General features: G+C 53.8%; 53 protein-coding genes, 1 tRNA gene and 1 pseudogene (1 of these 55 running past the window's edge). 33 read left to right on the top strand and 22 right to left on the bottom strand.

What is annotated here, in order from left to right; translation table 11 throughout:
- The 3 genes from glnS to chiQ form a co-directional block, all read left to right on the top strand.
- A protein-coding gene (gene glnS, locus ACLJQD_RS16855; protein ID WP_001287181.1) for a glutamine--tRNA ligase crosses the window boundary here: on the top strand, positions 1–758 show its 3' portion. The gene continues 910 nt to the left of window position 1, outside the view; only the last 758 of its 1,668 coding nucleotides appear in the window; its start codon lies off the left edge, out of view; the stop codon is at positions 756–758.
- A gap of 451 nt (positions 759–1,209) precedes the next feature.
- Positions 1,210–2,616, top strand: a complete 1,407-nt coding sequence (gene chiP, locus ACLJQD_RS16850) for a chitoporin ChiP (protein WP_001258803.1) — start codon at positions 1,210–1,212, stop codon at positions 2,614–2,616.
- A 49-nt stretch (positions 2,617–2,665) separates the two neighbouring features.
- Positions 2,666–2,998 (top strand): ChiQ/YbfN family lipoprotein, encoded by a 333-nt coding sequence (gene chiQ / locus ACLJQD_RS16845; RefSeq protein WP_017441672.1) that lies wholly within the window; start codon positions 2,666–2,668, stop codon positions 2,996–2,998.
- A 48-nt stretch (positions 2,999–3,046) separates the two neighbouring features.
- Here chiQ and tcuC read toward each other — a convergent pair whose 3' ends face one another.
- From tcuC to ybfF, 9 genes and pseudogenes are all read right to left on the bottom strand, one after another.
- Positions 3,047–4,351 (bottom strand): tricarballylate/proton symporter TcuC, encoded by a 1,305-nt coding sequence (gene tcuC / locus ACLJQD_RS16840; RefSeq protein WP_017441673.1) that lies wholly within the window; start codon positions 4,349–4,351, stop codon positions 3,047–3,049.
- A gap of 50 nt (positions 4,352–4,401) precedes the next feature.
- Complete coding sequence (gene tcuB / locus ACLJQD_RS16835; RefSeq protein WP_017441674.1) at positions 4,402–5,541, bottom strand: tricarballylate utilization protein TcuB; 1,140 nt, start codon at positions 5,539–5,541, stop codon at positions 4,402–4,404.
- Complete coding sequence (gene tcuA / locus ACLJQD_RS16830; RefSeq protein ID WP_000228705.1) at positions 5,528–6,931, bottom strand: FAD-dependent tricarballylate dehydrogenase TcuA; 1,404 nt, start codon at positions 6,929–6,931, stop codon at positions 5,528–5,530. Before tcuA ends, tcuB begins: the two co-directional genes overlap by 14 nt.
- A 97-nt stretch (positions 6,932–7,028) precedes the next feature.
- On the bottom strand, positions 7,029–7,955 hold the full coding sequence (gene tcuR, locus ACLJQD_RS16825) for a tricarballylate utilization LysR family transcriptional regulator TcuR (protein WP_000423371.1): 927 nt from the start codon (positions 7,953–7,955) through the stop codon (positions 7,029–7,031).
- Between the two features lie 114 nt (positions 7,956–8,069).
- A complete protein-coding gene (gene fur, locus ACLJQD_RS16820; RefSeq protein ID WP_000131699.1) occupies positions 8,070–8,522 on the bottom strand; it encodes a ferric iron uptake transcriptional regulator in 453 nt (150 codons plus the stop codon).
- A pseudogene (locus ACLJQD_RS16815) lies at positions 8,515–8,600 on the bottom strand (ryhB-regulated fur leader peptide). The gene fur and the pseudogene ACLJQD_RS16815 overlap by 8 nt, the downstream one beginning before the upstream one ends.
- A gap of 203 nt (positions 8,601–8,803) precedes the next feature.
- On the bottom strand, positions 8,804–9,334 hold the full coding sequence (fldA, locus tag ACLJQD_RS16810; RefSeq protein WP_001018621.1) for a flavodoxin FldA: 531 nt from the start codon (positions 9,332–9,334) through the stop codon (positions 8,804–8,806).
- A gap of 150 nt (positions 9,335–9,484) precedes the next feature.
- Positions 9,485–9,778, bottom strand: coding sequence for a LexA regulated protein (gene ybfE, locus ACLJQD_RS16805; protein WP_001040939.1), 294 nt, complete (start codon positions 9,776–9,778; stop codon positions 9,485–9,487).
- Positions 9,779–9,911: 133 nt separating this feature from the next.
- On the bottom strand, positions 9,912–10,682 hold the full coding sequence (gene ybfF / locus ACLJQD_RS16800; protein WP_000773245.1) for an esterase: 771 nt from the start codon (positions 10,680–10,682) through the stop codon (positions 9,912–9,914).
- A 184-nt stretch (positions 10,683–10,866) separates the two neighbouring features.
- On the opposite strand from ybfF, the gene seqA reads away from it, so the two are divergent.
- Positions 10,867–11,409 (top strand): replication initiation negative regulator SeqA, encoded by a 543-nt coding sequence (gene seqA / locus ACLJQD_RS16795; protein ID WP_000848395.1) that lies wholly within the window; start codon positions 10,867–10,869, stop codon positions 11,407–11,409.
- 24 nt (positions 11,410–11,433) lie between these two features.
- Positions 11,434–13,074: a phosphoglucomutase (alpha-D-glucose-1,6-bisphosphate-dependent) gene (pgm, locus tag ACLJQD_RS16790; RefSeq protein WP_000974385.1), complete on the top strand. Its 1,641-nt coding sequence runs from the start codon at positions 11,434–11,436 to the stop codon at positions 13,072–13,074.
- 114 nt (positions 13,075–13,188) lie between these two features.
- Here the strand turns inward: pgm and ACLJQD_RS16785 are convergent, their stop codons facing one another.
- From ACLJQD_RS16785 to kdpF, 10 genes are all read right to left on the bottom strand, one after another.
- A complete protein-coding gene (locus ACLJQD_RS16785; RefSeq protein WP_000070056.1) occupies positions 13,189–13,674 on the bottom strand; it encodes a pyridoxamine 5'-phosphate oxidase family protein in 486 nt (161 codons plus the stop codon).
- 64 nt (positions 13,675–13,738) lie between these two features.
- Positions 13,739–15,058 carry a putrescine-ornithine antiporter gene (gene potE / locus ACLJQD_RS16780; protein WP_000042658.1) on the bottom strand — a complete coding sequence of 440 codons (1,320 nt, stop codon included), beginning with the start codon at positions 15,056–15,058 and terminating at the stop codon, positions 13,739–13,741.
- Positions 15,055–17,253: an ornithine decarboxylase SpeF gene (speF, locus tag ACLJQD_RS16775; protein WP_017441675.1), complete on the bottom strand. Its 2,199-nt coding sequence runs from the start codon at positions 17,251–17,253 to the stop codon at positions 15,055–15,057. Before speF ends, potE begins: the two co-directional genes overlap by 4 nt.
- 380 nt (positions 17,254–17,633) lie before the next feature.
- Positions 17,634–17,738 (bottom strand): leader peptide SpeFL, encoded by a 105-nt coding sequence (speFL, locus tag ACLJQD_RS16770; RefSeq protein WP_015632840.1) that lies wholly within the window; start codon positions 17,736–17,738, stop codon positions 17,634–17,636.
- 277 nt (positions 17,739–18,015) lie between these two features.
- Positions 18,016–18,693 (bottom strand): two-component system response regulator KdpE, encoded by a 678-nt coding sequence (gene kdpE, locus ACLJQD_RS16765; RefSeq protein ID WP_000186053.1) that lies wholly within the window; start codon positions 18,691–18,693, stop codon positions 18,016–18,018.
- Positions 18,690–21,374 (bottom strand): two-component system sensor histidine kinase KdpD, encoded by a 2,685-nt coding sequence (kdpD, locus tag ACLJQD_RS16760; protein WP_000997487.1) that lies wholly within the window; start codon positions 21,372–21,374, stop codon positions 18,690–18,692. Before kdpD ends, kdpE begins: the two co-directional genes overlap by 4 nt.
- A complete protein-coding gene (kdpC, locus tag ACLJQD_RS16755) occupies positions 21,371–21,955 on the bottom strand; it encodes a potassium-transporting ATPase subunit KdpC (RefSeq protein WP_023214137.1) in 585 nt (194 codons plus the stop codon). Before kdpC ends, kdpD begins: the two co-directional genes overlap by 4 nt.
- Before the next feature lie 8 nt (positions 21,956–21,963).
- Positions 21,964–24,012 carry a potassium-transporting ATPase subunit KdpB gene (kdpB, locus tag ACLJQD_RS16750; protein ID WP_000088026.1) on the bottom strand — a complete coding sequence of 683 codons (2,049 nt, stop codon included), beginning with the start codon at positions 24,010–24,012 and terminating at the stop codon, positions 21,964–21,966.
- A 20-nt stretch (positions 24,013–24,032) separates the two neighbouring features.
- Positions 24,033–25,712, bottom strand: coding sequence for a potassium-transporting ATPase subunit KdpA (kdpA, locus tag ACLJQD_RS16745; RefSeq protein WP_017441678.1), 1,680 nt, complete (start codon positions 25,710–25,712; stop codon positions 24,033–24,035).
- On the bottom strand, positions 25,712–25,801 hold the full coding sequence (kdpF, locus tag ACLJQD_RS16740; protein ID WP_001670793.1) for a K(+)-transporting ATPase subunit F: 90 nt from the start codon (positions 25,799–25,801) through the stop codon (positions 25,712–25,714). Before kdpF ends, kdpA begins: the two co-directional genes overlap by 1 nt.
- A gap of 336 nt (positions 25,802–26,137) precedes the next feature.
- Between kdpF and ACLJQD_RS16735 the strand changes: the two genes are divergently transcribed.
- Both ACLJQD_RS16735 and phrB read left to right on the top strand, forming a co-directional pair.
- Positions 26,138–26,344 (top strand): YbfA family protein, encoded by a 207-nt coding sequence (locus tag ACLJQD_RS16735; RefSeq protein ID WP_000401433.1) that lies wholly within the window; start codon positions 26,138–26,140, stop codon positions 26,342–26,344.
- Between the two features lie 110 nt (positions 26,345–26,454).
- Positions 26,455–27,876: a deoxyribodipyrimidine photo-lyase gene (gene phrB, locus ACLJQD_RS16730; RefSeq protein WP_017441679.1), complete on the top strand. Its 1,422-nt coding sequence runs from the start codon at positions 26,455–26,457 to the stop codon at positions 27,874–27,876.
- Positions 27,877–27,914: 38 nt separating this feature from the next.
- Here phrB and ACLJQD_RS16725 read toward each other — a convergent pair whose 3' ends face one another.
- A complete protein-coding gene (locus ACLJQD_RS16725) occupies positions 27,915–29,396 on the bottom strand; it encodes an MFS transporter (protein ID WP_017441680.1) in 1,482 nt (493 codons plus the stop codon).
- Between the two features lie 328 nt (positions 29,397–29,724).
- Here ACLJQD_RS16725 and ybgI point away from each other — a divergent pair, with 328 nt between their 5' ends.
- From ybgI to nei, 5 genes are all read left to right on the top strand, one after another.
- Positions 29,725–30,468: a radiation resistance protein YbgI gene (gene ybgI / locus ACLJQD_RS16720; RefSeq protein ID WP_000798844.1), complete on the top strand. Its 744-nt coding sequence runs from the start codon at positions 29,725–29,727 to the stop codon at positions 30,466–30,468.
- A gap of 15 nt (positions 30,469–30,483) precedes the next feature.
- The gene (gene pxpB, locus ACLJQD_RS16715) at positions 30,484–31,140 is read left to right on the top strand and encodes a 5-oxoprolinase subunit PxpB (protein ID WP_001188371.1); all 657 of its coding nucleotides are present in this window, start codon (positions 30,484–30,486) and stop codon (positions 31,138–31,140) included.
- Complete coding sequence (gene pxpC, locus ACLJQD_RS16710; RefSeq protein ID WP_000932044.1) at positions 31,134–32,066, top strand: 5-oxoprolinase subunit PxpC; 933 nt, start codon at positions 31,134–31,136, stop codon at positions 32,064–32,066. The genes pxpB and pxpC overlap by 7 nt, the downstream gene beginning before the upstream one ends.
- A complete protein-coding gene (pxpA, locus tag ACLJQD_RS16705) occupies positions 32,056–32,790 on the top strand; it encodes a 5-oxoprolinase subunit PxpA (RefSeq protein ID WP_017441681.1) in 735 nt (244 codons plus the stop codon). Before pxpC ends, pxpA begins: the two co-directional genes overlap by 11 nt.
- A gap of 121 nt (positions 32,791–32,911) precedes the next feature.
- On the top strand, positions 32,912–33,703 hold the full coding sequence (gene nei / locus ACLJQD_RS16700) for an endonuclease VIII (protein ID WP_017441682.1): 792 nt from the start codon (positions 32,912–32,914) through the stop codon (positions 33,701–33,703).
- A gap of 54 nt (positions 33,704–33,757) precedes the next feature.
- On the opposite strand, the gene ACLJQD_RS16695 is transcribed toward nei, so the two are convergent.
- Both ACLJQD_RS16695 and ACLJQD_RS16690 read right to left on the bottom strand, forming a co-directional pair.
- The gene (locus tag ACLJQD_RS16695) at positions 33,758–34,804 is read right to left on the bottom strand and encodes an AbrB family transcriptional regulator (RefSeq protein WP_017441683.1); all 1,047 of its coding nucleotides are present in this window, start codon (positions 34,802–34,804) and stop codon (positions 33,758–33,760) included.
- 136 nt (positions 34,805–34,940) lie between these two features.
- Positions 34,941–36,224: a citrate synthase gene (locus ACLJQD_RS16690; protein WP_000785811.1), complete on the bottom strand. Its 1,284-nt coding sequence runs from the start codon at positions 36,222–36,224 to the stop codon at positions 34,941–34,943.
- Positions 36,225–36,324: 100 nt separating this feature from the next.
- On the opposite strand from ACLJQD_RS16690, the gene ACLJQD_RS16685 reads away from it, so the two are divergent.
- From ACLJQD_RS16685 to ACLJQD_RS16585, 21 genes are all read left to right on the top strand, one after another.
- Positions 36,325–36,570 carry a hypothetical protein gene (locus ACLJQD_RS16685; RefSeq protein ID WP_001539488.1) on the top strand — a complete coding sequence of 82 codons (246 nt, stop codon included), beginning with the start codon at positions 36,325–36,327 and terminating at the stop codon, positions 36,568–36,570.
- 393 nt (positions 36,571–36,963) lie between these two features.
- Entirely contained in the window at positions 36,964–37,368 is a 405-nt protein-coding gene (gene sdhC, locus ACLJQD_RS16680) for a succinate dehydrogenase cytochrome b556 subunit (RefSeq protein WP_000263340.1), read from the top strand.
- Entirely contained in the window at positions 37,362–37,709 is a 348-nt protein-coding gene (gene sdhD / locus ACLJQD_RS16675) for a succinate dehydrogenase membrane anchor subunit (RefSeq protein WP_000254356.1), read from the top strand. Before sdhC ends, sdhD begins: the two co-directional genes overlap by 7 nt.
- Positions 37,709–39,475, top strand: coding sequence for a succinate dehydrogenase flavoprotein subunit (gene sdhA, locus ACLJQD_RS16670; protein ID WP_000775561.1), 1,767 nt, complete (start codon positions 37,709–37,711; stop codon positions 39,473–39,475). The genes sdhD and sdhA overlap by 1 nt, the downstream gene beginning before the upstream one ends.
- A 16-nt stretch (positions 39,476–39,491) precedes the next feature.
- Entirely contained in the window at positions 39,492–40,208 is a 717-nt protein-coding gene (sdhB, locus tag ACLJQD_RS16665; protein WP_001727709.1) for a succinate dehydrogenase iron-sulfur subunit SdhB, read from the top strand.
- Positions 40,209–40,731: 523 nt separating this feature from the next.
- The gene (gene sucA, locus ACLJQD_RS16660) at positions 40,732–43,533 is read left to right on the top strand and encodes a 2-oxoglutarate dehydrogenase E1 component (protein ID WP_001181500.1); all 2,802 of its coding nucleotides are present in this window, start codon (positions 40,732–40,734) and stop codon (positions 43,531–43,533) included.
- Positions 43,534–43,547: 14 nt separating this feature from the next.
- On the top strand, positions 43,548–44,756 hold the full coding sequence (gene odhB / locus ACLJQD_RS16655) for a 2-oxoglutarate dehydrogenase complex dihydrolipoyllysine-residue succinyltransferase (RefSeq protein ID WP_017441684.1): 1,209 nt from the start codon (positions 43,548–43,550) through the stop codon (positions 44,754–44,756).
- Between the two features lie 141 nt (positions 44,757–44,897).
- Positions 44,898–46,064, top strand: coding sequence for an ADP-forming succinate--CoA ligase subunit beta (sucC, locus tag ACLJQD_RS16650; RefSeq protein WP_017441685.1), 1,167 nt, complete (start codon positions 44,898–44,900; stop codon positions 46,062–46,064).
- Positions 46,064–46,933, top strand: a complete 870-nt coding sequence (gene sucD, locus ACLJQD_RS16645; RefSeq protein WP_000114631.1) for a succinate--CoA ligase subunit alpha — start codon at positions 46,064–46,066, stop codon at positions 46,931–46,933. Before sucC ends, sucD begins: the two co-directional genes overlap by 1 nt.
- A gap of 1,582 nt (positions 46,934–48,515) precedes the next feature.
- Entirely contained in the window at positions 48,516–50,084 is a 1,569-nt protein-coding gene (cydA, locus tag ACLJQD_RS16640) for a cytochrome ubiquinol oxidase subunit I (protein ID WP_000884369.1), read from the top strand.
- A gap of 15 nt (positions 50,085–50,099) precedes the next feature.
- A complete protein-coding gene (gene cydB, locus ACLJQD_RS16635; protein ID WP_000568258.1) occupies positions 50,100–51,239 on the top strand; it encodes a cytochrome d ubiquinol oxidase subunit II in 1,140 nt (379 codons plus the stop codon).
- Between the two features lie 14 nt (positions 51,240–51,253).
- Complete coding sequence (gene cydX / locus ACLJQD_RS16630; RefSeq protein ID WP_000270278.1) at positions 51,254–51,367, top strand: cytochrome bd-I oxidase subunit CydX; 114 nt, start codon at positions 51,254–51,256, stop codon at positions 51,365–51,367.
- Complete coding sequence (ybgE, locus tag ACLJQD_RS16625; protein WP_000148790.1) at positions 51,367–51,660, top strand: cyd operon protein YbgE; 294 nt, start codon at positions 51,367–51,369, stop codon at positions 51,658–51,660. The genes cydX and ybgE overlap by 1 nt, the downstream gene beginning before the upstream one ends.
- Before the next feature lie 228 nt (positions 51,661–51,888).
- The gene (gene ybgC, locus ACLJQD_RS16620; RefSeq protein ID WP_001046240.1) at positions 51,889–52,293 is read left to right on the top strand and encodes a tol-pal system-associated acyl-CoA thioesterase; all 405 of its coding nucleotides are present in this window, start codon (positions 51,889–51,891) and stop codon (positions 52,291–52,293) included.
- Complete coding sequence (tolQ, locus tag ACLJQD_RS16615) at positions 52,290–52,982, top strand: Tol-Pal system protein TolQ (protein WP_000131318.1); 693 nt, start codon at positions 52,290–52,292, stop codon at positions 52,980–52,982. The genes ybgC and tolQ overlap by 4 nt, the downstream gene beginning before the upstream one ends.
- 3 nt (positions 52,983–52,985) lie before the next feature.
- Positions 52,986–53,414 (top strand): colicin uptake protein TolR, encoded by a 429-nt coding sequence (tolR, locus tag ACLJQD_RS16610; protein ID WP_000124676.1) that lies wholly within the window; start codon positions 52,986–52,988, stop codon positions 53,412–53,414.
- Between the two features lie 64 nt (positions 53,415–53,478).
- The gene (tolA, locus tag ACLJQD_RS16605) at positions 53,479–54,657 is read left to right on the top strand and encodes a cell envelope integrity protein TolA (RefSeq protein ID WP_020480172.1); all 1,179 of its coding nucleotides are present in this window, start codon (positions 53,479–53,481) and stop codon (positions 54,655–54,657) included.
- 123 nt (positions 54,658–54,780) lie between these two features.
- A complete protein-coding gene (gene tolB / locus ACLJQD_RS16600) occupies positions 54,781–56,073 on the top strand; it encodes a Tol-Pal system beta propeller repeat protein TolB (RefSeq protein WP_001562341.1) in 1,293 nt (430 codons plus the stop codon).
- A 34-nt stretch (positions 56,074–56,107) separates the two neighbouring features.
- Positions 56,108–56,632: a peptidoglycan-associated lipoprotein Pal gene (gene pal / locus ACLJQD_RS16595; protein ID WP_001176621.1), complete on the top strand. Its 525-nt coding sequence runs from the start codon at positions 56,108–56,110 to the stop codon at positions 56,630–56,632.
- Positions 56,633–56,641: 9 nt separating this feature from the next.
- The gene (gene cpoB / locus ACLJQD_RS16590) at positions 56,642–57,430 is read left to right on the top strand and encodes a cell division protein CpoB (protein ID WP_000097551.1); all 789 of its coding nucleotides are present in this window, start codon (positions 56,642–56,644) and stop codon (positions 57,428–57,430) included.
- A gap of 164 nt (positions 57,431–57,594) precedes the next feature.
- Positions 57,595–57,670, top strand: a tRNA-Lys gene (locus ACLJQD_RS16585).
- Position 57,671 lies beyond the last annotated feature (1 nt).

The raw sequence follows: 57,671 nt of genomic DNA, 5'->3' as shown, positions 1-57,671 counted from the left end.
CAGCTTCTATTCGTGAGTTCTGCAAACGCATCGGCGTCACCAAGCAGGACAACACCATTGAGATGGCGTCGCTGGAATCCTGCATTCGCGAAGATCTGAACGAAAACGCGCCGCGCGCGATGGCGGTAATCGATCCGGTAAAACTGGTTATCGAAAACTACCCGCAGGGCGAGAGCGAAATGGTTACCATGCCTAACCATCCGAATAAACCGGAGATGGGCAGCCGTGAAGTGCCGTTTAGCGGTGAGATCTGGATCGATCGCGCAGATTTCCGCGAAGAAGCGAACAAGCAGTACAAGCGTCTGGTGATGGGCAAAGAAGTGCGTCTGCGTAATGCCTACGTCATTAAAGCGGAGCGCGTAGAGAAGGATGCCGAAGGGAATATCACCACCATCTTCTGTACCTATGATGCCGATACGCTGAGTAAAGATCCGGCTGACGGGCGTAAAGTGAAAGGCGTAATCCACTGGGTTAGCGCAGCACATGCGCTGCCGATTGAAATTCGTCTCTACGACCGTCTGTTCAGCGTGCCGAATCCAGGCGCCGCGGAGGACTTCCTGTCTGTTATCAACCCCGAATCATTAGTGATTAAGCAGGGTTATGGTGAGCCGTCGCTGAAAGCGGCGGTAGCAGGAAAAGCTTTCCAGTTTGAACGTGAAGGCTACTTCTGCCTCGACAGCCGCTATGCAACGGCCGATAAGCTGGTCTTTAACCGCACCGTAGGCCTGCGTGATACCTGGGCGAAAGCGGGCGAATAAGCACTGCGCCAACAGGCGAATGCTGTAAAAATACCTTGTCAACGCCGCGTTCTGCGGCGTTTTTTCTCTGCATTTCTAAGTCGATTCTCTTTTTTGCGAGGCGAATTAATTATTCTCTGAAAATTATTGATCTGATAAATGATTATTAATCTAAATGTTATAAGCGTCAGGTCAACAGGAGACAATTATTTTCATGCCTATGGAAAACAAGTCAATTTTCTTTCTGGCGGTCTGCTTCCCCCACCAGCAGTCGAATGTAACAGAAAGCAATTAAATATGTGCGGTTGCTCATATTATTACATACTGGTTACAGAAAGAGATTGATAATTCGCATCGCGAAAAATAGTCTATTTAACGTAGTAAATGAGGTTTCTCAGCGCTACTTTTTATTTTTATTTTTTCGCTGTTCGCTTTTGTCGGCAGCAATTTATACGTCAAAGAGGATTAACTTATGCGTACGTTTAGTGGCAAACGTAGTACGCTGGCTCTGGCTATCGCCGGTATCACAGCAATGTCGGGGTGGATCGTTGTTCCGCAGGCGCAAGCCTCCGGCTTTTTCGACGACTCCACGTTAACGGGCGGCATCTATTATTGGCAGCGTGAACGCGATCGCAAAGATGTGACCGACGGCGACAAATATAAAACTAACCTTTCTCATGCGACCTGGAACGCTAACCTGGATTTTCAGTCTGGTTACGCTGCGGATATGTTCGGTCTGGATATCGCGGCGTTTACCGCGATTGAAATGGCAGAAAACGGCGACAGCGGTCATCCAAACGAAATTGCCTTCTCGAAAAAGAATAAAGGCTACGACGAAGACTATTCCGGCGATAAGAGCGGTATCAGTCTTTATAAAGCCGCCGCGAAATTTAAATATGGCCCGGTCTGGGCGCGCGCCGGTTATATTCAGCCTACCGGTCAGACGCTGTTAGCGCCGCACTGGAGTTTTATGCCGGGTACTTATCAGGGTGCGGAAGCCGGCGCCAGTTTTGACTATGGCGATGCGGGCGCGTTAAGTTTTTCCTACATGTGGACTAACGAATATAAAGCGCCGTGGCATACCGAAATGGATAAGTTTTATCAGGCGGATAAAAAAACCAATGTAGATTATCTCCACTCCATCGGCGCGAAGTACGACTTCAAAAATGATCTGGTGCTGGAAGCGGCGTTTGGTCAGTCCGAAGGCTATGTCGATCAATATTTCGCGAAGGCCAGCTATAAATTTGATTTAGGCGGCAATCCGTTCACCACCAGTTACCAGTTCTACGGCGCGCGCGACAAAGTAGACGATCGCAGCGTGAATGATATTTACGACGGTACGGCCTGGCTGCAGGCGTTGACCTTCGGCTACAAAGTCGCGGAAGTGGTTGACCTGCGTCTGGAAGGTACCTGGGTGAAAGCGGACGGTCAGCAGGGCTATTTTCTGCAACGTATGACGCCAACCTACGCCTCTTCAAACGGTCGTCTGGATATCTGGTGGGATAACCGCTCCGACTTTAACGCTAACGGTGAAAAGGCGGTTTTCTTCGGCGCGATGTATGACCTGAAAAACTGGAATCTGCCGGGCTGGGCTGTGGGCGCGTCTTACGTTTACGCCTGGGATGCTAAACCGGCAACCTGGCAAAGTAACCCGGATGCTTACTACGACAAAAACCGCACTATCGAAGAGTCCTCATACAGTCTGGATGCGGTCTATACCCTGCAGGAGGGGCGTGCCAAAGGCACCATGTTCAAACTGCACTTCACCGAATATGACAACCACTCCAATATTCCAAGCTGGGGCGGTGGTTACGGCAACATCTTCCAGGATGAGCGTGACGTGAAATTTATCGTTATTGCGCCATTCACTATTTTCTGATGTCAGATGCGGCAGGCTGCCGGTCTGCCGCGTTGTTGAGGAACGACCTATGAAAAAAATTTTACTCATCGCCAGCATGACCGCCGGTTTGACGGCCTGCGCGTCATCACCCGCGCCGGAAGAAGATAGCCGGCTGAAAGAGGCGTACAGCGCCTGTATCAATACCGCACAGGGCTCGCCTGAGAAGATAGAGGCCTGCCAAAGCGTACTGAATGCCCTTAAAAAAGAGCGCAAACATCAGCAATTTGCTAACGAAGAAAGCGTGCGGGTACTGGACTATCAGCAGTGCATTCAGGCGACGCGCACGGGTAACGATCAGGCGGTCAAGGCTGACTGCGATAAGGTCTGGCAGGAAATTCGCAGTCATAATAACGTGCAATAAAACCCTGCCTTGCCACCCACGGGCGAATGTTTTCCGCCCGTGGTTTTTTCAGGCTTTATTTTCTGCCGCGATATAGCCGCGACTCAGACGTACAAACAGCATCGCCGTCGCGGCAAGTCCACATAACGCCGCGCACATCAGCCACCAGCCGGGCGAGCTTTTATCGCCGGTTAACTTTACCAGCGCGGTAGAGATGGCTGGCGTCAGGCCGCCAAAAATTGCCGTCGCCAGGCTAAAGGCCAGCGAGAAACCAACGGTACGCACATAGACTGGCATCACTTCGGTTAACGCCGCGACCATTGCGCCGTTATACATGCCAAAAAAGAAAGAGAACCACAGCAGTACCAGCGTCATGCGGGTAAAGTCGGGCGCGGCGGTCAGCCACTGCATGACGGGCCAGGTGGTGATCAGCGCCAGCAACGTAATGCCCATTAATACGGCGCGACGGCCAATCCGGTCGGAAATCGCGCCGCCAATGGGTAACCAGATAAAATTGGACACCCCCACCAACATGGTGACGATCAAACTGTCCCGCGCGCTGAGATTAAGCACGGTTCTGCCATAGGTCGGCGTATAAACGGTGATAAAATAAAACGTTGTGGTGGTCATCGCTACCAGCAGCGTTCCGGCCGTAATAATGCGCCAGTTTTTGGCGATAGTTGCAAAAATTTCCCTGGTGTCGGGGCGATGCTTGCGTTGTAAAAACGCTTCTGTTTCTTGTAATGAACGACGTAAAACAAAAATCAGCGGAATGATCATACAGCCGATAAAGAACGGAATTCGCCAGCCCCACTCCGATATCGCGTCGTGTCCCAGCGTGATATTCAGGCTATAACCAATCAACGCGGCGACAACGATCGCGACCTGCTGACTGGCGGATTGCCAGCTGGTATAAAACCCTTTATTGCCTGGCGTTGCGATTTCGGACAGATAGACCGAGATGCCGCCTAACTCAACGCCCGCAGAAAATCCTTGTAATAACCGGCCCAACAGCACCAACGCAGGCGCTGCCAGGCCGATCGTTTGGTAGCCGGGGACGAGGGCGATGAGCAACGTACCGCAGCCCATAATCGCCAGCGTCACCATCAGCCCTTTACGACGTCCGATTCTGTCAATATAGGCGCCAAGCACAATCGCGCCGACGGGGCGCATTAAAAAACCGGAGCCAAAGACGGCAAAGGTCAACATTAATGAGGCAAATTCGCTTTCCGCCGGAAAAAACGTTCTGGCGATATAGGTGGCGTAAAATCCGAACAAGAAAAAATCAAACTGTTCAAGAAAATTGCCGCTTGTCACGCGCAGTATTGCGCCGAACGTGCCGGCGCGCGATGTTGCAGGTGTGTGTTGTGCCATAGGGTTTGCTCTCCACTGTCTTTATTGTTTTATGGGTAAGATGTTGCGGGTCAGTTGCCTGTATCCCCCGCATGTTTTCCGCGTCGCTTCTCAACAGCCCATTTGAGTAAGGCCGCGCAGCGGAAAAATCCGTGGGCGAATTTTCCGTAGGGAAGGGTGAGAAAGAGCGCCATCACCACACCTAAATGGAGCGCCAGCAGTATGCCCATTCCGCTGGTGTCTCTGCCTGCCAGCAGCGCCAGCCCGGTAAGGCTGGTTAAGAACAGCAGCAGAATAAAGCCGCGATCCATGGGGTTCTGGCGCGCATCGCCATGTAACGGCGACCGCCGCAGATTGAGCCACAGTAGCCCGGCCGGGCCGATAAGCAGACCGATACCGCCCAGCGTGCCGAGCATGACCGGCAGGCTAAAGAACGGGTAGGGCGCTTCCCAACCGGCGACGTAGTGATAGCCTGTCGCCACTACCGTGGCGGCAAAACAGAGCATAAAACCGTAGAAGGTAAAGTGATGAAAGCGACGGCGCAGCAGCGTGAATGCATCGTCCGCTTCGTTACAGCCTTTGCCGTGACCGCCGTCGAGATATTTCAGCGTTAACGCATTGTGCGACGCTTCCGCAATCTCCGCCGAACGCGGTACGCCCGGCGAGATCTCACGCCAGAAGCGGATTACGCCCGCCATAAGCAAACCGATTGCCAGCACAAAAACTGAGCCAAACATCCATGCCAGCAGGCTATGCGGAAAAATTTGATAGAAGTCACCGGCCAGCGGCGGATGAATCAGCGACCCTTTCAGCGCCATCGCCAGTAATAAAAAGAGCGTCAGACCGACTATCAGCGCCAGCGCGACGGTGATCCCCGCCCGGCGGTATAACGCGCCAAAAGCGGCGGGCTGGGCATACTGTTGATACGTCTCCAGGCGGGCTTGCGCCATCGCTTTCGGCACGTTAATGGCAAATTCATGGGGCGGCGCGTACTGGCACGCGTGCAGGCAGGCGCCGCAGTTATGACATAAATTCGCCAGATAATGAATATCGGCTTTACCGAATTCGAGCCGCTGGGTCATCGCCGGAAATACTGCGCAAAAACCTTCGCAGTAGCGACACGCGTTACACACTTGCATGACGCGTTCGACCTCGGCTTCCGGTTCGGTAAGCACGGTGGCCTCAATGATTAATTTTTCAAGCTGTTTCATGCTGCGCCTCCTTGTGTGCCGCGCGGGCGGCTTCTATTCCCGCAATGCGGCCAAAGGTTGTGCCGATAGACATGCCTACGCCTGCGGTATACCCCTTGCCCAGAACATTTCCTGCCATCATCTCGCCGGCAACAAACAGGTTGCGGCTTGGATGACCGGCAAAATGCACCGCGGCACGTTCGTTAACTTTCAGACCCAGGTAGGTAAACGTGATGCCGGGTCGCAGCGCATAACCGTAGTAGGGCGGCGCATCAAGCGGGCGCGCCCAGTGGGTTTTCGCCGGCGTCAGGTTTTTGGTGGCGCAGTCATCAAGCAAGGTATGATCAAAATGACCGGGTTGGCAGGCCTGGTTATACTGCGTGACGGTATGGGTAAATTTTTCCGCGTCCAGCCCCAACTGGCAGGCCAGTTCAGCCAGCGTATTGGCCTGCGCGCCAGGAAAAACCGGCGGCATAAAGTGGCCGATGGCTTTGCTGTCAATAATCGAATAGCCAATCTGTCCTGGCTGTTGAGCCACCAGCCGCCCCCAAATGGCGTAACGCTTCGGCCAGAAATCTTCGCCTTCATCATAAAAACGTTCGGCGTCGCGATTCACGACAATACCCAGCGATACGCAATCCACGCGAGTACAAATACCGCCGTCGTATAGCGGCGCCCTGGCATCAATCGCTACGCAGTGCGACTGGGACGGATCGCCAATGATATCCGCGCCGGCATCCATCATAAATTTGAGTAATACGCCCTGGTTAAAACGCGTGCCGCGAATCAGAAAATTATCCGCGGGCCATTCGCCGCGGGCGTTTTCTCCCCAGGCCTCCCGCAGCCATTCACGGTTTGATTCGAAACCGCCAGCCGCTAATACGCAGGCTTTGGCGGTAATACGTTCGCTACCCGCCAGCGCTGCCACGAATTCGCCGTCATGAAGTTCAAGCGCGTGAACCGGCGTGTTATAGCGAATCTGTACGCCCAGCCGTTCGGCGCTACGGTAATAGGCATTGACGAGCGCTTTCCCGCCGCCCATAAAAAACGCATTGGTGCGCGCAACGTGGAGCGCACCAGATAATGGCGGTTGAAAGTTAACGCCATGTTTGCGCATCCAGTCGCGGCATTGCGAAGAGGTGCGAATGACCAGCCGCGCCAGCGCCTCGTTGGTGTTGCCGTCGGTGACTCGCCACAGATCCTGCCAGAATTCCTCTTCAGGATAGCTTTCTACCAGCACATCCTGCGGCGCATCATGCATACAGCGCAGGTTTCGTGTGTGCTGAGAATTTCCGCCGCGCCATTCTCGCGGGGCAGCCTCCAGCAGCAGAACCGATGCGCCCGCTTCCCGTGCGGTCAGGGCGGCGCATAATGCGGCATTGCCTCCGCCTATCACCAGTACATCAACCATCTTATACTCCCGTACCATTTAACTATTTGTTAAATTTGTAATTGAAATGTATACGGATAAATAAGCGGCGCGCTATCAGGTAGCGCTAAACAGGGGTTTAGTAAGCGTAAAGGGTTGCGCCTGGCCATTCACCGGCGTCGACTAACTGACGCATAACTTTGGTAAGGACTACTCTGGCGGCAAGGCCGGCGGGCGTCAGTTCATCATCCGACAGGCTGACTAAAAAATTGGGGCGGCTGAGTACCGGATTATGGACGCCGATCACGCGTAGCGCGTCGTTATCCAGATGAGAAATCGCCGCGCCGGGCTGCAACGTGGCGCCAAGACCGTCGCGCACGGCGCGCATCAACAACGCCAGGCCGTCAATTTCCGCGACGATTTCAACGTTAAGCGCATGTTCCTGGCAGACAGCGTCCAGCCTGCCGCGCAGCCCATGTCCCTGGCTTGGCATAATGAGCGGAATGCCTGCCAGTTGTTCAGGTGTGATCGGGTTATCAGGAAGCGCCGCCAGCAGGGCATGGGAGCCAATCAGAAAAAGCTGTTCTTCAAGGATCGGTCTGGCGCTCCAGCGCAGGATTTTATCTTTTTGAAAGACAACGGCTAAATCAATCTGGCGGGTATTGATCATTCTTTCCAGATTACCGGACAAGCTTTCCACCACATGCAGTCGGACATCGGCATAGTTTTCCTGCATGGCATGGATAAACGGTATACCCAGTATGGAGGCGGTACTGGGGGCCATTCCTACGCTCACATGACCGGAAAGGCGCGCTTCTCTGGCGGCGAGAATTGCGTCGTCGGCATGACGCAGGGCGAGTTGCGCCTGTGAATAAAAGGCCAGCCCGGCGTTGGTTGGCGTTACGCCGCGCGAGGTGCGCTGCAGCAGACGGATGGCGAGCTCGTTTTCCAGACGGGACATCTGTTGACTTAATGCTGAAACGCCAATATCAAGATCCTGTGCGGCGCTGCCCATACTGCCGGTTTCAATAATACGCACGAAATAGCGTAACTGGCGAAGCTCCATTCCTGCTCTCCTGAGATGCGATAGCGTTTTTTACATTAAATCAACATCAAGCGGCAGGAAAGAGGAGGATATAAAAAAGCCAACCGGGCGGTTGGCTCTTCGAAAGATTTACACTTATTTAGTCGCGTCATCGTGCGCGTGCTCGTCTTCGCGGCAGTCGCCTTCAGCGCAGTGGCCGTAAAGATAGAGGCTGTGATTAGTTAAACGAATACCGTGTTTCGCCGCAATTTCACGCTGGCGCGCTTCAATAGAGTCATCACTAAATTCAATCACTTTTCCGCAGTCAAGGCAGATAAGATGGTCGTGATGATGCTGTTGCGTCAGTTCAAAAACGGATTTACCGCCTTCAAAATTATGGCGGGTCACGATACCGGCATCGTCAAACTGGTTCAGCACACGGTATACGGTTGCCAGACCGATTTCTTCACCCATGTCGATCAGGCGTTTGTATAAATCTTCCGCACTGACGTGATGGTTATCTGGTTCCTGAAGAACTTCCAGAATTTTTAAACGAGGAAGCGTTACTTTCAGGCCAGCCTTCTTTAATGCGGTATTGTTGTCAGTCATGCGGAATCTGTCCTGTTGCTAAGCGATTCACTTCATTAGAGAAGTGACAGAAATTGCACTCAAGATAATGCGTATCATTATAGGACTGCCATGCCGAAATGAAAACCGCAAGTCTCTCGCAGATGTTAATAAAACTGTGGTTTTGCCTGCAAATTCTGGCGCCACCTGATTACACCCGGACATTGTACAGGGATGGGTGCGAAAGTTACAAATTTGTAGCAATTATTTTGATTGGTCTTGTCTATTGATGCGGCGCAGATATAACGCTGCGCCGCATAAGATTAGGCGTTGAGGATGTCGTCGAGGTGCAATTCAGCCGAAACTTGCTTAACCCATTTTTCAACACGCTCGGCGGTCAGTTCAGGCTGACGGTCTTCGTCAATCGCCAGACCGACAAAATGATCGTCGTCAGCCAGACCTTTAGAGGCTTCAAAATGATAGCCTGCGGTTGGCCAGTGACCCACAATCGTGGCGCCGCGCGGCTCGATAATGTCGCGAATCGTGCCCAGCGCATCACAGAAGTATTCCGCGTAGTCTTCCTGATCGCCACAGCCAAACAGCGCCACCAGCTTACCGTTAAAGTCAATCTCTTCGAGAGTCGGGAAGAAGTCATCCCAGTCACATTGCGCTTCGCCATAGTACCAGGTTGGGATGCCCAGCAGCAGAATGTCATACCCCTCCAGGTCTTCTTTACTGCTTTTTGCAATGTCATGCACATCGGCAACGTCTTTACCAAGCTGTTTTTGAATCATTTTTGCGATATTTTCGGTATTACCGGTGTCGCTGCCGAAAAAGATGCCAGTGATTGCCATGAGTAAAATAACCTCTTGAAACTTATTGAAATGGTGGTGGCGAATTGCCCACGGATAAGGGCAATCATAGCAGAACAGGCAGATATGCGGAAACAGCAATCACGCGGGACTGCACGCTCTGCTACACGAAATATGAAACAAAACTTATTTTCAGACTAAACCCTGGCCGCGCAGCGCCATAAGCTGCTTCATTAAAATTTCTTCAATGAGCTCGCTGCGGCTAATGTTGCGCGCTTCGGCCAGCTCATTCAGCGCGTCAACCGCTTGTGCGTTGAGTTTTAATTCGACACGCTTGAGGCCACGAACTTTGTCGCGTTTTAACTGGTTGCGCTTGTTGATGCGTAACTGTTCATCGCGCGAAAGCGGATTCGTTTTAGGTCGTCCCGGGCGACGCTCGTGCGCGAACAGATCTAATGTCGTACGGTCCGTTTGTTCTTTGGCCATGATTTTGGTGACTTCGGGGGAAACAATCAGCCAGGCTTATGCCCGGATGGATAGCGCGCCATCATACATCAGCGAGGAAGCGACGCCAACGCCCGCGCGCGTAATCGCGCACAGGCGATGAGTTTTTAATCAGTTAGCGTTTATCGTGCAGATAACGGCGGATGGCGCGCAGAACCGCCTCTGGTTTTTCGGCATGTACCCAGTGGCCCGCGCCGGCGATCACATGCGCGCGCGCCAAAGGGAATTGCGCCAGCAGCGCGTCGCGGTACGCTTCGGTCACGTACGGCGAGTTACCGCCTGGAATAAACAGCGCCGGATGTTCCCAGGGCGGAATGGTTTCCCAGCCGACGATATGCGGATACTGCTCCCATAATACCGGAACATTAAAACGCCATTCGCCTTCAGCCCAGGATTTTAACAGAAACTGGATCACGCCTTCTTCGTTGAGGTGCTGGCGCATAATCCCTGCCGCCTGTTGGCGGGATGTCGCGTCGGATTCGCTGACGGCGTTAATGGCCGCGAAAATGCGATCGTGGCGGCGAACGTGATAATCCACGGGGGCGATATCAATCGCGACCAGACGATCGATGCGATCGGGCGCCAGCGCCGTCAGCGCCATTACCGCTTTTCCGCCCATGGAATGACCAATAAACGTCGCTTTTTCAATCTGCTGCGCGTCAAGCGTATCCAGAAGATCCTGGGCCATTGCCGGATAATCCATGACCGGATCGCGCGGCGATAAACCATGATTGCGCATATCGACCTGAATAATGTCGTGATCGGTCACCAGATCGCGCGCCAGTACGCCGAGGTTGTCCAGGCTGCCAAACAGACCATGAACGAGAACGATGGGGGAATTATTGTGCAGGTTTTGTGCAGATTGCGCTCGGATGTTTAATTTCATGGCAAAGTTCTTTTTTTCGCTCTGTCGGGTTAGGGTATTATGTTGACCATTCTGCCACTGGGCTGCAACCTCTAAGGTTTACTCCGAGTTTTTTTGTCAGCCGGGCTTAACGCTATCCGCTGTTGGGATTTGTTCCTATAATCCCAATGACTTGTATTCAGCAAAGACATCGCACTGGATTAAGATGAAAACGATTGAAGTTGATGATGAACTCTATAGCTATATTGCCAGCCACACCAAGCATATCGGCGAGAGCGCATCCGACATTTTACGGCGTATGTTGAAGTTTTCCGCCACGACACAGCCAACGGCTTCAGCGGTGAAGGGGACGCCTGCGGCGCAACCCGTTGCCGAAGCGAAACCGGTCAACCCGGTAAAAGACAAAGTTCGCGCGATGCGTGAGCTATTGTTGTCTGACGAATATGCCGAGCAGAAAAAAGCGGTCAACCGCTTTATGCTGATTCTGACTACACTCTATTCACTGGATCACCACGCGTTTGCGGAGGCGACGGAGTCGTTGCATGGCCGCACGCGCGTCTATTTTGCGGCGGATGAACAAACGCTGCTGAAAAATGGGAATCAAACTAAACCTAAGCACGTTCCCGGCACGCCGTACTGGGTGATCACCAACACCAACACCGGCCGTAAATGCAGCATGATCGAACACATCATGCAGTCAATGCAATTCCCGGCGGAATTGATTGAAAAGGTTTGCGGAACAATTTAATCCTTGCATTAGAAGGACCAGGCAATGGCAATCCACAACCGCGCAGGACAACCCGCGCAACAGAGTGATTTGATTAACGTCGCCCAACTGACGGCGCAGTATTATGTACTGAAACCGGAGGCAGGGAATGCAGAACATGCCGTGAAATTTGGCACTTCCGGCCATCGCGGTAGCGCAGGTCGTCACAGTTTCAACGAACCGCATATTCTGGCGATCGCCCAGGCGATTGCTGAAGAGCGGGCGAAAAATGGCATTACCGGCCCCTGCTATGTGGGGAAAGACACCCATGCGCTCTCGGAACCGGCCTTCATTTCCGTGCTGGAAGTGCTGGCGGCAAACGGCGTAGACGTTATCGTGCAGGAAAATAATGGCTTTACGCCAACGCCTGCCGTGTCAAATGCTATCCTGGTCCATAACAAAAAAGGCGGCCCGCTGGCTGATGGTATTGTCATTACGCCGTCGCACAACCCGCCGGAAGATGGCGGTATTAAATATAATCCGCCCAATGGCGGCCCGGCGGATACCAACGTCACTAAAGTGGTAGAAGATCGTGCCAATGCGCTGCTGGCGGGCGGCCTGCAAGGCGTTAAGCGCATCTCTCTGGATGCGGCAATGGCCTCGGGCCACGTTAAAGCGGTAGATCTGGTACAGCCGTTTGTCGAAGGGCTGGCGGATATCGTTGATATGGCGGCGATTCAGAAAGCCGGTCTGACGCTGGGTGTCGATCCGCTGGGCGGCTCCGGTATTGAATACTGGAAACGTATCGCTGAGCATTACAAGCTTAACCTGACGTTAGTTAACGATCAGGTTGATCAAACCTTCCGCTTTATGCACCTTGATAAAGACGGCGCGATCCGTATGGATTGTTCCTCCGAATGTGCGATGGCGGGTTTACTGGCGCTGCGTGACAAGTTTGACCTGGCCTTCGCTAACGACCCGGACTACGACCGTCATGGCATCGTGACGCCTGCAGGGCTGATGAACCCGAACCATTATCTGGCGGTCGCCATTAACTATCTGTTCCAGCATCGTCCGCTGTGGGGCAAAGACGTGGCTGTCGGTAAAACGCTGGTCTCTTCCGCGATGATTGACCGCGTGGTGAATGACTTGGGACGCAAGCTGGTAGAAGTGCCGGTAGGCTTCAAATGGTTTGTTGACGGTTTGTTCGACGGCAGCTTTGGTTTCGGCGGGGAAGAGAGCGCGGGCGCTTCGTTCCTGCGTTTCGACGGTACGCCGTGGTCTACCGATAAAGACGGGATCATCATGTGCCTGCTGGCGGCGGAAATCACCGCCGTTACCGGGAAAAACCCGCAAGAGCATTACAATGAACTGGCAGCGCGTTTTGGCGCCCCGAGCTATAACCGTCTGCAGGCGGCAGCGACCTCGGCCCAGAAAGCGGCATTGTCTAAACTGTCTCCGGAAATGGTGAGCGCCAGCACGCTGGCAGGCGACCCGATTACCGCGCGTCTTACCGCAGCGCCGGGTAATGGCGCATCGATTGGCGGCCTGAAGGTAATGACCGACAACGGCTGGTTCGCCGCGCGTCCATCCGGTACGGAAGACGCTTACAAGATCTATTGCGAAAGCTTCCTGGGGGAAGAGCATCGCAAGCAGATTGAGAAAGAAGCCGTTGAAATCGTTAGCGAAGTATTGAAAAACGCCTGATGGGCGATATGGAAGAAAAAGGAGCCTTACGGCTCCTTTTTTGTATTAACGGCGCTGCGCTTATCAGGCCTGTAAACCGCCTCCAGGCCGGATAAGGCGCTTGTGATATCAGACTTATTCGCTCTGAGTCGCCAGATGTCGGCGGCAGGTGAGGGCGTCGCATTCAATACGCACCACGCAAACCGCTTTCATCATATCTTCCCGATAACTGAAGGTTTTTCCCGGATCGGTCTGGCGCATAATGACGTCCAGGCCGTAGCGCATCTCCTCGCGTGTTTGCAATATCGATGCCAGTCCGGTGGCGAAAACGCTGGTGTAGGCGTAGCTATAATCACAGGGGTCATCGGCACGTAGTAATGCATGGTCGCCGTCCATTTCAATGCATACTGCCGGGTTCTTACGTAACAGACGCATCTTTTTCCCGGTGCGTGCGCCGTGAAAATAAAATATCCAGCGTCCGTTCTGATACTCGTAGCCAAAATTTACGGGGACAACATACGGACAGAGATTGTCGTTAAACCCTATCCGACACACTTCGTGTTTACTGAGAATAGCCAGTATTTCTGCTATATCAGTGACTTCCCGTTCTGGATTACTCATTTCTATTATCTTATTCAAAGAGTGAAAATGCCCGGACTAGCGTTACCGCAGCCCGGGCGCGCCATCAGCCGTGTTTATTTTTCAATTCAAAACGCGGTGAGACCAGGCCATATAACGTCCAGCCGAGGAAGGTCACAATTGAGCCGTACAGCATGGCTTCTTCACCGGAGGAATATAGCGCGTAGAAGCTATACATGGCGCCAACGAAGGCCACGAAGTTAGCGACTTTCGCTTTTGATGACGGCACATTCGCCATTTTCTGAATGATAACCAGCGCGGCCATCGACAGAATATACGGAATAATGTTCGTCACCACCGCCAGGTTAACCAGGACGTTAAACTGACTATTCAGCGACGGGCTAATGGTCATCAGCGACAGGCCAGTCTGAATAATCACAATAATCAGCATCCCCTGTACCGGCGCGTCGACTTTCGTTACACGAGAGAAGACTTTCGGGAAATAGCCTTCGTCAGCGGAGGATTTAAAGACCTGAGCGATAGTGAACTGCCAGCCCAGCAGCGAGCCGCAGCAGGACATTACCATCAGCGCCATGATCACTTTACCTACCGCAGGCGTGAACATCTGTGCAAACGCCAGACCAAACGGCGCCGTGGAGTTCGCCAGATCCATGTTCGGCACAATCCCGGCAATCACGTTAGTCGAAACGATATAGATGACCGCCGCGCCCAGCGTACCGCCCAGTACCGCGATGGGGACGTTCTTTTCCGGATTCTCGACCACGTCTGCGTTGGCGCAGGCGGATTCCAGTCCAAGAAATGCCCACAACGTCATGGCGATGGAAGAACCGACCGCGCTAAAGAACGGAACATGGTGCGGGTTCCATGACGCTACGTACATGCTGGGGCTAAACCAGAACCAGCCAATGATGCACAGGCCGACAACCGGAATGATGACGCCCCAAACGGTAACGCTACTGATCTGTCCGGTAATACGCGCGCCGCCAAAGTTTGCGATGGTACAAACCCACAATACGGCGATAGTCGCCAGACCGATCTGGAGCGGCGTCAGCGCGGCGCCGAACAGTTCGGTGCCATAGCCGACAGCGGAGATGGCGATAGCCACGTTGGCGATCAGCAGCGAGACGCCGTAGGTATAGTTCGCCATAAAGTTGCCGGATTTACCGAAGGCATATTCGGCGTAACCGCCCATGCCGCCGGATTTACGGCTAAACATACCGCATTTCGCAAACGCCCAGGCCAGCGCCATCGAGCCGACGGCGGTGACCAGCCAGGAGATAATGGATATCGTGCCGACTTCAGACAGTTTGGTCGGTAGCATGATGATCCCGGAGCCCATCATGTTGACCATAGTCAGAATTGTGAGCTGCACGACACCCATTTTATTGGATTTAGGTTTACTCATAATTTTTCCTCCTTCAGCAGGGAGCGCTGTGCGTCACGAGGTTTAATGACGTAGCACCAGACCTGCTTACGGCCGTCGTGTTCTTCGATATAAACGCCCTGCAGTTCAGGCGCAAAGCCCGGCAGCAGGTTGATCCCTTCTTCCAGGGCGCTGAAGTAACGCAGGACAGAACCGCCCCAGATTTCACCCGGAACTACACACAGCACTCCCGGCGGGTAAGGCAAAGCGCCTTCAGCCGCGATACGACCTTCCGCTTCCGGCAGGCGAACCAGTTCGACCTCGCCGCGCAGATAGGCATAGTTGGCCTCTTGCGGATTCATACTGACTTTCGGGAAATGCGATTTACGGAACATCTCTTTTTGCAGCTGTTTCACGTTGTGCCGCGCATAGAGATCGTGCATCTCCTGGCAAAGCTGACGCAGGGTGTAGCCGGCATAACGCGCTTCATGCTGTTTGTAGATGGACGGTAATACTTCCGCTAACGGCGCATCAGCTTCCAGCAGTTTTTCGAAACGAGCCAGCAGGGCGACAAGCTGTTGTAACTTCGCCATGTCTTCTGCCGGCGTCAGCAGGAACAGAATGGAGTTGAGGTCGCATTTTTCCGGCACAACGCCGTTCTCGCGCAGGAAGTTGGCGAGGATCGTGGCAGGAACGCCAAAGTCTTCATATTCGCCGCTCGCTGCATTAATGCCCGGTGTGGTGAGCAGCAGTTTGCAAGGGTCGACAAAGTACTGATGTTCGGCATAGCCTTCAAACGCATGCCAGTGTTCTCCCGGAACGAAGTGGAAGAAGCGCAGATCGCTGGCGATCTCTGACGTCGGGTATGACTGCCACGGCTTACCATCAATCAGTTCCGGTACGAACGGACGGATGTGATGACAGTTTTCGAGGATCAATTTACGGGCATCGATGCCGTTAACCACGCAATCCATCCACATATTGCGACCGCTGACGCCTTCGTGCATTTTGGCGTTAACGTCCAGCGCGGCGAACAGCGGATAGAACGGGCTGGTGGAGGCGTGCATCATAAAGGCGTTGTTCATGCGCTTATGCGGAACGTAGCGCGATTGCCCTTTGATATGGCTATCTTTTTTATGGATCTGCGAGGTCTGGGAGAAACCGGCTTGTTGTTTATGAACGGACTGCGTCACCAGAATACCCGGATCGTTTTCGTTCAGTTCCAGCAGCAGCGGCGAACAATCGGCCATCATCGGAATAAATTGTTCATAGCCGACCCAGGCGGAGTCAAACAGGATGTAGTCGCACAGATGACCAATTTTATCGACGACCTGACGGGCGTTATAAATGGTACCGTCGTAGGTGCCTAACTGGATGACGGCCAGACGGAATGGACGTGTTTCGCGGGCACGCTGCGGCGCGACTTCGCTAATCAGCTCGCGCAGGTAATCTTCTTCGAAGCAGTGAGCGTCGATCCCGCCGATAAAACCATACGGGTTACGCGCGGTTTCCAGGTAAACTGGCGTTGCGCCCGCCTGCAATAATGCGCCGTGGTGGTTAGATTTGTGGTTGTTACGGTCAAACAGTACCAGATCGCCCGGCGTTAACAGCGCGTTGAGTACGACTTTGTTAGAGGAGGAGGTCCCGTTCAGCACAAAGTAGGTCTTATCGGCGTTAAAGACTTTCGCCGCATGTTGCTGCGCAATGCAAGGCGCGCCTTCGTGAATCAGCAGATCGCCCATCGCCACGTCCGCGTTGCATAGGTCGGAGCGGAAGAGCGTTTCGCCAAAGTATTCCACGAACTGATTACCGGCAGGATGACGGCGGAAGAATTCGCCGCCCTGATGCCCCGGGCAGTCAAATGCGCTGTTGCCCTGGTTGACATAATCCACCAGCGCGCGGAAAAACGGTGGACGTAACTGCGTTTCGTAGTGGCTTGCTGCGGTTTCCAACTGACGACCATAGAAGGCAGTACGGGATTCATTATATTCGAATACACCAGAGATACGCGGCAAATACTCAGGCGGTACGCGCCCTTCGTCATGAGTCGCGACAAACACGGGAATACCGTAACCCGTTGCGTCGATTTCATCGAGTTTTCCGTGTTCAATGTCGTCGATGGATAACACGATGGCAGCCACGTCGATGAAACGACTCTCATCAACATTTACAATATTACGGTGTGTAGAAAAACAATCCGGGCAATGACGGCTAACGGCAATTTTTAATTCTGACATTTTTTCATCTCTTTATTTCAGGTAATAGCAGGCCCTCAATTTCTCGCATGAGAAACTGATTCTTCCGGAAAAAATAAAAGCTATCCCGCTGATAAAAAAATCAGTAAATTAGCTTTATTTTAGATGTAATAAATCCCAACCCGTCCGGTTGCAGGAAATTCAGGATTTAAGGAGTTGAGTACTACGATATACAGGCAGAAACCGTGATAACTAAAATTGCGCTGAGTCGGAATTTCTTCTATCAAACCAGATGGTTAGCTGGCTTGGTGTAAAGGAATTACCGTGCTGTCGCTTTTAACAATTCGAGTTATTTAGGCAATAGACCTGAATGACATAAGGGTCGGAAAGACCTGTATGCTGAAGTACCCGTAGCAGAAAAACTACCGGGCATTAAAGAAATGAAAATCGAAACTATTACGGTGGGCAAACATCATAATATGCGTTGTCCGCCTTATATGGGGCATAAAACGATTATTATTTTCCATTTTGAGGTCCTTTCATTGATTTATTGAAAGCATGGATATTTTATCCAGGGAGCGCCAGCGATCTGTGAACCAGATCAACAAAAAACGATCATTTGAAAAATAATTAGTCGGCGATTATGCATATCGTGCTGTGAAATAACGGATTGTTTCTTAAATGTTAATTATATGTTTTTTATATCCTTCATAAAATATAATATCGCCGCGAAAATAATTATTCGCGACGCCGAAAATAAATGACATAAAAATTAGAAGTTATTTAAAAATAATGAATGGCTATTCACGGCATAAAGCGATAGCCAATTCCGGTTTCGGTAATAAAATGGCGTGGGCGGGTGGGATCTTGTTCCAGTTTCTGGCGTAAATGTCCCATATAGATGCGCAAATAGTGGCTATGCTCCACGGCGTTAGGGCCCCAGACCTGGTTTAATAACTGCCGTTGGGTTAATACCTTGCCGGCATTATTGAGTAATACCGCCAGCAGGCGGAACTCAATCGGCGTCAGATGGATTTCTTCGTCGCCACGGTGGATCAACCGTGCGGCGAGATCGACCGTCACGCCGGAAAAGCGGACGATCGGATCGGCGCAAGGGCTGGCGGCGTGCCGTCGCAGCGCGACACGCAAACGCGCCTGCAACTCGCCAATGCCGAATGGCTTGCTCAGGTAATCATCAGCTCCGGCGTCAAGCGCGGCAATCTTATCGCTTTCTTCGCTGCGTGCGGAAAGGACAATCACCGGTATTGCGCTCCACTGACGCAGGTCGCGAATAAAATCGATTCCGTCGCCGTCCGGCAGGCCGAGATCGAGAATAATCAGATCGGGCTTTCGCGTGGCGGCTTCCAGTAAACCACGTTGTAATGTTTCAGCTTCATACACGCGCAGGCCGTCGCCTTCCAGCGCGGCGCGCAGAAAGCGGCGGATGGCCTGTTCATCTTCAACAATCAGAACGTTTGTCACATATCCTCATGAAAATCATCAAGTTCAGGTGGCTTTCCTTGCGGCAGCGTCACACGGAAACAGGCGCCGCCCTGCGGTCGATTATAGGCGGTAAGCGTGCCGCCGTGTACCTCTACGATAGCATGGCAAATCGCCAGCCCCAGCCCCACGCCGGGGACGGCGGACTCTTTGTTGCCGCGGGCGAACTTATCGAAAATCTTCTGTTCTTGCCCCGCAGGAATACCCGGCCCGTTATCCCAGACATCCAGTTGTAAACGATCGTCCTTAACCGCAGCATCAATGCCGATACTGGCCTGCGGCCCGGCGTACTTAACGGCGTTTTCCAGCAAGTTGATCAGGACACGCTCAAATAAGGGGCCATCGACATGGATAAGCGTTAACTGTTGCGGCAGCGACAATGTAATCGGATGCAATAAACCCGGCTCTAACATCTGTAACGCGCTACCGACGACCTCTTCCAGCGTCAGCCACTCTTTTTTAAGATTAAACCCGCCGGACTGAATACGCGCCATATCCAGCAAATTATTCACCAGCCGGGTGGTGTTGAGAATATGCTGGCGGATTTCACTGGCCTGACGCGCGTGGGGCGATCCTGCGCTGGCTAAATCCAGCGTCAAAATTTCCGCCTGGCCGAACAATACCGTCAGCGGCGTGCGTAAATCATGCGACAGCGCCGCCAGCAGAGCGTTGCGAATACTTTCGCGCTCGCTGGCGAGACGCGCCTGTTCTTCGCTGGCGGTCAGCGTCAGTCGTTCCAACGCGTTGGCGACAAGCAGAGTGAATGTTTCCAGCAGGCGTTGCTGCTCCGGCACCATTAACTGACGCAAATTACCCGGTTCGACGATAGCCAGACCGTACGTTTTATCGGCGCTTTTCAGCGGCAGGATTTGATAAGGCACGCCAGGGAGGGTATCGGTGCCTGCGCCGGCAGGCTGGCCTTTATCAAAACTCCAGCGCGCAATTGCGTCGTCCCACGGCGTCATGCCTTGCTGGTGGGTGAGAGGCAGCAACTTACCGTTAGCATCAGGTAATAAAATTTGGCTGCGCGCCTGGAACGTCGAGGCGATAAACCGCTCGCTGGTCGCGGCGATATCATGTTCGCTACGCCCGACGGCCAGTGCTTTAGACATTTCATATAAATGGCGGGTACGTTGTTCCCGATAACGGGCGACGCGCGCCTGATAGCGCACCCCGGCAGTAAGATTGCCAATCACCAGACCAACCGTCAGCATCACAGCAAAGGTCAGCAAATACTGCACGTCTGAAACGGCGAGCGTACCGCGTGGCGCGATAAAAAAGAGATCGAAACTCGCCACGTTAATCACCGTCGCCACCACCGACGGCCAGCGTCCGTAAAGCAGCGCAATCACCACTACGCCCAGCAAATAGAGCATCACCAGATTGGCGGCGTCGAAGGTGACAAGCCACTGCATAGCGATAAGCGTGGTGATGGCGCAAAGCGCCACGGCGACCAGACAGCCCTGAATCTGCCCACGCCATTTCTCTTTAAAAGGTCGGTTATCAGGCGTTTGCGCCAACGCGCGGGCAGGCGGTTCTTCCAGCGCGACGATCACCTGATCGAGATCCGGCGCGCGTCTGGCAAGACGATCGGCGAAAGCGTCACGTCGCCACCAGCGTCGCGACGCCGGGCGGCCCATGACGATTTTCCCCAGATTATGTTCGCGGGCATAGCGCACGACCGCTTTCTCTTCGGCGGGATCGGACAGGGTGGCGGTTTCCGCGCCAAGCTCCTGCGCCAGGCGCAGCGCGCTTAAAATAGCCCGCCGTTGCTTTTCCGGTAAGCGGTGTAACGTTGGCGTTTCGACATAGACGGCATGCCAGACGCTGCCGAGCCGGGAGGCCAGACGCGCCGCGGTACGCACCAGTTTTTCGCTGCCGGTGTTATGCCCGATACACAGTAAAATCGCATCGCGGGTATGCCATACTTTTTCTTCGCCCGGATGCGCGCGCCAGGCGCGCATCTGATCGTCCACGCGATCGGCTGTCCGGCGTAGCGCCAGCTCGCGGAGGGCGATCAGATTGCCCTTGCGGAAAAAATGTTCAATAGCGCGTTCCGCCTGACCGGCGATATACACTTTACCTTCGTTGAGCCGTTGGCGCAGATCGTCGGGCGGCAGATCGACCAGTACGACTTCATCGGCGGCATCAAAAAAGGGATCGGGGACGGTTTCGCGCACCTGAATCCCCGTGACGCCGCTCACCACATCATTCAGACTTTCCAGATGTTGTACGTTCACGGTGGTGAAAACGTCGATTCCCGCTTCCAGCAGCTCTTCAATATCCTGCCAGCGCTTAGGATGGCGTGAGCCAGGCGCGTTACTGTGCGCCAGCTCATCCATTAAAATCAGCGCCGGACGCCGGGCGAGGGCGGCATCCAGGTCAAATTCGCGAATTTGCCGCCCCCGGTGCGAGTGACGTTTTGGCGGCAGAATGGTCAGCCCGTCAAGTAGCGCGGCGGTCTCTTTACGGCCGTGCGTCTCTACCACGCCGATCACCACATCCAGCCCCTGCGCTCGCAGCCGCTGCGCTTGCGCCAGCATCGCCCAGGTTTTTCCGACGCCTGCGCAGGCGCCGAAGAAAATTTTCAACTTCCCCCGGTGGGGCGGGGGCGTTTGTTCCAACAAGCGATCCGGATCAGGACGCAAGGGTTCGTCGTTCATTTCGCTCTGTGTCCCTGTAGCGCATCCAGCGCCAGATTAAGCTCAACAATATTCACTACCGGTTGCCCAAGAAAGCGCGCCAGCGGCCTGTGCGTATATTCTGCAACCAGTTGCGCGACCTGTTCAACGGGAAGCTGGCGAGCCGCCGCCACGCGGGGGATTTGCCATGCCGCGGCGCCGGGCGTCAGATTATTATCCAGCCCGCTTGCCGACGCTGTCGCCAGCTCAACCGGAACCGCGGAGCTCGCCTGGGGGTTAGCGGCGCGTAGCGCGGCGACGCGGGCCTGTATTTGCGCATCCAGTTCGGGATTGCTGGCGGCCAGGTTGCTTCCGCCCGACGCCAGTGGATTATAAGGCGTATCGGCGGTGGCGGAGGGCCGGCCATGAAAATAGCCCGCGGCGGTAAACGATTGTCCGATAAGCGCTGAGCCACGTATCACATGGTCTTTATGAATCAGCGAGCCATTAGCCTGCCAGGGAAACCACCACTGCCCCAGCGCCGTGGTCAGAAGCGGATACACGCCGCCGGTCAATAACAGCAGAAATAACATTGTCGAAAAAGCAGGACGTAAACCGATCATCATACACCTCACGCCAGACCCAGCAGGGTCAGCAGCACATCAATCACTTTGATGCCAATAAACGGCACCACCAGACCACCCAGACCATAGATCCATAAATTACGGCGCAGCATGGCCGATGCGGAAAGCGGCTTATAACTCACGCCTTTTAATGCCAGCGGGATTAGAAAAATGATAATCAGGGCGTTAAAGATCACCGCGCTCAGAATGGCGGAGTTCGGCGAATGCAGCCCCATCACGTTGAGCGCGTTTAGCTGCGGATAGGTAGCGGCAAACGCGGCGGGAATAATGGCGAAATATTTCGCTACATCATTCGCGATACTGAAGGTGGTGAGCGAGCCGCGCGTCATCAGCATCTGCTTACCGATATGCACCACTTCAATCAACTTGGTCGGGTTAGAGTCCAGATCCACCATATTACCGGCTTCTTTTGCCGCCTGGGTGCCGGAGTTCATCGCCACCGCGACGTCAGCCTGCGCCAGCGCCGGGGCATCGTTAGTGCCGTCGCCGGTCATGGCGACCAGCCGTCCTTCCGCCTGATATTGACGGATCAGCGCCAGCTTGGCTTCCGGCGTGGCTTCGGCAAGAAAATCGTCCACACCGGCTTCGGCGGCAATCGCTGCCGCCGTCAGGCGGTTATCGCCAGTGATCATCACCGTTTTAATGCCCATCTTTCGTAGCTGGGCGAAACGTTCTTTAATGCCGCCTTTAACGATATCCTTGAGGGCGATAACACCCAGTACGCGCGCGCCTTCCACGACCACCAGCGGCGTCGCGCCCAGACGCGCCACGTTCTCGACGTTTTGCTCGACATCGGCGGGAAAATGGCCGCCATTGCTCTCGACATGACGCCGAATCGCGTCCACCGAGCCTTTACGGATCATCCGGTTATCGATATTAATCCCGCTCATGCGGCTTTGCGCGGTAAACGGAACAAAGGTGGCATGAAGCGACTGCACATCGCGTTCACGCAGGTTAAAGCGCTGTTTGGCGAGGATCACAATGCTGCGGCCTTCCGGCGTTTCGTCGGCCAGCGAAGCGAGCTGCGCGGCGTCAGCCAGCGTGCGTTCGTCTACCCCTCGGGCGGGAATAAAATCGGACGCCTGGCGGTTGCCGAGCGTGATAGTGCCGGTTTTATCCAGCAGCAGCACGTCGACATCGCCCGCGGCTTCTACGGCGCGGCCGCTGGTGGCGATGACGTTCGCGCCCAACATTCGGCTCATTCCGGCTACGCCAATGGCGGAGAGTAGCCCGCCGATGGTGGTGGGGATCAGGCACACCAGCAACGCCACCAACACGGTGACGCTGACCGCGTTACCGCCCCAGGCGGAGAAGGGCCACAGGGTGGCGGTCGCCAGTAAAAAGACAATGGTCAGGGCGATGAGCAAAATCGTCAGGGCAATCTCGTTAGGCGTTTTCCGCCGCTGCGCGCCTTCCACCATCGCGATCATCCGGTCAAGAAAGGTTTCGCCAGGATTGACGCTACAGGCAATCACCAGCCAGTCGGAAAGAATTCGCGTGCCGCCGGTGACAGAGGCGAAATCGCCGCCGGACTCACGGATCACGGGCGCAGATTCGCCGGTAATCGCACTTTCATCCACCGAGGCGCCGCCTTCGATGACCTCGCCGTCGCAGGGAATAATATCGCCCGCTTTGACCAGGACAATGTCGCCTTTCCGCAGTTCAGCAGCGGGCACGTTATCGGCCTGCGCATCATGGCGCGGGGCGCGCAGGCGGCGAGCGAACGCGGTCTTTTTCACTCCTTTCAGACTGTTTGCCTGGGCTTTGCTGCGGCCTTCCGCCAGCGCTTCGGCAAAATTGGCGAACAGTACGGTGAACCATAACCACAGGCTGATAATCCCTGTAAACAAGGCGCTTCCCGCTATTTGTCCTGTTACCATAGCGAGCGTTAACAGAGTGGTTAGCACGCTGCCGGCCCAGACCACAAACATCACCGGGTTACGCCACTGGGCGCGTGGGCTTAATTTTTTTACGGCATCCGTTAGCGCCTGTACGAGTAAAACAGGTTCAAACAGCGCCAGTTGCTTGCGACTCATATCAATGTACTCCACATCGCTCAAGGTAAAGAGAAATGTTCCGCTACCGGGCCAAGCGCCAGGGCAGGAATAAACGTCAGCGCGCCGACCAGCAGTACCGTGCCGATGAGCAGTCCAATAAATAGCGCGCCGTGGGTCGCCAGCGTTCCCTGACTGGCCGGCTGTACTTTTTTACTGACCAGCGATCCGGCGATGGCCATGACAGGAATAATCACGCCGAAACGTCCGACGAACATGCAGAACGCCAGCAAACAGTTCCAGAAAGGCGAGTTAGCGCTCAGACCCGCAAAGGCGCTACCGTTGTTGTTGGCGGCAGAGGAGACGGCATATAGCACTTCGCTAAAACCGTGCGGGCCAGGGTTCAGCATTGCGCTGCGTCCGGCATCCGTCATCATCGCCAGCGCCGAACCCAACAAGACCAGCATCGGCGTGACCAGAATCGCCAGCGCGGTCATTTTCATTTCGCGCACGTCGATTTTTTTCCCCAGATACTCCGGCGTGCGACCGATCATCAGCCCCGCGATAAACACCGCCAGCAGGACAAACAGCAACATGCCGTACAGGCCTGAACCGACGCCGCCAAAGACCACTTCGCCAATTTGCATCAGCCACATCGGCACCATACCGCCCAGAGCGGTAAACGAGTCGTGCATGGCATTTACCGCCCCGCAGGACGCCGCGGTCGTGACGACGGCAAACAGGCTGCTGGCCAGCACGCCAAAGCGTGTTTCTTTACCCTCCATGTTGACGCTACTGTCCGCGCCTGCCGCCAACAGATGTGCATTTCCCTGAACTTCCGCCCACATCACTACCGCTACGCAGACCACAAAAATGCATGACATCGCCCACAGTAGCGCGCGTCCCTGACGGCGATCGCCCGCCGCTTCGCCAAAGGCGAAACAGAGCGCGGCTGGAATCAAAAATATCGCCAGCATCTGCGCCAGATTAGTGAGCGCGGTGGGGTTTTCGAACGGATGCGAAGAGTTGGCGTTAAAGAAACCGCCGCCGTTGGTGCCAAGCATTTTGATCGCCTCCTGCGAAGCAACCGGCCCCATCGGCAAGAGTTGTTTAGCGCCTTCAAGAGTGGTGATGGGCTGATAAGCCGACAGGTTTTGCGGTACGCCTTGTTGGATAAAAAACAGCGCGATAATTAACGCGACAGGAAATAATATCCATAGCGTAATGCGTACCAGATCCTGCCAGGCATTACCCAGCGTGTGCACATTCTGGCGCGTAAAGGCGCGGATAAGCGCAAAAACCACCGCAATCCCGGTCGCCGCCGACAGGAAATTTTGCACCGTCAGCCCCGCCATCTGGCTAAAGTAGCTCAGCGTGCTTTCGCCGCTGTAGGCTTGCCAGTTGGTATTGGTGACAAAGCTGACGGCGGTATTCAGCGCCAGATCCCAGGACAGCCCCGGTAGCCGCTGCGGATTTAAGGGCAGCCACTCCTGCCAGAATAGCAGGCAAAACAGGATGCCCAGTCCCAGCAGATTGAGCGTCAGTAGCGCCAGTAAATACTGACGCCAGTTCATTTCGTGGTCGGTAATGCCAAGAGTCCGCCAGAGGATACGCTCAATGCCAGCCACGCCCGGCAACGGAACGGCGGCGATGAGCCTTGCCAGGCCCGAACCCAATGGTTTCGCCAGTACCAATAAAATCAGTAAAAAACTGGCGATCAGTAAAAATCCTTGCGCGGCCATCAGAACGCCTCCGCATTAATCAGGGCATAGACCAGATAACCTAAAAGTAAGAAAACCAGCACGATGCCGGTTATCACGCCTGCACTCACAGAGCACCTCCAGTGGCATTGTTTTACTCCTGGGAAAGGTAATTTTTTGGCTGCAAAGATTTCGCAAAAATTGGCGGGCGGAGTGTAAAAAAAGTATAAAAATGACAAAGACCATTATTTAACTAATGGTTAGTATTAATTTAACCTTTTTGTAACTAATTTTCGCTTTGAATGTAAATCTGCTGGAAAAGCGTGAAAATAAGTGGTCGGATGAGTAGTAAAATTACACCGAAAGCGGTACTATTTTAATCAGGTAACGAGGTTCAATTTTTCGGTGCTATTCACCGATTCAATCTATACCGGGGCAGGTAGCGTCGGTATAAAGGGGGGAAACGTATGGAACACTATAAAGACTATCCGGCGCATGTCATTTTTGCCCGTCGTGCTTTCGCGGTGATCGCAGGCGTGCTGGCGCTGCCGGTGATGCTCTTCTGGAAAGACCGCGCGCGTTTTTATAGTTATCTGCACCGTGTCTGGTCGAAAACCAGTGATAAACCGGTATGGATGGCGCAGGCTGAAAAAGCCACCTGCGACTTTTATTAATCGCGACCAGCCTGAAAAACCGTCAGCCGCCACGCTGGCGGTTTTTTTATGCGCCAGGGTCTACACTGTTTAACGCTATTCGCCGTGACGTTTCATCTTTCAGGAGTTGTATGCCCACCCATTTAGTCTGGTTCAGGCGCGATCTGCGTTTACAGGATAACCTTGCGCTGGCCGCCGCCTGCCGCGATGCATCCGCGCGGGTACTGGCGCTTTATATTTCCACCCCCGCGCAGTGGCAGGCCCATGATATGGCGCCGCGGCAGGCGGCATTCATCAGCGCGCAGCTCAATGCGCTACAGACGGCCCTTGCAGAGAAAGGCATTCCGCTGCTGTTTCATGAAGTGGCGGATTTTAACGCCAGTATTGAAACGGTCAAAAACGTTTGCCGACAGCATGACGTCAGCCATCTGTTTTATAACTATCAGTATGAGTTTAACGAGCGTCAGCGTGATGCGGCGGTGGAAAAAACGCTGCCCTCTGTCATCTGCGAAGGCTTTGACGATAGCGTGATTCTGGCGCCCGGCGCGGTGATGACCGGCAATCATGAAATGTATAAAGTTTTTACGCCGTTTAAAAACGCCTGGTTGAAACGGCTAAAAGAGGATATTCCGCCATGCGTTCCGGCCCCGAAGATCCGGGTGAGCGGCGCGCTTTCTACACCCTTAACGCCAGTCTCGCTTAACTACCCGCAACAGGCGTTTGACGCCGCGCTTTTCCCGGTGGAAGAAAACGCGGTCATCGCGCAGCTACGTCAGTTTTGCGCGCAGGGCGCAGACGGGTATGAGTCACGGCGGGATTTCCCTGCGGTCGACGGTACCAGTCGGCTTTCCGCCAGCCTGGCGACGGGCGGCCTGTCGCCGCGACAGTGCCTGCACCGATTACTGGCGGAGCAGCCGCAGGCGCTGGACGGCGGACCGGGAAGCGTCTGGTTGAATGAGCTCATCTGGCGGGAATTTTACCGTCATTTAATGACCTGGTATCCGGCATTATGCAAACACCAGCCGTTTATCCGCTGGACAAAACGCGTCGCGTGGCAGGAGAACCCGCACTATTTTCAGGCATGGCAGAAAGGCGAAACCGGTTATCCCATTGTCGATGCGGCGATGCGCCAGCTTAACGCGACGGGCTGGATGCATAACCGTTTACGCATGATTACCGCCAGTTTTCTGGTAAAAGATCTGCTAATTGACTGGCGGTTGGGGGAGCGCTATTTCATGTCGCAGCTTATTGACGGCGATCTTGCCGCCAATAATGGCGGCTGGCAGTGGGCCGCTTCAACCGGTACCGATGCCGCGCCTTATTTTCGTATTTTTAATCCCACGACTCAGGGAGAGAGGTTCGATCGCGACGGCGAATTTATCCGCCAGTGGCTACCGGCATTACGCGATATCCCTGGAAAAGCGATTCACGAGCCGTGGCGGTGGGCGGAAAAAGCGGGAGTCATGCTTGATTATCCTCGGCCTATTGTGGAGCACAAACAGGCGAGAATCGCGACGCTTTCCGCCTATGAGGCGGCGAGAAAAGGGGCGTGATACAGGCCCGGTAGCGCAAACTACCGGGCATTCTGCTATCAGGATTCGACGGCCAGCGCGCGGCTTTTGAATTTGAAGGACTGATACAGCCAAATCAGCAGGACAATCCCTACGCAGGCTAACGCGCCCCAGGTGATCTGTTCAAAAACATCCACATAGGCGTTGATGGCGTAATTAACCGCGCCGCTGGCGTCGAAGGCGCTTTGCGAGGTCTGGTCAGCGATGACGCCTGCCAGATAGTTAGCTATCGCGCCGGACAGCAGCATATAAATTCCGGTTAATACGCCGGTGACGCCGGGGATGTCAATGCGCGTAATTTGCGACATGGCGACCGGGTCGATAAACAGCTCGGCAAAGCCCATCACCGCCAGTCCCAGCACCATTAGCGGCATTGAAGAGTGTCCGTAAGCGGCGGACCAGCGTGCGCTCAGGGTCAGAATACAGAATCCGGCGCTCATCAGACCGAGACCCAGCGCGAATTTGCCCCAGATACGCACGGTGCGATTACCGCTTACGCTCTCTTTAACCAGCCAGGCCAGGACGACCCCACACAGCATCACGGCAAAGGCGTTCACCGACTGGAACATGGCGGTAGGAACGGAATAGCCCAGAATATCGCGGTTCACAAAGCGGTCGATATACAGGCTGATAGAACTGCCGCCCTGCTGGGCAAACGCCCAGAACAGCATACTGAACAGGGTCAGGGTGACAATCAGCCCCAGTTCTTTGCGCTGTTTGGCCGTTTGCGCCTGACGATAAATTTTTGCCAGCACGACCAGGCCGATCGCGGTCGCCACGATTAAGGCATAGACAGACCATTCTTTCCAGAACAGAACGGTAATCAGCAACGGCGCCGCTACCAGCAAAATTAACAGCCAGCCCCAGTTCGGCAGCAGGTAGTTTCTGGCGCACAACACGGCTTTATTAACGCCGGTGGTGTGGGTGAAATGACGATTTCCACACAGGAAGATCACTAACCCCGCAAGCATACCAATGGCAGCGAGCGCAAAGCCCATCGCCCAACTGTACTCCTCTTGCACATAGCCGCAGGCGATAGGCGCCACGATCGAACCAATATTGCCCGCTGCGTAAAGCAGCGAGAACCCGCCGTCGCGGCGCGGATCTTCCGGCTGGTACAGTTCGCCCAGCAGGCAGCTAATATTCGATTTAAACAGGCCGTAGCCGCAGACAATGATCGCCAGCGACAGATAAAGGAATGTCGGCGCGATCTCACTGGCGCCCAGCACTAAATGACCGATCGCCATTAAAAATGCGCCCAGCATGACTGCCATTCGGTTGCCAAGCACCTTATCCGCCAGATAGCCGCCAAGAATCGGCGTTACGTAGACCAGCGAACAATAAGCGCTGAATAACTCATAGGCGTGGTTATCGTCGTATTTTAGCTGATTGGTGAGATAAAGTATCAGTAGGGCGCGCATACCATAAAAGCTGAAGTACTCCCAAATTTGCAGGGCGACAACGTAGTAAATAGCGCGGGGTTGAGATGCTTGTTTATTCATCGTATTTCCGGGATAGAGACGCTGCGGCAAGAACGCGGCATTCTCAGATAATGCCTTTCTTTGTGGGCTTATTAAGCCTGCCGTATCGCCGTGTTTCCTTAAAGTTACCAACATGATACAGAACTGATTTTTTCTGCAATATGCGTTCTGATTGCATAAATATACATGAAACCGATCGTGTTTTGCTAAGTAATTTGCGCCAAACCCGGGGGTGATTGTTTCTTGATGTGTCAAACAAATGTTTATCGACGAACGGCTAACGGGAGGCTATGTTAACGGAGACTGAACCCGTAACGGGAAAGTAGAACGTGGGTTAAAGGGAGCGATGATGAAAAACACCGAGCTGGAACAACTGATTAACGACAAGCTGAACAGTGCGGCAATAAGCGATTATGCGCCGAATGGTTTACAGGTCGAAGGAAAAGAGACGGTACAGAAAATCGTTACCGGCGTGACCGCAAGTCAGGCGCTGCTCGATGAGGCGGTGCGTTTGCAGGCCGATGCGGTCATTGTTCATCATGGTTACTTCTGGAAAGGCGAGTCTCCGGTTATTCGCGGCATGAAACGCCGTCGCTTAAAAACGTTACTGGCAAATGATATTAACCTTTACGGTTGGCATCTGCCGCTGGATGCGCATCCTGAGCTGGGCAACAATGCGCAGTTGGCGGCGCTATTGGGCATTACCGTGAAAGGAGAAATTGAGCCGCTGGTGCCGTGGGGAGAGCTCTCAATGCCGGTGCCTGGGCTGGAACTGGCCTCATGGATTGAAGCGCGTCTGGGGCGTAAACCGCTATGGTGCGGCGATACCGGGCCAGAGAATGTGCAGCGTGTCGCCTGGTGTACCGGCGGCGGGCAAAGTTTTATTGATAGCGCCGCCCGCTTCGGCGTGGATGCTTTTATTACCGGCGAGGTGTCTGAACAGACCATTCATTCCGCGCGCGAACAGGGGCTGCATTTTTATGCCGCCGGGCACCATGCCACTGAACGCGGCGGTATTCGCGCCCTGAGCGAATGGTTGAACGAAAACACGGCGTTGGATGTGACGTTTATTGATATCCCTAACCCGGCATAACTGAGAGGTAATAAAGTGCAGCGAGCGCGTTGTTATCTGTTAGGCGAAACGGCAGTCGTCCTGGAACTTGAACCGCCGATTACGCTGGCGAGCCAGAAACGCATCTGGCGTCTGACGCAGCGTCTGGTCGATATGCCGAACGTGGTGGAAGCCATTCCCGGGATGAACAATATCACCGTGATCTTGCGGGAACCGCAAACCCTGGCGCTGGATGCGATTGAGCGTCTGCAGCGCTGGTGGGAAGAGAGCGAGGCGCTGGAGCCGGACTCGCGTTCGGTTGAGATCCCGGTGATCTATGGCGGCGCAGGCGGGCCGGATCTGGCGGCGGTGGCACGGCACAGCGGTTTGAGTGAAAAGCAGGTCGTGGAGCTACATGCCTCCGTTGAGTATGTCGTCTGGTTTTTAGGCTTTCAGCCTGGCTTTCCCTATCTTGGGAATTTACCAGAACCGCTCCATATGCCCAGACGCGCGGAGCCGCGCCTGCAGGTTCCGGCCGGTTCTGTCGGCATCGGCGGCGCGCAGACGGGGATTTATCCATTATCCACGCCGGGCGGCTGGCAGCTGATCGGCCTCACGCCGTTGAAGTTATTCGATCCGATGCGGGAGCCCCCGGTTCTGCTACGCCCTGGCGATAGCGTACGCTTTGTGCCGCAAAAGGAGGGAATATGCTGAATATTATTCGCGCGGGGATTTACACCTCCGTGCAGGATAGCGGGCGTCACGGCTTTCGTCAGTCGGGGCTGAGTCACTGCGGTGCGCTGGATAAACCCGCCTTTCAGACCGCTAATCTCCTGGTCGGGAACGATGCGAATGCCCCGGCGCTGGAAATCACTCTCGGTCAACTGGTTGTCGAATTTGAAAATGAGACCTGGTTCGCTCTTACCGGCGCGGGCTGCGAAGCGCAGTTGGATGATCAACCGGTCTGGACCGGCTGGCGATTGCCGGTAAAAGCGGGTCAGCGCCTCACGTTGCATCGACCGCTTCACGGGATGCGTAGCTATCTGGCGGTAGCGGGCGGTATTGCTGTGCCGGAGGTGATGGGATCGTGTAGTACCGATCTGAAGTCCGGCATCGGTGGGCTGGAAGGACGGCTGCTAAAAGATGGCGATCGGCTGGCGACGGGTAAACCATCGCGACAGTTTAGCGGGCCGCAGGGCGTGAAGCAGTTACTGTGGGGGAATCGCATTCGTGCGCTGCCGGGGCCGGAATACCGTGAGTTCGATCGCGCATCGCAAGAAGCGTTCTGGCGTTCGCCGTGGCAGCTCAGTCCGCAAAGTAATCGCATGGGCTATCGTTTGCAGGGACAATCGTTAACGCGGACAACGGATCGCGAACTGCTGTCGCACGGTTTGCTGCCCGGTGTCGTACAGGTGCCTTACAACGGTCAACCTATTGTGCTAATGAATGATGCCCAGACAACTGGCGGCTATCCGCGCATTGCCTGCATCATCGAGGCAGATATGTACCATCTGGCGCAGATCCCGCTAGGGCAACCGATCCATTTTGTGCAATGTTCGCTGGAAGAGGCGCTCAACGCGCGCCGCGAGCGTCAGCGCTATCTGGAACAGCTTACCTGGCGACTTCAGCATGAACATTGATTTAAATGCGGATGTGGGCGAAGGTTGCGCCAGCGACAGCGAATTATTAACGCTGGTCTCCTCCGCCAATATCGCCTGTGGTTTTCACGCCGGTGATGCGCAAACCATGCTGACCTGTGTGCGCGAGGCGCTGAAAAACGGCGTGGCGATCGGCGCGCATCCCAGCTTTCCGGATCGGGATAATTTTGGGCGGACGGCGATGGTTTTGCCGCCGGAAACGGTATACGCCCAGACGCTGTACCAAATCGGCGCGCTGGGGGCGATTGTCCAGGCGCAAGGCGGCGTGATGCGCCATGTCAAACCGCACGGTATGCTCTATAACCAGGCGGCGAAAGATCCTCATCTGGCACAGGCGATTGCGAAAGCGGTACACGACTATGATCCGTCACTGATACTGGTTGGACTGGCGGGAAGTGAGCTGATCCGGGCCGGTGAACGCCATCGCCTGGTGACGCGGCAGGAGGTGTTTGCCGATCGCGGCTATCAGGCCGACGGTAGCCTGGTGCCGCGCACGCAACCTGGCGCGCTGATTCACGACGAAGAGCAGGCGCTGGCGCAAACGCTGGATATGGTGCAAGCCGGGAGAGTGAAAAGCGTTACTGGTGTGTGGACGACTGTCACGGCGCAAACGGTGTGCATTCATGGCGACGGCGAGTATGCGCTTGCATTCGCACGCAGGCTACGCGCCGCGTTCAATGCGCGTAATATACACGTTATTGCCTGAGAGCCGGACGATTGAAGCTATTATATTACGGCTGTGGATGTTCATTATGGCGTTCGATGTGCATTCCAGATAGTCAGAGGCGGCGTAGTCCATTAATCAACTGTTAACAAAGGATATTATCATGCCTGAAGGCCCGGAAATTCGTCGTGCGGCGGATAATCTGGAGGCGGCAATCAAAGGCAAACCCTTAACCGATGTCTGGTTTGCCTTTGCACAGTTAAAACCGTATGAATCGCAGCTTACCGGTCAACTTGTTACCCGGATAGAGACGCGGGGAAAAGTGTTATTGACCCACTTTTCAAATGGCCTGACGCTCTACAGCCACAACCAACTCTATGGCGTATGGCGGGTGATCGATACTGGTGAAATACCGCAGACCACGCGTATATTGCGCGTCAGGCTACAAACGGCGGATAAAACTATTCTGCTTTATAGCGCGTCTGATATCGAAATGCTGACAGCAGAGCAGCTCACGACGCACCCTTTTTTACAGCGGGTCGGTCCGGATGTGCTGGACGCGCGTCTCACTCAGGAAGAGGTTAAAGCTCGATTGCTGTCGCCGCGTTTTCGCAACCGACAATTTTCCGGGCTGTTGCTGGATCAGGCCTTTCTGGCGGGATTGGGGAATTATCTGCGCGTTGAAATCCTCTGGCAGGTAGGGTTAACCGGACAGCATAAAGCGAAAGATCTCAACGAGGCGCAACTGAATGCGCTTTCTCACGCGCTGTTGGATATTCCGCGCCTGTCCTACACGACTCGCGGTCAGGCGGATGAGAACAAGCATCATGGCGCACTGTTTCGCTTTAAGGTTTTCCACCGTGACGGCGAAGCGTGCGAGCGGTGTGGCGGCATTATTGAAAAGACAACACTGTCCTCACGCCCGTTTTACTGGTGCCCGCATTGCCAGAAATAGCCGGAACCGCCATCGGCGAGCGGCTATTGCCTGATGGCGCGACGCTTATCAGCCCTACAAAGGTTGTCTGGGCGCATAGGTTGATATAAAACGGGCCACTGCTGGCCCAGTTAACAGAATGCTGAACAGCCGTAGGGTTTGCATTGCCATGATGAGCGCCATATCGGCACTGCTTCCTGCCGCGATCGCGGCAACCGTATCCAGACCACCGGGACTGGTGGCGAGATAAGCCGTCATAAAATCAATCTGCATGTAGTAAGCCATTCCCCACGCCATCGCGGCGCAAATCGCCATCAGCGCGAAAATTGACAATAAGATTTGCGGCAATGGCCGCAGCGCCATAAAAAACACCTGTCTGTCAAAGCCCAGCCCAATACGCCAGCCTATCGCCATATACGCCACGGCCAGCAGCCATTCGGGTAATTCAATTTCAATGATGCCTTGCGAATGGAGAAGCGCGCCTGCCAACATGGGGAGCAGCATCGTGCCGGAAGGGATACGCATCAGGCGACCGGCAATGCCCGCCACGATCGCTAATAGCAGCGTCGTCAATAAATTACCGCTAAGCGGCGGAAACCAGATCACCTGTTGGCTGGCCGCTGCCGCGCTGTCGCCGAGTATCAGGCGTGTCACCAGCACCGCCGCGCCAGCCACAAACAGTACCCGTAGATACTGCATAAACGCCACCAGGCGGATATCCGCCCCGTAATCTTGCGCCATCGCTACCATTGCCGCTGCGCCGCCCGGCGATGACCCCCATGCGCCGGTGTTGCCGGGCAGCGAGCTGTAGCGTACCAGCAGCCAGCCGACTATCGCGCTGGAAAGCAGCGTCACCAGCAACACTAAAAGCACGACCGGCCAGTAGAGGGCGAGGGTGGTCAATATCGAACCGGTTAGATTTTGGGCGATCATACAGCCGAGAATCGCCTGTGCGGCGAGAAAAATACCGCGCGGAAGTTGTAGCGTACTACCTCGCAAACTCAACACGATACCCGCAATCATTGGACCGAGCAGCATTGCCGCCGGAAGGTGCAGATAGAGAAAAATAAGGGAAATGAGCAGCGATAACAGGAACAACAAAAACCACTGCAGAATCGGCATTCCATGCTCCCTGAATGATATTTAGCGAAACCTTAATTAATCATAGAGAGTAACGGGGTAAGAATAAAATAATGAGGATAAGAAAAAAGGGAAAATGTACCGGATGGCGAGGGTTGCGTCGCCATCCGGTTGTCAATTAACGCTTCAGCGCCGATTTAAAATCGCGTTTATCGTAGCCGGTATACAGCTGACGAGGACGGGCGATTTTCATGCCGTCAGTGTGCATTTCATTCCAGTGGGCTATCCAGCCAACGGTACGCGCCATGGCGAAGATCACGGTGAACATGGAGGACGGAATGCCCATCGCTTTCAGAATGATGCCGGAGTAGAAGTCTACGTTCGGGTACAGTTTCTTCTCGATGAAGTACGGGTCGTTGAGCGCAATGTGCTCAAGCTCCATCGCCACTTCCAGCAGATCGTCTTTGGTGCCCAGTTCTTTCAGCACTTCGTGGCAGGTTTCACGCATCACGGTGGCGCGCGGATCGTAGTTTTTGTAAACACGGTGACCGAAGCCCATCAGGCGGAAAGAATCATTCTTGTCTTTCGCACGGCGAACAAATTCCGGAATGTGTTTAACAGAGCTGATTTCTTCCAGCATTTTCAGCGCGGCTTCGTTGGCGCCGCCGTGCGCGGGTCCCCACAGGGAGGCGATCCCGGCGGCAATGCAGGCGAACGGGTTGGCGCCGCTTGAACCTGCGGTACGTACCGTTGACGTAGAGGCGTTCTGCTCATGGTCAGCGTGCAGGATCAGAATACGGTCCATCGCGCGCTCCAGTACCGGATTCACTTCATAGGTTTCACACGGCGTGGAGAACATCATGTTCAGGAAGTTACCGGCGTAGGAAAGGTCGTTGCGCGGATAAACAAACGGTTGACCGATGGAATATTTGTAACACATCGCCGCCATGGTCGGCATTTTGGACAGCAGGCGGAACGCCGCGATTTCACGGTGGCGCGGATTGTTCACATCCAGCGAGTCGTGGTAGAACGCTGCCAGCGCGCCAGTGATCCCGCACATTACCGCCATCGGATGTGAGTCGCGACGGAAAGCATGGAACAGGCGAGTGATTTGCTCATGGATCATCGTATGGCGGGTGACTGTCGTTCTGAACTCGTCATACTCTTCCTGCGTCGGTTTTTCGCCGTACAGCAGGATGTAACAGACTTCCAGATAGTTGGAATCGGTAGCAAGCTGGTCAATCGGGAAACCGCGATGCAACAAAATGCCTTCGTCGCCGTCGATGAAGGTGATTTTAGATTCGCAGGATGCGGTAGAGGTGAAACCAGGGTCAAAAGTAAAAACTCCTTTTGAACCGAGACTACGAATATCAATAACATCTTGACCGAGTGTACCTTTTAGCACATCCAGTTCAATAGCAGTGTCACCAGTAAGGGTGATTTTTGCCTTTGTATCAGCCATTTACGGTCTCCTTAGCGCCTTATTGCTTAAGACTGCCGGAACTCAGACTTGCCTTCTCCACGTCATCTTCCTCGTCGTTAGTGCAGGGAAGATTCTGTGTATGCATCAATCAACCGTTACCAGTTTGTTATTTGGCTCGCCGCTCTGTGAAAGAGGGGATGACCTGGGTACAGAGCAATGGGCGCTTGCAGGTAACGGCTTGATTAATTTCGAATTAGCAGCAAATCAGGAACGTAGCAATCCGAGTAATGTAACCTGTCTATCACTAATAACTGTCCTGAAAGAATGGGTCAATATCATTGTACTGTTGCATAACTTATTAACAGGTGAAAGAGTGACCCCATAACTTTTACGCATTATATGCTTTTTCTGGTGTCGTTTGTAACAATTTTGTTTAATGTTTGTCAAATCAGATGATTGAAAATTAAAAAAATGTTGTTATCGTGACCTGTGTCACTGTTCAGGATAAAACCCGACAAACTATATGTAGGTTAATTGTAATGATTTTGTGAACGTCCTATACTGCCGCCAGGTCTCCGGAATACCCTGCAATCCCGAGCCACCCAGCGTTGTAACGTGTCGTTTTAGCTACTGGAAGCAGTGTTTTACATGACGCGCAGTTATAGAAAGGACGCTGTCTGACCCGCACGCAGACCGGAGGAAGGAAATCCCGTCGTCTTTCTGGCTACAGGTAGATTCACCTCTGTAACCGAAGTCTTAAGGGAATAATAAGAACAGCATGTGGGCGTTATTCATGATAAGAAATGTGAAAAAACAAAGACCTGTCAATCTGGATCTACAAACGATTCGGTTCCCCATCACAGCGATAGCGTCCATTCTCCATCGCGTATCCGGTGTGATTACTTTCATCGCCGTCGGCATACTACTGTGGCTACTGGGCACCAGCCTCTCTTCTCCGGAAGGATTCCAGCAGGCCGCCGACATCATGGACGGCTTCATCGTTAAATTTATCATGTGGGGCATCCTTACCGCGCTGGCGTATCACGTCATCGTGGGAATTCGTCACATGTTAATGGATTTTGGCTATCTGGAAGAAACATTCGAAGCGGGTCAACGCTCTGCCAAAATCTCTTTTGTTATCACTGTCGTGCTTTCACTTCTCGCAGGAGTCCTCGTATGGTAAGCAACGCCTCCGCATTAGGACGCAATGGCGTACATGACTTCATCCTGGTCCGTGCTACCGCTATCGTTCTGACGTTATACATCATCTACATGGTGGGTTTTTTCGCCACGAGCGGCGAACTGACCTTTGAAGCCTGGACCGGTTTCTTCTCATCGGCCTTCACCAAAGTCTTCACCCTGCTGGCGCTTTTTTCCATCTTGATTCATGCCTGGATCGGCATGTGGCAGGTGTTAACCGACTACGTTAAACCACTGGCAGTGCGTCTGATACTGCAACTCGTTATTGTTGTTGCGCTGGTGGTTTACGTCATCTATGGATTTGTTGTGGTGTGGGGTGTGTAATGAAACTGCCAGTCAGAGAATTTGATGCTGTTGTGATTGGTGCCGGTGGCGCAGGTATGCGCGCGGCGCTGCAAATTTCCCAGAGCGGCCAAACCTGTGCGCTGCTCTCGAAAGTCTTCCCGACCCGTTCCCATACCGTTTCCGCGCAGGGCGGTATCACCGTGGCGCTCGGCAATACCCATGAAGATAACTGGGAATGGCACATGTACGACACCGTTAAGGGGTCGGACTACATTGGTGACCAGGATGCCATCGAATATATGTGTAAGACCGGACCGGAAGCGATTCTGGAGCTGGAGCACATGGGGCTACCGTTCTCCCGTCTTGATGATGGACGTATCTATCAGCGCCCGTTCGGCGGCCAGTCGAAAAACTTTGGCGGCGAGCAGGCGGCACGTACCGCGGCGGCGGCTGACCGTACCGGTCACGCCTTGCTGCACACGCTGTATCAACAGAATTTGAAAAACCACACCACGATTTTCTCCGAATGGTATGCGCTGGATCTGGTGAAAAACCAGGATGGCGCGGTGGTGGGGTGTACCGCACTGTGCATCGAAACCGGTGAAGTGGTGTACTTCAAAGCCCGCGCGACGGTGCTGGCGACCGGCGGCGCAGGCCGTATCTACCAGTCCACCACCAACGCTCATATCAATACTGGTGATGGTGTCGGTATGGCGCTGCGTGCCGGTGTCCCGGTGCAGGACATGGAAATGTGGCAGTTCCACCCGACCGGCATCGCCGGGGCGGGTGTGCTGGTGACAGAAGGCTGCCGCGGCGAAGGCGGTTACCTGTTGAACAAACACGGCGAGCGCTTTATGGAGCGTTATGCGCCGAACGCCAAAGACCTGGCGGGTCGTGACGTGGTGGCGCGTTCCATCATGATCGAAATCCGTGAAGGCCGCGGCTGCGATGGTCCGTGGGGGCCGCACGCTAAACTGAAACTGGATCATCTGGGTAAAGAGGTGCTGGAATCTCGCCTGCCGGGTATCCTGGAGCTGTCCCGCACTTTCGCTCACGTCGATCCGGTGAAAGAGCCGATTCCGGTTATCCCGACCTGCCACTACATGATGGGCGGTATTCCGACTAAAGTGACCGGTCAGGCGCTGACCGTGAACGAGCAGGGCGAAGATGTGGTGATTCCGGGGCTGTTTGCGGTAGGCGAAATCGCCTGTGTATCGGTTCACGGCGCCAACCGTCTGGGCGGTAACTCACTGCTGGATCTGGTGGTCTTTGGCCGCGCGGCGGGGCTGCATTTACAGGAATCCATCGCCGAACAGGGCGTGCTGCGCGACGCCAGCGAGTCTGACGTTGAAGGTTCTCTGGAGCGCCTGAATCGCTGGAACAATAACCGCAATGGCGAAGATCCGGTGGCTATCCGCAAAGCGTTGCAGGAGTGTATGCAGCATAACTTCTCCGTATTCCGTGAAGGCGACGCGATGGCGAAAGGGCTTGAGCAGTTGAAAGTGATCCGCGAGCGTCTGAAAAACGCCCGTCTGGATGACACGTCCAGCGAATTTAATACCCAGCGTGTTGAGTGTCTGGAGCTGGATAACCTGATGGAAACCGCCTACGCCACTGCCGTATCAGCCAACTTCCGGACGGAAAGCCGCGGCGCGCATAGCCGCTTCGATTTCCCGGAGCGTGATGATGCCAACTGGTTGTGTCATACCCTGTATCAGCCGCAAACGGAATCCATGACGCGCCGAAGCGTCAATATGGAGCCGAAACTGCGTCCGGCGTTCCCGCCGAAGATTCGTACTTATTAATTGCGGAGACAGGATGATGAAACTCGAATTTTCGATTTATCGTTATAACCCGGATGTCGATAACGCTCCGCGTATGCAGGATTACACCCTGGAAGGCGAAGAAGGGCGCGACATGATGCTGCTGGATGCGTTAATCCAGCTTAAAGAAAAAGATCCCAGCCTTTCTTTCCGCCGTTCCTGCCGCGAAGGCGTGTGTGGTTCTGATGGTTTGAATATGAACGGTAAGAATGGTCTGGCCTGTATTACCCCTATTTCGGCGCTGAACCAGCCGGGTAAGAAGATTGTGATTCGCCCGCTGCCCGGTTTGCCGGTGATCCGCGATTTGGTGGTAGACATGGGGCAATTCTACGCACAATATGAGAAGATTAAGCCTTACTTATTGAATAATGGGCAAAATCCACCGGCTCGTGAGCATCTGCAGATGCCGGAGCAGCGTGAAAAACTCGATGGGCTGTATGAATGTATTCTTTGCGCCTGTTGCTCAACATCCTGCCCGTCATTCTGGTGGAACCCGGATAAGTTTATCGGTCCGGCGGGGCTGCTCGCGGCGTATCGATTCCTGATCGATAGTCGTGATACCGAGACTGACAGTCGTCTGGAAGGGATGAGTGATGCATTCAGCGTATTCCGCTGTCACAGCATTATGAACTGCGTCAGTGTATGTCCTAAGGGACTGAACCCGACGCGCGCTATCGGCCATATTAAGTCGATGCTGTTGCAGCGTAGCGCATAAGTAGTTGTAGTAGTTGCCGGATGGCGACGTACCGTCTTATCCGGCCTACAGGCGCAATCCCGTAGGCCTGATAAGCGCAGCGCCATCAGGCAATAGAAGTGCAGGAAACCTCTAAAAACTGCCATATGATTAGTAATAATCGAGATGTTCAGAGCGAGACAAGGCGCGGTCTGAACGAATCTTCGGGAGCATAGTTAACTATGTGACCGGAGTGAGCGAAGGCCGCAACGCAGTCGTAGCCTGAACAGCGAAGATTATTAGACAGTTTTTAAAGGTTCCTTAGCGGACGCAGATGACACGACAGTCCGCAACAAGTGAACCCCGGCACGCATACGGCGTATGCGTGGTTAGTATCCACGGCGAAATACTCGTCATAGTTCACGTTGCATGTGCGTTGGCTGCACTTGCTCACCCCGGTCACTTACTGGATGTAAGCTCCCTGGGATTCGCAAGCTTGCCGCCTTCCTGAAACGTGACCTATTTAGAGTATTAAATAAGCAGAAAAGATGCTTAAGGGATCACGATGCAGAACAGCGCTTTGAAAGCCTGGTTGGACTCTTCTTACCTCTCTGGTTCGAATCAGAGCTGGATAGAACAGCTCTATGAAGACTTCTTAACCGATCCTGACTCGGTAGACGCTAACTGGCGTTTGACGTTCCAGCAGTTACCTGGTACCGGAGTCAAACCGGATCAACTCCATTCAAAAACACGTGAATATTTCCGGCGGCAGGCGTTGGCTGGCTCACGTCACTCTTCTACGATTTCCGACCCTGACACCAATGTGAAGCAGGTTAAAGTCCTGCAGCTTATCAACGCTTATCGTTTCCGTGGCCATCAGCATGCAAACCTCGATCCGCTGGGACTGTGGAAGCAAGAACGCGTGGCGGATCTGGACCCTTCTTTCCATGATTTGACCGAGGCCGATTTCCAGGAAACCTTCAATGTTGGCTCCTTTGCCAGTGGCAAAGAGACGATGAAGCTGGGCGAGCTGCTCGACGCGCTCAAACAGACCTACTGCGGCCCGATTGGCGCTGAGTATATGCACATCACCAGCACCGAAGAGAAACGCTGGATCCAACAGCGCATCGAATCCGGTCGTGCGGCCTTTAGCGCTGACGAGAAAAAACGCTTCCTGAACGAACTGACCGCCGCTGAAGGGCTGGAACGTTATCTGGGTGCCAAATTCCCGGGTGCGAAACGTTTCTCGCTCGAGGGGGGAGATGCGCTGATACCCATGCTGAAAGAGATGGTTCGCCATGCGGGTAACAGCGGCACTCGCGAAGTGGTGCTGGGGATGGCGCACCGCGGTCGCCTGAACGTGCTGATCAACGTACTGGGTAAAAAACCGCAGGATCTGTTCGACGAATTTGCCGGTAAGCATAAAGAACATCTGGGTACCGGCGACGTGAAGTATCACATGGGCTTCTCGTCAGATATCGAAACCGAAGGCGGTCTGGTTCACCTGGCGCTGGCGTTTAACCCATCGCATCTGGAAATTGTGAGCCCGGTGGTGATGGGCTCCGTGCGCGCCCGTCTGGACAGACTGGACGAACCGAGCAGCAACAAAGTGTTGCCGATCACTATTCACGGCGACGCCGCGGTGACCGGCCAGGGCGTGGTTCAGGAAACCCTGAACATGTCGAAAGCGCGCGGTTACGAAGTGGGCGGTACGGTACGTATCGTTATCAACAACCAGGTGGGCTTCACCACCTCTAACCCACTGGATGCGCGTTCAACGCCTTACTGCACCGATATCGGTAAAATGGTCCAGGCGCCGATTTTCCACGTCAATGCGGACGATCCGGAAGCCGTCGCTTTTGTGACCCGTCTGGCGCTGGACTTCCGTAATACCTTTAAACGCGATGTGTTCATCGATCTGGTGTGCTACCGCCGTCACGGCCACAACGAAGCCGACGAGCCAAGCGCAACCCAGCCGCTGATGTACCAGAAAATCAAAAAGCATCCGACGCCGCGTAAAATCTACGCCGACAAACTGGAAGCTGATAAGGTCGCAACGCTGGAAGATGCCACCGAAATGGTCAACCTCTATCGCGATGCGCTGGATGCAGGCGAATGCGTGGTGAAAGAGTGGCGTCCGATGAATATGCACTCGTTCACCTGGTCGCCGTATCTAAACCACGAATGGGATGAAGCATACCCGAACAAGGTAGAAATGAAGCGCCTGCAGGAGCTGGCAAAACGTATCAGCACCGTGCCGGAAGCCATTGAAATGCAGTCTCGCGTGGCGAAAATTTATGGCGACCGTCAGGCAATGGCGGCAGGCGAGAAATTGTTTGACTGGGGCGGCGCGGAAAATCTGGCTTACGCCACGCTGGTCGATGAAGGCATTCCGGTGCGCCTGTCCGGGGAAGACTCCGGTCGCGGCACCTTCTTCCATCGTCATGCGGTGATCCACAACCAGACGAACGGCTCAACGTATACGCCGTTGCAGCATATTCACAGCGGTCAGGGACAGTTTAAAGTCTGGGACTCCGTGCTGTCTGAAGAAGCGGTACTGGCTTTTGAATACGGTTATGCCACGGCGGAACCACGTACCCTGACTATCTGGGAAGCGCAGTTTGGCGATTTTGCCAACGGCGCGCAGGTGGTGATTGACCAGTTCATCTCCTCCGGCGAGCAGAAATGGGGCCGGATGTGCGGTCTGGTGATGCTGTTGCCGCACGGCTATGAAGGGCAGGGGCCGGAGCACTCTTCCGCGCGTCTGGAACGTTATCTGCAACTTTGCGCCGAGCAGAATATGCAGGTTTGCGTGCCGTCCACCCCGGCGCAGGTCTACCATATGCTGCGCCGTCAGGCGCTGCGCGGGATGCGTCGTCCGCTGGTGGTGATGTCGCCGAAATCGCTGCTGCGTCACCCGCTGGCGGTTTCCACGCTTGATGAACTGGCGAACGGTTCCTTCCAGCCGGCCATTGGCGAAATTGACGAGCTGGACCCTAAAGCCGTAAAACGCGTGGTAATGTGTTCTGGTAAGGTTTATTACGACCTGCTGGAACAACGTCGCAAAAACGACCAGAAAGATGTCGCTATCGTGCGCATCGAACAGCTCTATCCGTTCCCGCATAAAGCGGTGCAGGAAGCGCTGCAACCATACGCTCACGTCCATGATTTTGTCTGGTGCCAGGAAGAGCCGCTCAACCAGGGCGCATGGTACTGCAGCCAGCATCATTTCCGTGAAGTGATTCCGTTTGGGGCCGCTCTGCGTTACGCAGGTCGCCCGGCCTCCGCCTCTCCGGCGGTAGGGTATATGTCCGTTCACCAGAAACAGCAACAAGATCTGGTTAATGACGCGCTGAACGTCGATTAAATAAAGGATAAATAATGAGTAGCGTAGATATTCTTGTTCCCGACCTGCCTGAGTCCGTAGCGGACGCGACCGTCGCCACCTGGCATAAAAAACCGGGCGATGCGGTTGTTCGTGACGAAGTGCTGGTAGAAATCGAAACTGACAAAGTGGTACTGGAAGTACCGGCATCGGCGGACGGCATTCTGGATGCGGTTCTGGAAGAGGAGGGGACGACTGTCACCTCTCGCCAGATCCTGGGTCGCCTGCGTGAAGGCAACAGCGCGGGTAAAGAGACCAGCGCCAAATCTGAAGAGAAAGCGTCTACGCCGGCACAGCGCCAGCAGGCGTCGCTGGAAGAACAAAACAACGATGCGCTCAGCCCGGCGATCCGTCGCCTGCTGGCTGAACACAATCTGGAAGCCAGCGTCATTAAAGGCACTGGTGTGGGTGGGCGTCTGACCCGTGAAGATGTGGAAAAACATCTGGCGAAAGGCGAGTCTAAAGCACCCGCTGTTGAACCTGCAGCACAACCCGCTCTGGGCGCACGCGGCGAAAAACGCGTGCCAATGACCCGCCTGCGCAAGCGCGTGGCCGAGCGTTTGCTGGAAGCGAAAAACTCCACCGCCATGCTGACGACCTTCAATGAAGTCAACATGAAGCCGATTATGGATTTGCGTAAGCAGTATGGCGAAGTGTTTGAAAAACGTCACGGTATCCGCCTGGGCTTTATGTCCTTCTACGTGAAAGCGGTAGTGGAAGCGCTGAAGCGTTATCCGGAAGTGAACGCCTCTATCGACGGCGATGACGTGGTGTATCACAACTACTTTGATGTGAGTATGGCGGTGTCTACGCCGCGCGGCCTGGTCACGCCGGTCCTGCGTGATGTGGATACGCTGGGCATGGCTGACATCGAGAAAAAAATTAAAGAACTGGCTGTCAAAGGCCGCGACGGCAAGCTGACCGTAGAAGACCTGACCGGCGGTAACTTTACCATTACCAACGGCGGCGTATTCGGTTCGCTGATGTCTACCCCGATCATCAACCCGCCGCAGAGCGCGATTCTGGGAATGCATGCTATTAAAGACAGGCCGATGGCGGTGGATGGCAAGGTGGAAATCCTGCCGATGATGTACCTGGCGCTCTCTTACGATCATCGCCTGATCGATGGTCGCGAATCCGTGGGCTTCCTGGTCACCATCAAAGAGTTGCTGGAAGATCCGACCCGTCTGCTGTTGGACGTGTAGTCAGCAAGAGCATCACCTGCTACCTGTAGGCCGGATAAGGCGTTCACGCCGCCATCCGGCGATGGTGTAATGCCTGATGGCGCGCAGCTTTCAGGCCTACAGGTCTAAAGATAACGATTACCTGAAGGATGGACAGAACACATGAACTTACATGAATATCAGGCAAAACAACTTTTTGCCCGCTATGGCTTACCGGCGCCGGTGGGTTATGCCTGTACTACTCCGCGTGAAGCCGAAGAAGCCGCGTCTAAAATCGGTGCCGGCCCGTGGGTAGTGAAATGTCAGGTTCACGCTGGCGGCCGCGGCAAAGCGGGCGGTGTGAAGGTAGTAAAAAGCAAAGAAGAGATTCGCGCCTTCGCGGAAAACTGGCTGGGCAAACGTCTGGTGACCTATCAAACAGACTCTAATGGCCAACCGGTAAACCAGATTCTGGTTGAAGCGGCGACCGACATCGGCAAAGAACTGTACCTCGGCGCGGTAGTTGACCGTAGTTCTCGTCGCGTGGTCTTTATGGCGTCTACCGAAGGTGGCGTAGAGATCGAAAAAGTCGCGGAGGAAACCCCGCATCTGATCCATAAAGTCGCGCTCGATCCGCTGACCGGCCCGATGCCGTATCAGGGACGGGAACTGGCGTTCAAATTGGGTCTGGAAGGTAAACTGGTGCAGCAGTTCACCAAAATCTTTATGGGTCTGGCAACCATTTTCCTTGAGCGCGACCTGGCGCTGATCGAAATCAACCCGCTGGTGATTACTAAGCAGGGCGATCTGATTTGCCTCGACGGCAAGCTGGGCGCTGACGGCAACGCGCTGTTCCGCCAGCCGGATCTGCGTGAAATGCGTGACCAGTCTCAGGAAGACCCGCGTGAAGCGCAGGCAGCGCAGTGGGAACTGAACTACGTCGCGCTGGACGGCAACATCGGTTGCATGGTGAACGGCGCGGGTCTGGCGATGGGCACCATGGACATCGTTAAGCTGCATGGCGGCGAACCGGCTAACTTCCTTGACGTGGGCGGCGGCGCAACCAAAGAGCGCGTCACCGAAGCGTTTAAAATTATCCTCTCGGATGACAACGTGAAAGCGGTTCTGGTTAACATCTTCGGCGGTATCGTCCGTTGTGACCTGATTGCCGACGGTATCATCGGCGCGGTGGAAGAAGTGGGCGTGAACGTTCCGGTGGTGGTGCGTCTGGAAGGCAACAACGCCGAACTCGGCGCGAAGAAACTGGCTGACAGTGGCCTGAATATTATTGCAGCGAAAAGTCTGACGGATGCAGCTCAGCAGGTTGTTGCCGCAGTGGAGGGGAAATAATGTCCGTTTTAATTAATAAAGATACCAAGGTTATCTGCCAGGGCTTCACCGGTAGCCAGGGGACTTTCCACTCCGAACAGGCGATTGCTTACGGTACGCAGATGGTGGGCGGCGTAACGCCGGGCAAAGGCGGCACCACGCATCTGGGGCTGCCGGTGTTCAACACCGTGCGCGAAGCGGTAGAAGCTACCGGTGCGACCGCATCCGTTATCTACGTCCCGGCGCCGTTCTGCAAAGACTCCATTCTGGAAGCGATCGACGCAGGCATCAAACTGATTATCACCATCACCGAAGGTATTCCGACGCTGGATATGCTGACCGTGAAAGTGAAGCTGGACGAAGCAGGCGTGCGCATGATCGGCCCGAACTGCCCAGGTGTGATCACCCCGGGCGAATGCAAAATCGGCATCATGCCGGGTCACATTCATAAGCCGGGTAAAGTGGGTATCGTTTCCCGTTCCGGCACGCTGACCTACGAAGCGGTTAAGCAGACCACCGACTACGGTTTCGGCCAGTCCACCTGCGTGGGTATCGGCGGCGACCCGATCCCGGGCTCTAACTTCATCGACATTCTGAAACTGTTCCAGGAAGATCCGCAGACCGAAGCGATCGTGATGATCGGCGAGATCGGCGGCAGCGCGGAAGAAGAAGCGGCGGCTTATATTAAAGACCACGTGACCAAGCCGGTTGTTGGCTATATCGCGGGTGTTACCGCGCCGAAAGGCAAGCGTATGGGCCACGCTGGCGCCATCATTGCCGGTGGTAAAGGCACTGCGGATGAAAAATTCGCCGCGCTGGAAGCCGCGGGCGTGAAAACCGTTCGCAGCCTGGCCGATATCGGCGAAGCGCTGAAAGCAATTATAAAATAAAACTCGCTGTTCCTGCGGGAACAGATAAATGTCCGTTTTCGACATGGTTGGCCACCTTTACGGTGGCCTTTTTTATGGCTTTATTGTTTGTGGCAAAGTACGGGTGAAGCATCCGGGATATAAAATTATTGGCTTTGTAAATATTGAGCTATAGGAAAATGATGCCTCAGTAAAAAAACATGGTGGAGTCTAAAAATAATTGATAATAACCGTCTGGCAGCGGCAGTAAATTTACTCTGTTTGCCGGTTAACTCTTTTTCAGCAAATACAGATGCTGTCTTAGTGAAAGACCTGCCGACCTCACTGGAGACGGATTATGCGCTTTCCGCCATGAAAAAAACGCATCGCAGCATTACACTATGTTGACGCTAACCTCTATAGTAAATTGACGCTTGACTCTGTGGCCGCGCATGTTTGCCTGAGCGCGAACTACATGTCTCCTCAGATGTATCGCGCTTACACAGACTGCTTGTTTAATGGCAGAATAAAACAGCTATTTTAATCATAAGAGTACCGGCATTATTTCCCTGAAGTATTAAAGATATCGTTTAATAAATTATATGAACTTTTGCTGATTAAAAGAGGTTAACTTTAAAAATTATTAAGAACTTATTGACACTATTCGTTCGTGATTAATCATGTTTAAAGGGTATTTATGGCTGCAAATAAACAGAATTATCACTATGAGTGACGTAGAAATTGAGGGTGAATCTGTGAAGGTGATAACAGAATCTTCGCTATAATAATTATAGAGAGGTAAAAACGGTGTCATTGAAATAAAGAAAAAGTAGCGAATAAAATGTTTGTTTCTGGCTATCTGGAAAGCTTATTAGCGATAATTAAGGCGATAACCTGGCAAGATGATCCTGGCCGTTAGTCGTCGGGAAAGGGAAGTTCGGGCAGGGTAATCCCGGTGGGATGATGGCGCGTGTGCAATGAGATAGTTTCTTTGCGGTGTTAATTATAAGTAAAATAAAAATAGACTAAATGTATAAAATAATAAGTGTTGATAATCTGCAGAAAAAATCTGTGAGCTATTTAGCAATAATTGAACATCAATGTGGAATGTTTTTTACGGGATGCGGGGCAGTAAAAAACGCACAAAATGTTTAGCCTTACCGAATAAGCCTCTTTTTACAGGGGGTTTGAAATTACTCTTTGCAAAAACAAAAAGTTAACAAAAAATTCACCATGCATTCAATGAATAAACATTATTAACATTAACTTCAAAAATTGATTTTAATCAATATTTAAATGTTGGAAAAGAGCATCAAAACTGGTTAAATTGTCCGTGATCAAATTCCCTGAAAAGCGATAGATTAGCCATAAATTGATCGCTGTCGAAAAAAGCAAATCTGACCCACTAAAAACCTGTTTATTGTAAGGGTTTTACGGCGTAATATATTTGCGGGATCAATTTGGGTTTTTTATTAACATGTTTGTAACTTTTCATCATTACTGTTTCCTTCCCGAGGGGATAGTACGATGGAAGGCCGCAAATAAATTTGTATTGGGGCATGCGTGTGACCCTTTCTAACGGGGTTCACTCTCGGAGTCTTCATGCGATGAGCAAGGAGTCATGATGTTAGATATAGTCGAACTGTCGCGCTTACAGTTTGCCTTGACCGCGATGTACCACTTCCTGTTTGTGCCGCTAACGCTCGGTATGGCGTTCCTGCTGGCCATTATGGAAACGGTATACGTCCTTTCCGGCAAACAGATTTATAAAGATATGACCAAGTTCTGGGGCAAGTTGTTTGGTATCAACTTTGCTCTGGGTGTGGCTACCGGTTTGACCATGGAGTTCCAGTTCGGGACAAACTGGTCGTACTACTCCCACTATGTTGGGGATATCTTCGGTGCGCCGCTGGCCATCGAAGGTTTGATGGCCTTCTTCCTCGAATCCACCTTTGTAGGTCTGTTCTTCTTCGGCTGGGATCGTCTGAGTAAAGTTCAGCATATGTGCGTCACCTGGCTGGTGGCTCTGGGGTCCAACCTCTCCGCGTTGTGGATTCTGGTAGCGAACGGCTGGATGCAAAACCCAATCGCTGCGGATTTCAATTTCGAAACCATGCGTATGGAAATGGTGAGCTTCTCTGAACTGGTGCTGAACCCGGTAGCACAGGTGAAATTTGTTCACACTGTGGCGTCCGGCTATGTCACCGGCGCGATGTTCATCCTCGGTATCAGCGCTTACTACATGCTGAAAGGTCGTGACTTCGCCTTTGCTAAACGCTCCTTTGCTATTGCTGCCAGCTTCGGTATGGCTGCCGTACTGTCCGTTATCGTACTCGGTGACGAATCCGGTTACGAAATGGGCGATGTGCAGAAAACCAAGCTCGCTGCGATTGAAGCTGAATGGGAAACGCAACCTGCTCCGGCCTCCTTTACCCTGTTCGGCATTCCTGACCAGGACAAACAGGAAAACCATCTGGCGATTCAGATCCCTTATGCGCTCGGCATTATCGCTACGCGTTCCGTGGACACGCCGGTTATTGGCCTGAAAGATCTCATGGTTCAGCATGAAGAGCGTATCCGTAACGGGATGAAAGCCTATGAACTGCTGGAGCAGCTGCGCGCCGGTTCTACCGACCAGGCCGTTCGCGACCAGTTTAACAGCATGAAGAAAGATCTCGGTTACGGCCTGCTGCTGAAACGCTATACGCCTAATGTGACTGACGCGACCGAAGCGCAGATCCAGCAAGCGACGAAAGATTCCATTCCTCGCGTTGCGCCGCTGTACTTCGCTTTCCGTATCATGGTGGCGTGCGGCTTCCTGCTGCTGGCGATCATCGCACTTTCCTTCTGGAGCGTGATTCGTAACCGCATCGGTGAGAAAAAATGGCTGTTGCGCGCGGCGCTGTACGGTATTCCACTGCCGTGGATTGCGGTTGAAGCAGGTTGGTTCGTCGCCGAATATGGTCGTCAGCCGTGGGCGATCGGCGAAGTGTTGCCGACAGCCGTGGCGAACTCATCGCTGACCGTGGGCGATCTGCTGTTCTCCATGTTCCTGATTTGCGGCCTGTATACCCTGTTCCTGGTGGCAGAATTGTTCCTGATGTTCAAATTTGCACGCCTTGGCCCAAGCAGCCTGAAAACCGGTCGCTATCACTTTGAGCAGTCCACCGTGACTTCTCAGCCGGCACGCTAAGACAGGAGTCGTCAAATGATCGATTATGAAGTACTACGTTTTATCTGGTGGCTGCTGGTTGGCATTTTGCTAATTGGTTTCGCTGTCACCGATGGATTCGACATGGGGGTGGGGATGCTCACCCGTTTCCTCGGTCGTAACGACACCGAACGTCGAATTATGATTAACTCTATCGCCCCACACTGGGACGGTAACCAGGTGTGGTTGATCACCGCGGGCGGTGCGTTGTTTGCTGCCTGGCCGATGGTTTACGCTGCGGCGTTCTCCGGTTTCTATGTGGCGATGATCCTGGTGCTGGCGTCTTTGTTCTTCCGTCCGGTCGGTTTTGATTACCGTTCCAAGATTGAAGACCCGCGCTGGCGCAACATGTGGGACTGGGGCGTGTTCATCGGTAGCTTTGTGCCGCCGCTGGTGATTGGCGTGGCCTTTGGCAACCTGTTGCAGGGCGTACCGTTCCACGTGGATGAGTATCTGCGTCTGTACTACACCGGTAACTTCTTCCAGTTGCTGAACCCGTTTGGTCTGCTGGCGGGTATCGTAAGCGTAGGGATGATCATCACGCAGGGGGCGACTTACCTGCAAATGCGCACTGTTGGCGAACTGCACCTGCGCGCGCGCGCCACCTCGCAGATTGCGGCGCTGGTGACATTAGTGTGCTTTGCGCTGGCGGGCGTTTGGGTAATGTATGGTATTGATGGTTATGTCGTGACATCCGCGATTGACCATCATGCCGCCTCTAACCCGCTGACTAAAGAAGTGGCGCGTGAAGCTGGCGCCTGGCTGGTGAACTTTAATAATGCTCCGATCCTGTGGTTGGTTCCGGCTCTGGGCGTGGTTCTGCCGCTGCTGACTATCCTGACTTCCCGTATGGAGAAAGGCGCGTGGGCATTCCTGTTCTCTTCGCTGACCCTGGCCTGCATTATTCTGACGGCGGGTATCGCTATGTTCCCGTTTGTGATGCCGTCCAGCACGATGATGAATGCCAGCCTGACCATGTGGGATGCGACATCCAGCCAGATGACGCTGAACCTGATGACCTGGGTTGCGGCGGTGTTCGTACCGATCATTCTGATCTACACCAGCTGGTGTTACTGGAAAATGTTCGGTCGTATCACTAAAGAACATATTGAAAGCAACACCCACTCTCTGTACTAAGTAAGGAGCTTAAAATGTGGTATTTCGCATGGATTCTGGGAACGCTTCTTGCCTGTGCATTCGGGATCATTACCGCCCTGGCGCTTGAGCACGTTGAAGCGGGTAAAACCGGTCAAGAAGAAAGCTAATGACCCATATTATCGCAAAACTGTATGCGGTAATGGATAAGCGCCCGTTAAGGGCGCTTTCCTTCGTGATGGCGATAGTGCTGGCAGGATGTATGTTCTGGGACCCGTCACGGTTTGCCGCCAGGACCAGCACGCTTGAAATCTGGCACGGATTATTGCTGATGTGGGCTGTTTGCGCAGGCATAATCCACGGCGTGGGTTTTCGCCCTGAATCCGTACACTGGCAAGGGATTTTCTGTCCGCTCCTTGCGGATATTGTCCTTATCGTCGGCCTGATTTTCTTCTTCTTGTGAATAAGAAACCTCCTTAAAAATATAGGGGCTTGCATAAGCCCATATATTTTTACTCTCCCTTAACTTCCCCCCATTCCCAAGCCTCATTCCCACGCGTATAGTAGCAACGTTTAAAAGCTCTACTTTTGTTGCATTACCGGGATGTAAAGTGAATACAAGGCGATATACAACGGCATTCTTGAGGCATTACGGCGGCAAGCGGATGACGCCAACAAAGAGGCTGCAGGGATGAATAAGTATATGTTTCGATGGCCAATTCGAGTTTATTACGAAGACACGGACGCCGGCGGTGTGGTTTATCACGCCAGCTATGTCGCTTTTTATGAAAGAGCGCGCACGGAGATGCTGCGTCACCATCACTTCAGCCAACAGGTGCTGCTGGCGGAGCGGGTCGCCTTTGTGGTGCGCAAGATGACGCTGGAATACTATGCGCCTGCGCGGCTCGACGATATGCTTGAAGTTCAAACAGAAATTACGTCAATGCGTGGCACCGCTTTGGTTTTCACGCAACGCATTGTCAACGCAGAGAACACGCTGCTAAATGAAGCAGAGGTTCTGATTGTTTGCGTTGATCCACTCAAAATGAAGCCTCGTGCGCTTCCTAAGTCTATTGTCGCGGAGTTTAAGCAGTGACTGACATGAATATCCTTGATTTGTTCCTGAAGGCAAGCCTTCTGGTTAAACTTATCATGTTGATTTTGATTGGTTTTTCAATAGCATCCTGGGCCATCATTATCCAGCGAACGCGTATCCTGAACGCCGCTGCTCGTGAGGCGGAAGCGTTTGAAGATAAATTCTGGTCCGGAATCGAACTATCGCGTCTGTACCAGGAAAGCCAGGGGAGACGCGATAGTCTGTCGGGCTCGGAACAAATCTTTTATAGCGGGTTCAAAGAGTTTGTCCGGCTCCATCGCGCCAACAGCCATGCGCCGGAGGCAGTGGTAGAGGGGGCGTCGCGTGCGATGCGCATCTCCATGAACCGAGAGCTGGAAACGCTGGAAACGCATATCCCGTTTCTTGGCACGGTAGGCTCTATCAGTCCTTATATCGGTCTGTTTGGCACCGTATGGGGGATTATGCATGCGTTTATCGCCCTGGGCGCGGTGAAACAGGCGACTCTGCAAATGGTTGCGCCGGGTATTGCCGAAGCATTGATTGCCACGGCGATTGGTCTGTTTGCCGCTATCCCTGCGGTTATGGCTTACAACCGACTGAATCAGCGCGTGAACAAGCTGGAACTGAATTACGACAACTTTATGGAAGAGTTCACCGCGATTCTGCACCGCCAGGCGTTTACCGTAAGCGAAAGCAACAAGGGGTAAGCCATGGCCAGAACGCGTGGACGAGGTCGTCGCGAACTTAAGTCCGAAATCAATATTGTACCGCTGCTCGACGTACTGTTGGTGCTGCTGCTGATCTTTATGGCAACCGCGCCGATCATTACCCAGAGCGTGGAAGTCGACTTGCCGGAGGCGAATCAGTCGCAGGCGGTCAGTAGTAACGACGATCCACCGGTCATTATTGAGGTTTCCGGAGTAGGGCAATACAGCGTAGTGGTTGATAAAGATCGAATGGATCAACTGCCGTCTGAACAGGTGATCGCAGAAGTAAAGCGTCATCTGCAGGCTAATCCGAAAACAGTCTTTTTAATCGGCGGCGCGAAAGAGGTGCCGTACGATGAAATAATTAAAGCGCTGAACTTGTTACACAGCGCGGGCGTAAAATCGGTTGGCTTAATGACGCAGCCAATCTGAAGTCTGCGTCCCGTTGGCTTGAAAGACGGCGAGTAACAGGCGAACAGTTTTTTGGGAACCGAGAGTGTCAAAGGCAACCGAACAAAACGACAAGCTCAAACGGGCGATAATTATTTCAGCCGTGCTGCATATCATCTTATTTGCAGTGCTGATCTGGAGTTCGTTTGATGAGCATATAGAGGCTTCTGCCGGCGGCGGCGGCGGTTCCGCTATCGACGCGGTGATGGTCGATCCTGGCGCCGTTGTGCAGCAGTACAACCGTCAGCAGGATCAACAGGCCAGCGCCAGACGCGCGGAAGAAGAGCGTAAAAAGCTGCAACAGCAGCAAGCAGAGGAGCTGCAGCAGAAGCAGGCTGCCGAACAGGAGCGGTTGAAACAAGTTGAGAAAGAACGTTTAGCGGCTCAGGAGCAGCAAAAGCAGGCTGAAGAAGCAGCAAAACTGGCGCAACAGCAGCAGCAACAGGCCGAAGAAGCGGCGAAAGCGGCGGCGGACGCGAAGAAAAAAGCGGAGGCCGAGGCGGCGAAAGCGGCGGCGGACGCGAAGAAGAAAGCAGAGGCCGAGGCGGTAAAAGCGGCAGCGGACGCGAAGAAGAAAGCGGAAGCCGAAGCGGCGAAAGCAGCGGCGGACGCGAAGAAGAAAGCAGAGGCCGAAGCGGCGAAAGCAGCGGCGGAGGCGAAGAAGAAAGCGGAGGCCGAAGCGGCGAAAGCAGCGGCGGACGCTAAGAAGAAAGCGGATGCCGAGGCGGCGAAAGCGGCGGCGGAGGCGAAGAAGAAAGCGGATGCCGCGGCGGCGAAAGCAGCGGCGGACGCTAAGAAGAAAGCGGCTGCCGAAAAAGCGGCCGCCGCAGAAGGCGTCGATGATCTGCTTGGCGATCTCAGCTCGGGTAAGAATGCGCCGAAAACCGGCGGCGGCGCGAAAGGGAATGGCCAGCCATCGAAAGATAGCGGTACATCGGGCGCTAACGGTGGGGCGACAGGCGCTGATATCAGCGCCTACGCGAAACAGATTCAGGTCGCCATTCAGAGCCGTCTGTATGATGCGAGCCTGTATCAGGGCAAACAATGTGTCTTGCATATTAGCCTGGCGCCGGATGGCTCATTAAAAAGCATTACGTCTGAGGGCGGCGATCCGGCGCTTTGTCAGGCGGCGTTAATGGCGGCAAAAACCGCGAAAATTCCTAAACCGCCAAGCCAGGCTGTTTATGAGAAAATAAAGGATGCCAAACTAGACTTTAAACTGTAGATACTTTTCTTTATGGAAGTTGGAGCAGTTGAGTTGTTACTGGTCCTGGTGGTTTTGTGTATTTGAGTTTGTTAACATTCTGCTAAATTATCGTGGGTCGCAGGCCCAGGTATGGGAGATATGATGAAGCAGGCATTACGAGTAGCATTTGGTTTTCTGATGCTGTGGGCGGCGGTGCTGCACGCAGAAGTCCGTATCGAGATCACCCAGGGGGTGGACTCGGCGCGACCGATTGGCGTTGTGCCTTTTAAATGGGCCGGGCCGGGCGCTGCGCCTGAAGATATCGGCGGCATCGTGGCGGCAGATTTACGCAATAGCGGTAAATTTAATCCGTTAGACCGGTCCCGACTGCCGCAGCAGCCAGCCACCGCTCAGGAAGTTCAGCCTACCGCATGGTCTGCGCTGGGTATTGATGCCGTCGTCGTTGGGCAGGTCACGCCGAATCCGGACGGTTCCTACAATGTTGCTTATCAGCTGGTTGACACTGGCGGCGCGCCGGGGACTGTACTGGCGCAAAACTCTTATAAAGTGAACAAGCAGTGGCTGCGTTATGCAGGCCACACTGCCAGTGACGAAGTCTTTGAAAAACTGACGGGCATTAAGGGCGCGTTCCGTACTCGTATCGCCTATGTGGTACAGACTAACGGCGGTCAGTTCCCGTATGAACTGCGTGTGTCGGATTACGATGGCTACAATCAGTTCGTAGTGCACCGTTCTCCGCAGCCGTTGATGTCTCCGGCGTGGTCTCCGGACGGCTCAAAACTGGCTTACGTGACATTTGAAAGCGGTCGCTCCGCTCTGGTTATCCAGACGCTGGCAAACGGCGCAGTGCGTCAGGTTGCGTCCTTCCCGCGTCACAACGGCGCGCCGGCCTTCTCGCCGGATGGGACGAAACTGGCGTTCGCGTTATCGAAAACCGGAAGTCTGAACCTGTACGTTATGGATCTTGCTTCCGGCCAGATTCGTCAGATAACGGACGGGCGTAGCAACAATACGGAGCCGACCTGGTTCCCGGACAGCCAGACTCTGGCCTTTACCTCTGACCAGGCTGGACGTCCGCAAGTGTATAAAATGAACATTAACGGCGGTGCGGCGCAGCGTATTACCTGGGAAGGTTCGCAAAACCAGGATGCGGATGTCAGCAGCGACGGTAAATTTATGGTAATGGTAAGCTCAAATAACGGGCAGCAGCACATTGCCAAACAAGATCTGGTGACGGGTGGCGTACAGGTTCTGTCGTCAACGTTCCTGGATGAAACGCCAAGTCTGGCACCTAACGGCACGATGGTAATCTACAGCTCTTCTCAGGGGATGGGATCTGTGCTGAATTTGGTTTCTACAGATGGGCGTTTCAAAGCGCGTCTTCCGGCAACTGATGGTCAGGTGAAATCGCCTGCCTGGTCGCCGTATCTGTGATAATAATTAATTGATTACTAAAGGAATTAAAGAAATGCAACTGAACAAAGTGCTGAAGGGCCTGATGATTGCCCTGCCTGTTATGGCAATCGCGGCATGTTCTTCCAACAAGAACGCCAGCAATGACGGTAGCGAAGGCGGCATGCTGAACGGCGCCGGCACTGGTATGGACGCTAACGGCAACGGCAACATGTCATCTGAAGAGCAAGCGCGTCTGCAGATGCAGCAGCTGCAGCAGAACAACATCGTTTACTTCGATCTCGACAAGTACGATATCCGTTCTGACTTCGCGGCAATGCTGGATGCGCACGCTAACTTCCTGCGTAGCAACCCGTCTTACAAAGTCACCGTAGAAGGTCACGCGGACGAACGTGGTACGCCTGAATACAACATCTCCCTGGGCGAACGTCGTGCTAACGCCGTTAAAATGTACCTGCAGGGTAAAGGTGTTTCCGCTGACCAGATCTCCATCGTTTCTTACGGTAAAGAAAAACCTGCCGTACTGGGCCACGACGAAGCGGCTTACGCTAAGAACCGTCGCGCTGTACTGGTTTACTAAGAGAATTGCATGAGCAGTAACTTCAGACATCACCTGTTGAGTCTGTCGTTACTGGTTGGCATAGCGGCCCCCTGGGCCGCTTTTGCTCAGGCGCCAATCAGTAGTGTCGGCTCAGGCTCGGTCGAAGACCGCGTCACTCAACTTGAGCGTATCTCTAACGCTCACAGCCAGCTTTTAACCCAACTTCAGCAGCAGCTCTCCGATAATCAGTCCGATATCGATTCTTTGCGCGGCCAAATCCAGGAAAATCAGTATCAACTGAATCAGGTGATGGAACGCCAGAAGCAAATTATGCTGCAGCTGGGGAGCTTAAATAATGGCGGCGCAGCGCAGCCAGCAGCTGGTGACCAGAGTGGGGCGGCAACCGCTGCGACCTCCGCTCCGGATGCCGGTACGGCAACCTCAGGGGCGCCGGTACAAAGTGGCGATGCGAATACCGATTACAATGCGGCAATTGCGCTGGTGCAGGATAAGTCTCGCCAGGATGATGCGATTGTGGCGTTTCAGAACTTCATCAAGAAATACCCTGATTCTACTTATCAGCCGAACGCCAATTATTGGCTGGGCCAGTTGAATTACAACAAGGGTAAAAAAGATGATGCCGCCTATTATTTCGCCTCGGTAGTAAAAAACTATCCTAAGTCGCCGAAGGCTGCGGACGCGATGTACAAAGTTGGCGTTATCATGCAGGACAAAGGTGATACGGCAAAAGCGAAAGCGGTTTATCAGCAGGTGATTAACAAATATCCTGGCACTGATGGCGCGAAACAGGCGCAAAAGCGTCTTAACGCGATGTAATGCGTACCATGCGACCAGAAAACGCCTTTTTTCTGGTCGCGTCGTGCGATTCCTAAGCAGTTGAGCCCCCTGCGTCGAAATTTTTGTTGCGCTCAAATCTGAAATCAGTAATATATGCCGCCGTTGCCACGGGATATTAAACAACTCGAAAGCAACGTAAAAGTGGGTCGTTAGCTCAGTTGGTAGAGCAGTTGACTTTTAATCAATTGGTCGCAGGTTCGAATCCTGCACGACCCACCAA

The organism is Salmonella sp. SAL04214 (assembly GCF_046550615.1).
GTDB lineage: Bacteria > Pseudomonadota > Gammaproteobacteria > Enterobacterales > Enterobacteriaceae > Salmonella > Salmonella enterica.
The sequence above is the reverse complement of the archived record's forward strand: the minus strand, read 5'-3'. Positions and strand labels throughout refer to the sequence as shown.

Excerpts from the sequence above, each read along its gene's own strand:
- ybgC (WP_001046240.1), top strand. The coding sequence starts at position 51,889 with ATGAATAAGTATATGTTTCGATGGCCAATTCGAGTTTATTACGAAGAC.
- nei (WP_017441682.1), top strand. The coding sequence starts at position 32,912 with ATGCCTGAAGGCCCGGAAATTCGTCGTGCGGCGGATAATCTGGAGGCG.
- speF (WP_017441675.1), bottom strand. The coding sequence starts at position 17,253 with ATGTCAGAATTAAAAATTGCCGTTAGCCGTCATTGCCCGGATTGTTTT.
- ACLJQD_RS16695 (WP_017441683.1), bottom strand. The coding sequence starts at position 34,804 with ATGCCGATTCTGCAGTGGTTTTTGTTGTTCCTGTTATCGCTGCTCATT.
- ybgI (WP_000798844.1), top strand. The coding sequence starts at position 29,725 with ATGAAAAACACCGAGCTGGAACAACTGATTAACGACAAGCTGAACAGT.
- pxpA (WP_017441681.1), top strand. The coding sequence starts at position 32,056 with ATGAACATTGATTTAAATGCGGATGTGGGCGAAGGTTGCGCCAGCGAC.
- ybgE (WP_000148790.1), top strand. The coding sequence starts at position 51,367 with ATGACCCATATTATCGCAAAACTGTATGCGGTAATGGATAAGCGCCCG.
- sucD (WP_000114631.1), top strand. The coding sequence starts at position 46,064 with ATGTCCGTTTTAATTAATAAAGATACCAAGGTTATCTGCCAGGGCTTC.
- cpoB (WP_000097551.1), top strand. The coding sequence starts at position 56,642 with ATGAGCAGTAACTTCAGACATCACCTGTTGAGTCTGTCGTTACTGGTT.
- tcuA (WP_000228705.1), bottom strand. The coding sequence starts at position 6,931 with ATGGTTGATGTACTGGTGATAGGCGGAGGCAATGCCGCATTATGCGCC.
- cydB (WP_000568258.1), top strand. The coding sequence starts at position 50,100 with ATGATCGATTATGAAGTACTACGTTTTATCTGGTGGCTGCTGGTTGGC.
- tolR (WP_000124676.1), top strand. The coding sequence starts at position 52,986 with ATGGCCAGAACGCGTGGACGAGGTCGTCGCGAACTTAAGTCCGAAATC.
- ACLJQD_RS16690 (WP_000785811.1), bottom strand. The coding sequence starts at position 36,224 with ATGGCTGATACAAAGGCAAAAATCACCCTTACTGGTGACACTGCTATT.
- chiQ (WP_017441672.1), top strand. The coding sequence starts at position 2,666 with ATGAAAAAAATTTTACTCATCGCCAGCATGACCGCCGGTTTGACGGCC.
- cydX (WP_000270278.1), top strand. The coding sequence starts at position 51,254 with ATGTGGTATTTCGCATGGATTCTGGGAACGCTTCTTGCCTGTGCATTC.
- phrB (WP_017441679.1), top strand. The coding sequence starts at position 26,455 with ATGCCCACCCATTTAGTCTGGTTCAGGCGCGATCTGCGTTTACAGGAT.
- kdpD (WP_000997487.1), bottom strand. The coding sequence starts at position 21,374 with ATGAACGACGAACCCTTGCGTCCTGATCCGGATCGCTTGTTGGAACAA.
- sdhA (WP_000775561.1), top strand. The coding sequence starts at position 37,709 with ATGAAACTGCCAGTCAGAGAATTTGATGCTGTTGTGATTGGTGCCGGT.
- tcuC (WP_017441673.1), bottom strand. The coding sequence starts at position 4,351 with ATGGCACAACACACACCTGCAACATCGCGCGCCGGCACGTTCGGCGCA.
- sdhC (WP_000263340.1), top strand. The coding sequence starts at position 36,964 with ATGTGGGCGTTATTCATGATAAGAAATGTGAAAAAACAAAGACCTGTC.
- ybfF (WP_000773245.1), bottom strand. The coding sequence starts at position 10,682 with ATGAAATTAAACATCCGAGCGCAATCTGCACAAAACCTGCACAATAAT.
- ACLJQD_RS16725 (WP_017441680.1), bottom strand. The coding sequence starts at position 29,396 with ATGAATAAACAAGCATCTCAACCCCGCGCTATTTACTACGTTGTCGCC.
- pal (WP_001176621.1), top strand. The coding sequence starts at position 56,108 with ATGCAACTGAACAAAGTGCTGAAGGGCCTGATGATTGCCCTGCCTGTT.
- sucC (WP_017441685.1), top strand. The coding sequence starts at position 44,898 with ATGAACTTACATGAATATCAGGCAAAACAACTTTTTGCCCGCTATGGC.
- fldA (WP_001018621.1), bottom strand. The coding sequence starts at position 9,334 with ATGGCAATCACTGGCATCTTTTTCGGCAGCGACACCGGTAATACCGAA.
- ybfE (WP_001040939.1), bottom strand. The coding sequence starts at position 9,778 with ATGGCCAAAGAACAAACGGACCGTACGACATTAGATCTGTTCGCGCAC.
- potE (WP_000042658.1), bottom strand. The coding sequence starts at position 15,058 with ATGAGTAAACCTAAATCCAATAAAATGGGTGTCGTGCAGCTCACAATT.
- tcuB (WP_017441674.1), bottom strand. The coding sequence starts at position 5,541 with ATGAAACAGCTTGAAAAATTAATCATTGAGGCCACCGTGCTTACCGAA.
- tolB (WP_001562341.1), top strand. The coding sequence starts at position 54,781 with ATGAAGCAGGCATTACGAGTAGCATTTGGTTTTCTGATGCTGTGGGCG.
- sdhB (WP_001727709.1), top strand. The coding sequence starts at position 39,492 with ATGAAACTCGAATTTTCGATTTATCGTTATAACCCGGATGTCGATAAC.
- kdpB (WP_000088026.1), bottom strand. The coding sequence starts at position 24,012 with ATGAGTCGCAAGCAACTGGCGCTGTTTGAACCTGTTTTACTCGTACAG.
- cydA (WP_000884369.1), top strand. The coding sequence starts at position 48,516 with ATGTTAGATATAGTCGAACTGTCGCGCTTACAGTTTGCCTTGACCGCG.
- ACLJQD_RS16785 (WP_000070056.1), bottom strand. The coding sequence starts at position 13,674 with ATGAGTAATCCAGAACGGGAAGTCACTGATATAGCAGAAATACTGGCT.
- ACLJQD_RS16685 (WP_001539488.1), top strand. The coding sequence starts at position 36,325 with ATGCATCAATCAACCGTTACCAGTTTGTTATTTGGCTCGCCGCTCTGT.
- seqA (WP_000848395.1), top strand. The coding sequence starts at position 10,867 with ATGAAAACGATTGAAGTTGATGATGAACTCTATAGCTATATTGCCAGC.
- ACLJQD_RS16735 (WP_000401433.1), top strand. The coding sequence starts at position 26,138 with ATGGAACACTATAAAGACTATCCGGCGCATGTCATTTTTGCCCGTCGT.
- chiP (WP_001258803.1), top strand. The coding sequence starts at position 1,210 with ATGCGTACGTTTAGTGGCAAACGTAGTACGCTGGCTCTGGCTATCGCC.
- sdhD (WP_000254356.1), top strand. The coding sequence starts at position 37,362 with ATGGTAAGCAACGCCTCCGCATTAGGACGCAATGGCGTACATGACTTC.
- sucA (WP_001181500.1), top strand. The coding sequence starts at position 40,732 with ATGCAGAACAGCGCTTTGAAAGCCTGGTTGGACTCTTCTTACCTCTCT.
- tcuR (WP_000423371.1), bottom strand. The coding sequence starts at position 7,955 with ATGGAGCTTCGCCAGTTACGCTATTTCGTGCGTATTATTGAAACCGGC.
- kdpA (WP_017441678.1), bottom strand. The coding sequence starts at position 25,712 with ATGGCCGCGCAAGGATTTTTACTGATCGCCAGTTTTTTACTGATTTTA.
- odhB (WP_017441684.1), top strand. The coding sequence starts at position 43,548 with ATGAGTAGCGTAGATATTCTTGTTCCCGACCTGCCTGAGTCCGTAGCG.
- speFL (WP_015632840.1), bottom strand. The coding sequence starts at position 17,738 with ATGGAAAATAATAATCGTTTTATGCCCCATATAAGGCGGACAACGCAT.
- pxpC (WP_000932044.1), top strand. The coding sequence starts at position 31,134 with ATGCTGAATATTATTCGCGCGGGGATTTACACCTCCGTGCAGGATAGC.
- pgm (WP_000974385.1), top strand. The coding sequence starts at position 11,434 with ATGGCAATCCACAACCGCGCAGGACAACCCGCGCAACAGAGTGATTTG.
- kdpC (WP_023214137.1), bottom strand. The coding sequence starts at position 21,955 with ATGATCGGTTTACGTCCTGCTTTTTCGACAATGTTATTTCTGCTGTTA.
- fur (WP_000131699.1), bottom strand. The coding sequence starts at position 8,522 with ATGACTGACAACAATACCGCATTAAAGAAGGCTGGCCTGAAAGTAACG.